Here is a 56049-nt window from a genome sequence, read left to right on the forward strand (position 1 = left end):
CCACACCACCGGAGCCGTCGGCAGCAGCGAGTCGAGCCGGTCCATGATGCCGCCGTGGCCGGGCAGCAGCGTGCCCATGTCCTTGATGCCGAGGTCCCGCTTGATCATGGACTCGCCGAGGTCGCCGAGCGTGGCGCTGACCGCGACCGCGAGGCCGAGCACCAGACCCTGCCACCAGGCACCGCCGTCGATGAGGAACTCCATGCACAGCGCGCCCGCGACCATGGCGAAGGCGACCGCGCCGAGCAGGCCCTCGCGGGTCTTGCCGGGGCTGATGCGCGGGGCGAGCTTGTTCCGGCCGAAGCGCCAGCCGACGGCGTAGGCACCGGTGTCGCTGACGACCGTGAGCAGCAGGAAGGTGAGCACCCGCTGCGGCCCGTCGTCCGCGGTCAGCATCATCGAGACGAAGGTCGCCAGGAACGGCACGTAGAACGCCGCGAAGACGCCCGCCGTGACGTCCCTCAGGTAGCCCTCGGGCGGTTCCGTCATGCGCCAGACGAGCACGGCCAGGGTGGTGAGCGCCATGGCGACCCAGGCGCCCTCGGCGCCCCGGACGTACCCGGCGACGACCATCGCGGCACCGCCGAGCGCGAGGGGGACGAGCGGCGCCCGGATGCCCTTGCGTTCGTCCAGCCGCTTGGTCAGCTCCCACAGACCGACCACGACGGCGACCGCGACGACGCCGACGAACACGGCCTTGACGACGAACAGCGACGCGACGATCACCGCGCCGAGCCCGACCCCGACCCCTATCGCGGCACTCAGGTCGCGACCCGCGCTCTTCTTCGGCGGCTTGGGTGCCGGCTGCGAGGCGTCGGGCATGGGTTCCGGATTCGTCTCGTTTCGGACCGGGGGGCCGCTCAGCCGAGCAGCCCTCCGGTCGTCATCCTGGTTGTCGCCGTGGCCGGCTACGTCAGGCACGCTGGGCATGGGGCGAGTCTGAGGCGCTTCATACGCATCGTATGCGGGACCCGCCGGGGCGGCCCCCTGGACGTACCCATGGCCAGGGCTCTGGATGTGCCCGTGGCCATGCCCTTGGTCGGTGGGCCCCCAGTACCCGGCCTGTGGCGGCGCCCCCCAGGAAGAGTCGTTCATCAGACCTCGAGCAGCTCCGCTTCCTTGTGCTTCAGGAGCTCGTCCACCTGCGCGACGTACTTCGCGGTGGTGTCGTCGAGCTCCTTCTCCGCACGGCGGCCCTCGTCCTCGCCGACCTCGCCGTCCTTGATCAGCTTGTCGATGGCCTCCTTGGCCTTGCGGCGCACGGAGCGAATCGAGATCTTCGCGTCCTCGCCCTTGCCCTTCGCGACCTTGATGTACTCGCGGCGGCGCTCCTCGGTCAGCTCGGGGAACACGACTCGGATGATGTTGCCGTCGTTGCTCGGGTTGACGCCCAGGTCGGAGTCACGGATCGCCTGCTCGATGTTACGCAGGGCCGTCTTGTCGAACGGGGTCACTACCGCCATGCGCGGCTCCGGCACGGAGAACGAAGCCAGCTGGTTGATCGGCGTCGGCGCGCCGTAGTAGTCGGCCACGATCTTGTTGAACATCGCCGGGTGCGCACGGCCGGTGCGGATCGCGGCGAAGTCCTCCTTGGCGACCACGACGGCCTTCTCCATCTTCTCCTCGGCCTCGAGGAGGGTCTCTTCGATCACCACTTGCTCCTGCGTGTCTTGAGTAGGCCCGGCTGCGGTTCCATGTGGGGCGGCGGCCGGCTGCGTCGCGTCTTCTTCCTGCACGGTTCCCGACCGGCAGGACATTGTCCATCCCCCGGCCCGGCTCCGACCCGTCCGTCCCCCGGACGGGGTGGTGCGGTCCTCAGTCCCGGCCGGCCGCGTCCCCCACGAGCGTGCCGATCTTCTCACCCTTGACGGCGCGGCCGATGTTGCCCTCCGCCAGCAGCTCGAAGACCACGATCGGGAGCTTGTTGTCGCGGCACAGCGTGACGGCCGTGGCGTCGGCGACCTTCAGGTCGCGCGTGATGACCTCGCCGTAGCCGAGGTGATCGAACTTCACCGCGTCCGGGTTGGTCTTCGGGTCGGAGTCGTAGACCCCGTCCACGCCGTTCTTGCCCATCAGCAGCGCCTCGGCGTCGATCTCCAGGGCGCGCTGTGCGGCGGTGGTGTCGGTGGAGAAGTACGGCATGCCCATACCGGCTCCGAAGATCACCACACGGCCCTTCTCCAGGTGCCGTACGGCGCGCAGCGGGATGTAGGGCTCGGCGACCTGGCCCATGGTGATGGCGGTCTGCACACGGGTTTCGACGCCCACCTTCTCCAGGAAGTCCTGGAGGGCGAGGCAGTTCATGACGGTGCCGAGCATGCCCATGTAGTCGGAGCGGGCGCGGTCCATGCCGCGCTGCTGGAGTTCGGCACCGCGGAAGAAGTTGCCGCCGCCGATGACGACCGCGACCTGCGCGCCGTCGCGTACGACGGCCGCGATCTCGCGGGCGATCTTGTGCACCACGTCGGGGTCGACGCCCAGGCCCCCGCCACCGGAGAAGGCCTCTCCGGACAGCTTCAGCAGAAACCGGCCGCGCACTTTGCCGTCGTCGCTCTTCTGGGGCTTGGTGGTCATGGGGGATTCCGCCTCTTTCACGTGTTGCACATACCAAGAAGGCCATTGCCGGTGGGGCGTGTTTCGCATCCCATGCGGCAATGGCCTCCTTGTCAGATCTGCTGTCGTCCGCCACCCATGTGACGGCGTACACGGACGACTGCTGCCGACCTTATCGGGGTCGGGCGTCGATCGCGGTACGGACTCAGATGCCGACCTTGATGCGCGAGAAGCGCTTCAGGGTGACACCGGCCTCGTCCAGAACCTTCTGGACGGACTTCTTGTTGTCCAGCGCGTAGGGCTGGCCGAGCAGCGTGGCGTCCTTGAAGAAGCCGTTGAGGCGACCCTCGACGATCTTCGGCAGGGCGGCCTCGGGCTTGCCCTCGGCGCGGGTGGTCTCCTCGGCGACGCGGCGCTCGGACTCGACGACGTCGGCCGGCACGTCCTCCTTGGAGAGGTACTTCGGCGCGAAGGCGGCGATGTGCTGGGCGACGCCCTTGGCGATCTCGGCGTTGGGCTTGTCCAGCTCGACGAGGACACCGATCTGCGGCGGCAGGTCGGGCATCGTGCGGTGCATGTACGCCGTCACGTAGCCGTCACCGAACTGCGCGAAGCGGTCCAGGACGATCTTCTCGCCCAGGTTGGCGTTGGCCTCGTCGACGAACGCCTGGACGGTCTTGCCGGCCTCGATCTCGGAGGCGAGCAGGGCCTCGAGGTCGGCCGGGGAGGTCTTGGCGACGTGCTCGGCGATGGTGGTGGCCACGGCCTGGAACTTGTCACCCTTGGCGACGAAGTCCGTCTCGCACTTCAGCTCGACGATGACACCGGAGGAGTTGTCGTCGGCGATGATCGAGACCACGGCACCGTTCTCGGCGGAACGGCCCTCGCGCTTGGCGACGCCCTTCTGGCCCTTGATGCGGAGCGCCTCGACGGCCTTCTCGACGTTGCCCTCGGCCTCGTCCAGCGCCTTCTTGCAGTCCATCATGCCGGCGCCCGTGAGCTCACGGAGCTTCTTGACGTCGGCGGCGGTGTAGTTCGCCATGAGTCTGTGAATCTTTCTCGAAGTCTGGAAGATCGAAGATCTGCGGATGCGCCCCCCATGGAGCCGGAGGGCGCTGTCTTTCCGCTGACCTACGGGTGAACGGCGGGAGCGGACTTCAACCGCGCCGAAGACGCTACTGGTTGCGGTCCCGCTCCCGCCGTCACCTCGGACTGACGGGTCAGGCCTGCTCGGCCTCGGCGGCCTTCTCGCCCTCGGCCGGCTTCTCGGCCTCGGCGGCGGGGGCGGCCTCGGCAGCCGGAGCGTCCTCGGCGGCCGGAGCAGCCTCAGTCTCGGCGGCCGGAGCGGCCTCGGCGGCGGGGGCAGCCTCGTCGGCCTTCTTCTCGCCCTCGAGCAGGTCGCGCTCCCACTCGGCCAGCGGCTCGCCCGCGGCCTTCTCGCCCTTGTCGCCGGTGGCGACGCCTGAGCGGGCGATGAGGCCCTCGGCGACGGCGTCGGCGATGACGCGGGTGAGCAGGGTGACGGAGCGGATCGCGTCGTCGTTGCCCGGGATCTTGTAGTCGACCTCGTCGGGGTCGCAGTTGGTGTCGAGGATCGCGACGACCGGAATGTTCAGCTTCCGGGCCTCACCAACGGCGATGTGCTCCTTCTTGGTGTCCACGATCCAGACGGCGCTGGGCACCTTCTGCATCTCGCGGATACCACCGAGGGTCTTCTCCAGCTTGGCCTTCTCGCGCGAGAGCACGAGAAGCTCCTTCTTGGTCAGACCGGACGCGGCGACGTCCTCGAAGTCGATCTGCTCGAGCTCCTTGAGGCGCTGCAGACGCTTGTAGACGGTCGAGAAGTTGGTGAGCATGCCGCCCAGCCAGCGCTGGTTGACGAAGGGCATGCCGACGCGGGTGGCCTGCTCGGCGATGGCCTCCTGCGCCTGCTTCTTCGTGCCGACGAACATGACCGTGCCGCCGTGGGCGACGGTCTCCTTGACGAACTCGAAGGCGCGGTCGATGTACGACAGCGACTGGAGCAGGTCGATGATGTAGATGCCGTTGCGCTCCGTGAAGATGAAGCGCTTCATCTTCGGGTTCCAACGACGGGTCTGGTGACCGAAGTGGACGCCGCTCTCCAGCAGCTCCCGCATCGTGACGACGGCCATGGCCGTATCTCCTTGAATTTCTCGGTTGTGCCGCGGATGCCGGACGGCTTCCGCGCCTGACGCCCACTGCGCGCCGTTCCACGAGGGACCGAGGGGCGCTGATACAGCCCGTTGCCGGGGTGCGTATCGGGGCGTGCGAAGTCGACCCGGTGACCCGGGTCGCCACCAGAAGTGTACGGGACCCGCGGGGTGCCGGGTGACGCCGTTGTCCACAGCCGGGCAGCGGTCCACAGCCACGCACGGTGATCGGGGCGATGCGGGACGCTCTGCGCATGCGAGCGAAGCGATGTGTGCGTGTGTGTACGCGGCTGATCCTGCTGCTGGTCCTGACCGCGGCCGTCCTGCTGTCCCCGCCGCCCCGGCTGTTCGCGGCGCCGCCCGGCCCGGACGCCACCGTCCCGGCGGTGGGGCGCGCGTGGCCCGTCGGATTACGCCCTCAGGTCCTCCGCGGCTGGGAACCCCCTGCGACGGCGTACGGCCCGGGCCACCGGGGCGTGGACCTGGCGGCAGCACCGGGAACGCCGGTACGGGCGCCGGCCGGGGGCCGGGTGTCCTTCGCGGGCCGGGTGGCCGGCAAGGGCGTCGTCTCGGTGGAACTCACCGGAACCGGCGATCCACCCTTGCGCACGACACTCGAACCGGTGACGGCGACGGTGCGGGAGGGCGAGGAGGTGGAACCCGGCGAGGTGATCGGCACGGTGGACGAGGCGGGCTCGCACTGCACGGCTCCGTGCGTGCACTGGGGCCTGCGCAGGGACGAGACCTACCTGAACCCGCTGTCGCTCCTGCCCCCGTGGCTGCTGCACAGGGGCCCGTCGAGGCTGCTGCCGGTGTACTGAGCCGCCGAGCCTGCGGGCAGTCGCGCCTTCCCCAGTGCCTCAGGCACCGACGCCCCTCAGCCCAGCACACCCCGCAGGGCCATGGACACCGCCGCCTCCGCGATGGCGTCCGGCTCCTCCGCGGCTCCCAGCTCGATCCTCCGCACGGCCGCGTCCACCACCCCCTGCAAGAGCATCGCCGCCAGCCGAGGCTGCGCATGCCCCATTTCGGCCAGCGCCTCGACGATCATCGCGACCAGCCCGCCGTGCGCCGCCCGGATCTTCTCCCGGGCCCCCGCGTCGAGCTCACTCGCGGAGATCGCGACCACGGCCCGATGCCGCCGGTCCCCGACCAGCTCGAGCTGCTGGCGCACATACGCCTCGACCTTGGCCTCGGACGTCTCCGCCCGCTCCATCGCCGCCGACACTTCCGCCGCCCAGACCGGGAAGTCGACCTCGCACAGCTCCTCGACCACGGCCGCCCGTGACCGGAAGTACTCGTAGACGGACGATCGCGCGAGGCCCGTCCGCTCGGCGAGGGCCGGGAAGGTCAGCGCCTCCGTACCGCCCTCGGACAACAAGGAACGAGCCGCGTCCAGCAGGGCGGCTCGCTGCATCGACCGGTGCTCGGCCACGGAGGCCGCTCGAATCCTTGGCACGTCAACACTCTACGGACGCGTCACGCCCGACGGGAGTGGCTCACGCCGACTCGTCGGCATCCGACCAGGTCAGCGGCCGAAGCTCGCCAGTTTCGCTCTGAGCTGGAGCACGGACTTGGTGTGGATCTGGCTGACCCGGCTCTCGGTCACGCCCAGCACGTTCCCGATCTCGGCCAGGGTGAGCCCCTCGTAGTAGTACAGCGTGACCACGGTCTTCTCCCGCTCGGGCAGCGTGTTGATCGCCCGTGCCAGGAACCTCCGCAGCTCCCGGTCCTCGGCGACCTCCACGGGGTTGTCGGCGGCGGTGTCCTCCAGCGTGTCCATCACGCTCAGCCCGTCGCCGCCCTCGCCCCCGCCGTGCAGCAGCTCCTCCAGGGCCACCACGTTGGCCAGCGACAACTGACTGAACACCGCGTGGAGTTCCTCCACAGCGATACCCAGCTCGCCGGCCACCTCGCCCTCCGTCGGCGTCCGCCGCAGCCGCGCCTCCAGCGTGGCGTAGGCCCGTTCCACGTTGCGCGCCTTCTGCCGCACCGAGCGGGGGATCCAGTCCAGCGCCCGCAGCTCGTCGATCATCGCGCCCCGGATCCGGGTGATCGCGTACGTCTCGAACTTGATCTCCCGGTCGACGTCGAACTTCTCGATCGCGTCGATCAGCCCGAACACTCCGGACGAGACGAAGTCCGCCTGCTCCACGTTGGACGGCAGACCCACACTGACCCGTCCAGCGACGTACTTCACGAGCGGCGAGTAGTGCAGGATCAGCTGCTCCCGCAGCCGCTCGTCCCCCGTCGCCTTGTAGGACCGCCACAGCTCGTCGAGCGTCGAGGGAGCGGGCGGCCGTACGCTGCCACCGTCACGGGCGGCTGGGGGGATCGCCGCCCGGTCGGACCCGGAGGTGTGCTGGGGCATTCGTCGCCTTGTGCCGTTCTGCTGCGCAGTGGTGCTGCTGGGGTGAGCTGTCTGACTGATGTCGAGTGGCCTGTCCGTGTCGGAATCCTCGTGAGCGTAGCGTGACTGCGGTGTCGCGGTGTGCGAAGGACGGAGGTCAACGGAGACGCGAACGCGTTCCGGAGGCGTCCCGGCGGAGCGCCGCGGTCGCTCAGTGTGATCACCGGAGGAGCCCAACTGGGCGCATTTCCAAGGGGTGTCGAGGTTCCCCCGGACGGCCGAACACGCGCGGTCAGCAGGGTCCGGGAGCACCGCGGACCGACATCACCGCCTGGCGTGTCAACTTCCAGCCATCGCCGTGTCGTTCGACGTAACCGAGTGCCCGGAGTTCGTACAGTCTCGCGATCGCGTCCTCCTGTGCGGTCTGCGCTCGGCGCGCGATCTCGTCCGGCTGGGCGGCCCTGCCGCCCGGCAGGGCGGCGAGCACCTGCCGGGTGACGGGTTCCAGCAGATCCCGCGGCAGGACGGGGCCGCGCCGGTCGGGGGCCAGTTGCCCGATGTCGCCGACCAGTTCGACGACATCCGCGGCGTCGGTGACCAGAACCGCCTCGCCGCGCAGCAGTTCGTGCACTCCGGCGGAGAGTCCGCTGGTGGCCGGGCCCGGTACCCCCATCGTGTGACGGCCGAGGCGCTGTGCCGCCCGCGCCGTGACCAGGGAGCCGCTGCGGTGGGCGGCCTCGACGACCACGGTGCCGCGGGTGAGTGCCGCGATGACGCGGTTGCGGAGGATGAACCGGCTCGGCGTCGGGTGATCGCCGGGTGGCAACTCGCCTACGACCAGGCCCTGTTCAGCGATTCTGCCGATCAGCTGGGTGTGTCCGCGCGGGTAGGGACGGTCGACGCCGCAGGCGAGGACGGCGACGGTGGCGCCGCCCGCGCCGAGGGCGCCGCGGTGGGCGGCGCCGTCGACTCCATAGGCACCGCCGGACACCACGACCCAGCCCTGCTCGGCGAGGCCGGCGGCGAGGGTGGCCGCCATGTGCGCCCCGTACTCGGTGCAGGCCCGGGCGCCGACGACGGCCACGGACTTCAGCGCCCACATCCGCAGACTGGCCCTCCCCCGCACCCACAGTCCCAGGGGCCGGGCATCCCCGAGATCGTCGAGCTGCCCGGGCCACTCCGGGTGCCCGGGGCACACGAACCGCACCCCGGCCTCCCGGGCGACGGCGAGGTCCTCAGTTGGCCGTGCCGTCTCGGCCCTGGCCAGCAGTCCCGCCCACCGCTTGCCGCTGACGCCGGGCAGGGGCAGCCCGCCCTCCGCCAGCCTCCGCGCCACTTCCCCGACCCCGACCTCCCGCACCCACCGCCCAACGACCTCGTCCCCGGGCTCGAGGACCCGGGTGAGAAACACCCGGGCGAGCAGCTGGTCCTCCGGTTCGTCGACGACACTCACGTCAGCGCCCCGAGGGCCATGGGCACGCCCCGTGGCACACCGGTGCGCAGCTGGAGCGCGAGGGCGACGTCCGTGGCGTCGGGCCGGTCGTGGCCGACGAGGTCGCCGACCGTCCAGGCCACCCGCAGGACACGGTCCAGTCCACGGGCGGTCAGGACACCCCGCTCCAGGTTCCGCTCGGCCTCGTCCATCGCGCCGGGCACCGCGTACCAGCGGCTGCGCAGCTCACGGCCGGGTACCTCGCTGTTGGTGCGCCAGGGAGTGCCGGCGAGGCGCTCCGAAGCCCGTTCCCGGGCCGCCCGGACCCGGTCGGCGACCGTCGCCGTGGACTCACCCCGCGCGCCGACGGCGGTCAGCTCGGTGCGGGTGACGCGGTCCACCTCGACGCGCAGATCGACCCGGTCGAGCAGCGGTCCGGAGAGCCTGGCCTGGTAGCGGCGGATCGCCGAGGGCGGACATTCGCACAGGTCGTCCCGCTGCGAGAACCGGCCGCACGGGCAGGGGTTGGCCGCGAGCACCATGAGGAACTTCGCCGGGAAGCGCACCACTCCCGCACTGCGCGCGATCACGACATGCCCCGCCTCCAGCGGCTGACGCAGGGCGTCCAGGGCCTGGCTGTTGAACTCGGGCGTCTCGTCCAGGAAGAGCACACCCCGGTGGGACATCGACACCGCGCCGGGCCGCGCAATGCCCGGGCCGCCGCCGACGAGTGCCTGCATCGTGGCCGAGTGGTGCGGGGCGCAGTAGGGGGCGACGTCGATCAGCGGCTTGCCCGGGGGCAGCAGGCCCGCCACCGAGTGGACCGCTGTGACCTCCAGCGACTCCTGCCGGCCGAGCAGGGGCAGGATGGTCGGCAGCCGCTCCGCGAGCATCGTCTTGCCCGCGCCGGGAGGCCCTTCGAGGAAGAGGTGGTGCCCGCCCGCCGCGGCCACCTCCACCGCAGTGCGCGCCGAGGTCTGGCCGACGACGTCCGCGAGGTCGTGGGCGTGGTCGTGCTGGGCCGCTCCGACGCTGTGCATGCCCGTGGCCGCGCCCGTACCGGGCACGCGAAGGCCGGCGAGGAGCGGGTCCGGGCGACCCTGCTCGTCCGGCTCCTCGTCGGGCACGGGTTCGTCGGCCAGGATGGCGATCAGCTGCCGCAGGCTCCTGACGCCCAGTACCGACACCCCTGGCACCAGGGAGGCCTCGGCGGCGGCGCACTCCGGCACCACCACCTGCTCATACCCCGCGTCCGCCGCCGCCAGCACCGCCGGCAGCACGCCGCGGACCGGCCGCACCCGGCCGTCCAGCCCCAGTTCCCCGATCATCACGATGTCGGCGAGAACCCGGGGATCGATGCGCTCCGCCGCGCCGAGGACCGCCGCGGCGACGGCCAGGTCGAAGCCGCTGCCGGACTTCGGTACGGAGGCCGGGCTCAGACCCACCGTGAGTTTCTTCTGCGGCCAGGCCGCGCCCGAGTTGACGACCGCGGCGCGCACCCGGTCCCGGCTCTCCGTCAGGCTCTTGTCGGGCAGTCCCACCAGCGTGAACGCCGCGACACCCGGTTCGAGATCGGCCTGGACCTCGACGACCACACCCTCGACGCCCACCAGCGCCACCGAACACGTACGGGCGAATCCCATCAGGCCACCCCCCGCACATGCTCGACCACGGCCGCGCCGCGGTTCGGAAGGAGCACGCCGACCACGTCGATGCGGACCCCGCCGGGTGGTGCGCCCCCGTGGGACTGGATCCACCGATCGGCGAGATCCCGCAGCCGCTCCGCCTTCTGCGGGGTCACGGCCGCCATCGGATGCTCGAAGGGACCCTCCCTGCGGGTTTTCACCTCGCAGACGACCAGGACGTCACCGTCCCTGGCCACGATGTCGATCTCACCCGTCCGGCCGGAGCGCCAGTTGCGCTCCACGACCGTCAGACCGGCCTCGGCCAGCCGCCGCGCGGCCAGGCTCTCGCCGTACTTGCCCATGGCGCTGCGCGCCAGATGTGCGTTCATGTCGGCACCACCTCCGGCGCCAACGATCACGCACCCGCCACCAAGAAGTGGATCTTGGTGGACGGCTCAGCGGGTGTGGAAAACTCCCTCACCCACCTGGGTGAACGTCACTGAACGTCACCCGCTCCGTCACGTACTCCGTCACCCGCTCGGCAGCTCGAGATCGCTCTTGTTCAGCTCCTCGATGTTCACGTCCTTGAACGTGAGCACCCGAACCTGCTTCACGAACCGCGCCGGCCGGTACATGTCCCACACCCAGGCATCCGCCATGGACACCTCGAAGAACACCTCGCCCTGAACCGAGTGCACCTGCATCTCGTAGTCGTTGGTCAGGTAGAAACGCCGCTCGGTCTCGATCACGTATTTGAACAGACCGACGACATCGCGGTACTCCCGGTAGAGCTTCAGCTCCATCTCGGTCTCGTACTTCTCGAGGTCCTCGGCGCTCATGGCATGTTCCCCTTCAGCCGTGCGATCCCACCATTGTGCGCCAGTCCTGTGAGCCTCTAGACGATTTCCGGGTCAAGGATCACGGGCCTGGCCGGGGGACCTTCGTCGAGCAGCGTACGCAGCAGCCCGGCGAGTCTGGTCGGATACACCGTCTCATGTGCCCGGGTCAGTTCCCGACACGTCCACCAGCGCGCTCCGGCGACACTGCGCCGCTCCAGCTCGGTCAGTCCGGCGGCGGCGATCTCCGTACGGTCCGTACGAGCCAGGTAGTACCACTCGTCCTGGTCCCAGCGGCGGCCCGCGAACGGGAACGAGCACTTCCGCCGCCACAGCACCGGGCCGAGCTCGACCTCGGTGATGCCCGTCTCCTCGATGAGTTCCCTCAGCGCGGCCTGTTCACGGGTCTCGTCGCCCTCCACTCCGCCGCCGGGGGTGAACCACCAGTCGTCGGCCGGATCGTCCGGCTCGTGCCCGTGCAGCAGCAGGATGCGGTCCTGCGGGTCGAGCAGCACGACCCGGGCGACCCTGCGCAGCCCGCCCTCCGAGGAACCCCTGCCCTCCCCCGCGGCCTCAGCGGACACCCGCGGGCTCCGCGCTCGACCGCCGGGCACGGGCCGCCCCGGCAAGCTTGGCGATCGGGCCGTAGGCGCCCCCGCCCATGACGAGCACGGCGCCGGCGATCACCGCGGCGATGATCGTCCCCAGCGGTCCGGGCGAGGAGAGGCCGCCGAGCGCCTCGAAGCCGGTCGGGCGCTCCAGCATGCCCTTCATCGGGTACACGACGGAGTCGACGCGGGCGTCGACGGCGGAGCGCGCCACCGTGCCACTGGCGGCGTCGGTCAGGTGGGCGGTGGAGTCCACGGAGCTGCCGCGCTCGTCACCGAGCAGGAACAGCCGCCCCTCGGGGACGGTCACGGTGGGGAAGTTGGTGATCTCGGCCGGCGTGCCCTTGGGCAGGTAGGGCTCGTCGATCTCCTTGCCGTTGACCTTGAGCTTGCCGTCCTGGCAGCAGGAGACCGTGTCGCCGCCGATGGCGACCACACGCTTGACCATCGGCGCGTTGGCCCAGGTCGCGTCCTTGAAGACGACGACATCGCCCCGGCGGACCTCATCACCGTCGACGCGCTGCGCGAGGATCCGGTCGCCCGCGTCGATCGTCGGTGTCATCGAACTGGTGGGCACGGTGTACGGCCGGTAGACCACCGCTCCCCAGGCGAACCCTCCGAGGAAAAGCACGAGGCCCAGCGCGACGGCCAGCCCGGACAACCGCTGTCCGGTCCGGCTGCCCACCGGGCCCGTACCTGTGCCACCGCTGCGCGGGGCCGTGTGCGTCATGCTCTCGCCACCCATGGGTCCGCACCCTACCCGGGGGTACCAGCGGGGGTCAGCCCGCCGTCGGAATCACCGCTTCCGGCGCCACCACAGCACCACGGGCACCGCACCGGCGAGCGCCAGACCCTGCGGTGCCACCGCCCAGCCCGCCGCGGCCGGCTGGGCGTTCAGGCCGGACTGGTCGAAGGTGTCCGGCACCGGCAGGTTGTCCCAGCGGTTGATCGGCCAGGCGATGACGACGGCCCGTCCTACGACCTCCTTCACCGGGACCATGCCCTTGTGCCGGTCCGCCTGGTTGTAGCGGGAGTCCCGGGAGTTCTGCCGATGGTCGCCCATGACCCAGATGTAGCCCTCGGGGACCTTCACCTTGAACTGGCCGCCCTGGTCGTCGACGCTGCACGGCGTGTTGCCCGGGTAGACGTACGACCGATCGTCCAGCGCCTTGCCGTTGACCGTCACCGGCCCCGTGCCCTTGCACTCGATCGTGTCGCCGCCGACGCCGATGACGCGCTTGATGAGGTCCTTCTCCTCCGCGGACGGCATGAGGCCGATCCAGCTGAGGAACGTCTGCAGCGCGTTCGGGTCCGTGGTCGGCTCGCCCGCCAGCCAGTTGTCGGGGTCGTGGAAGACGACGACCTCGCCGCGCTCGGGCTCGGAGCCGAACCAGGGGGTGAGCTTGTCGACCAGGACCCGGTCGCCCTGCTGGAGCGTGTTCTGCATCGAGTCGGAGGGGATGGAGAACGCCTGCACCAGGAAGGTCTTGATCAGCAGCGCCAGCACCAGCGCGATGCCGATCAGGATGGGCAGCTCCTTCCAGAAGGAGCGCGCCTTCCTCGGTGTCCGGTTCGTACCGCCCGGCCCCTCGTTCTCCGCTGTGGTGTGCTTGCCTGTCACCCTGTCGTCCTCGGCTGCCCCGGAGTCATTCCCGGAGGTCACGGCGCTGTCCGCGGCCGGGACGGCGGATTCCGCGGGGCGCCCGCGATGCTCCTCGCCGTCGTGTCCCGACCGTGCGCCGACCGCCACATCCCCCACGCCAACTCCTCACTCTGTGCCGCCGCCTGCCCCATACACGACGCAGGCCCACCACTCCCATAACGAGCGGGAGTTCCGCAGGGGTCGGGAGCTGGATCGTTCCGTTCGAATCGTCGGAGGCAACCCTATGCGACAGCGGGTCGGCAGCGGTCGACCCGGTGGCCGAGTCGGACACGGAGGCGTACGTGGTCGGTTCCTCCAGCATGTTCCAGTGGCCGAACGGCCAGGCGATGACCATGGCGCGGCCCACGACCTCGTCCTCGGAGACCGTGCCCCCGTAGTCGGTGTCCTGGTGGGCGCGGGAGTCCGCGGAGTTGTTCCGGTGGTCGCCCATCACCCAGTACCGCCCCTGCGGGACCGTGATCTCGAACGGCGTGTCGGACGGGGCGTTGCCGGGGTACAGGTAGTCCTCGTTCAGCGGGATGCCGTTGACGGTCACGCGCCCTTGGGTGTCGCAGCACTTGACCTTGTCGCCGCCGACGCCGACGACCCGCTTGATGAGGTCCTTCTCGTCCTCGGACGGCAGCAGGCCGATGAAGGTGAGCCCTTCCTTGACCTGCTTGATGACGACGGGGTCTTCCTTCGGGGTGGCGGTCTGGTCGTCCTGGAGCCAGCCGCCGGGGTCCTTGAAGACGACGACGTCCCCGCGCTGCGGCTCGGAGCCGAACCACGGGGTGAGCTTGTCGACCAGGACACGGTCGCCGATCTGGATCGTCTGCTCCATGGAGCCCGACGGGATGACGAAGGCCTGGACGAGGAAGGTCTTCAGCACGAGGGCTATGAGGACGGCGACGCCGACGAGGAGCGGTATCTCCTTGACGGCACCGCGCCTGCGGCGCCGCTTGACCTTGCGCTGGAGTTTGCGCCGCTCGGCGCGCGTACGTCCGCCGGACGGGCTGGCGGCGCGCCGGGCGCCGGTGGGCAGCAGATTTTCCGCGGCGCTCGTGGCGACGCCGCGCGGCTTGCCGCGGTTACCCATGGGCGCCCGCCCTTCCGGCGGCGGGAGCGGGCACGCGCGCGTAGGCGTCCGGGCGCTGGAGCCGGGTGGCGTGGCCGAAGGGCCAAACGATCCAGTCGGCGCGGCCGATCACGTCGTCGACGGGGATCATGCCGCCGCCCGGGGAGCCGAGGTGGTCGCGGGAGTCGCTGGAGTCGCCGCGGTGGTCGCCGAGCACGAAGAGGGTGCCGTCGGGCACCACGACGTCGAAGGGAACCTCGGAGGGGCTGTCTCCGGGGTACAGGAAGCCCGACTCGTCGACCGGCCGGCCGTTCACCTGGATCCTCCCCTTCTTGTCGCAGCAGACCACGCGGTCCGCCCCCACACCGACAACGCGCTTGATGTAGTCCGCGTGCCCGAAGTACCCCGTCCCGTCGAACACGACGATGTCTCCCCGCTGCGGCTGGGCATCGAAACGGTACGCCAACTTATTTACGAGAACCCGGTCCCCGATCCTCAATCCCGGCTCCATGGATCCGCTGGGGATCTGGAACGGCCGCAGCACGAACGTGCTGAGCAGCAGCAGGAAAAGCAGGCAGGTCAGCAGGGTCAGGGTGATCCGGCCGCCCGGGACCCATGCGCTGACACGCGACACCAACGCGAAACGCGACCGTCCCTCCGGCCCTCCTGGGTCCGAGGTCTCCTCGGAGTCGGAAGGGCGGGAGGAGCGGTCGCGCTCCGTCGGCTGTGCTTCGGTGTCCATCGGAGCCAGATGCTATCCGGCCCCGACGTGAACCCCGGAGAGCGCTCAGTTCTCGCGCTTCTCCTTGATCTTCGCGGCCTTGCCGCGCAGCTCGCGCAGGTAGTACAGCTTGGCGCGGCGGACGTCACCCTTGGTGACGAGCTCGATCTTCTCGACGATCGGGGTGTGCACCGGGAAGGTGCGCTCGACGCCGACGGAGAAGGAGACCTTGCGGACCGTGAAGGTCTCGCGCACGCCGGAGCCCTGGCGGCGGATCACAACGCCCTTGAACTGCTGCACACGGGAGCGGTTGCCCTCGATGACGCGCACGTGGACGTTGACGGTGTCACCCGGGCGGAAGGCGGGGACGTCGCTGCGCAGCGACGCGGAGTCGACGGTGTCGAGCAGGTGAGACATTTCGTCTGCTTTCTTCGCTGATGCCACAGGTCATCAACGGAAACTAGGTGTTTCGGATCTGGGCTGTACGCGTCGGAACGGGCGTCATCTCCCCCTGTGGCAGGGGCGCACGCCGGACGGACGCACAACAGCGAGCTATTCTTCCACGCCGTCGGTCCTGCGCCAAAATCGGCCGTACGGCTCCCCCGCCGGGTCCGGTGACCAGCCCAGGATGGAGAGCATCTCGCGGTCCTTCTTGTCGAAGGCCTTGGGGTCGCACCGCTCGATGAGGTCGGGCCGGTGCGCGGTCGTACGCTTCAGTGCCTCGTCCCGGCGCCAGCGCGCGATCTTCCCGTGGTGGCCGCTGAGCAGCACGTCGGGGATGTCCCGGCCGCGCCACTCGGGCGGCTTGGTGTAGACGGGCCCCTCCAGCAGGCTCGCCATGGCGCCGGGCGCGAAGGAGTCGTCCCGGTGGGACTCGGCGTTGCCCAGGACGCCCGGGAGCAGCCGTGCCACGGCCTCCGTGACGACGAGGACGGCCGCCTCGCCGCCGGCCAGGACGTAGTCGCCGATGGACACCTCGTACACCGGCATCCGGGTCGCGTACTCGTCGACGACCCGCCGGTCGATGCCCTCGTAGCGGGCCGGCGTGAAGATCAGCCAGGGGCGCTCGGAGAGCTGGACGGCCAGTTCCTGGGTGAAGGGGCGTCCGCTGGGCGTGGGCACGATGAGGGCGGGCTCGTGGGAGCCGGTCTCGTAGCCGTCGGCCAGGACGGAGTCGAGCGCGTCCCCCCAGGGCTCGGTCTTCATGACCATGCCGGGGCCGCCGCCGTAGGGCGTGTCGTCGACGGTGTTGTGGCGGTCGTAGGTCCAGGAACGCAGGTCGTGCACCTGGACGTCGAGCTGACCGCGCGCGCGTGCCTTGCCGACGAGGGAGACGTTCAGCGGTTCCAGGTACTCGGGGAAGATCGTGACGACGTCGAGGCGCATTACGACTCGTCCCGGCTGGACGCGATCTCGGCGCGGTCGTCGATCAGGCCCGGCGGCGGGGTGATGACGGCCTTCTGCTCCTCGAGGTCGATCTCGGCGACGATCTCCTCGACGAAGGGGATCAGCACCTCGCTGCCGTCGGGGCGCTCCACGATGAACAGGTCCTGGGAGGGCAGGTGCGAGATCTCCGTGATCCGGCCGACCTCCGTGCCGTCCGCGGTGACCACGTCGAGGTCGATGAGCTGGTGGTCGTAGTACTCGTCCTCGCCCTCGGGCAGTTCCTCCGGGTCGATCTCGGCGATCAGGAGGGTGTTGCGCAGGGCTTCGGCGCCGGTGCGGTCGCTGACGCCCGCGAAGCGCAGCAGGAGACGGCCGCTGTGGACGCGGCCCGTCTCGATGGTGAGCGGTCCCGTGGTGGCGGGATCGGTGGCGAGTACGGCGCCGGGCGCGAGCCTGAGCTCCGGCTCGTCGGTACGGACCTCGACGGTGACCTCGCCCTTGATGCCATGGGCACGGCCGATCCGTGCGACTACCAGCTGCACGTGTCCAACTCTCCTGTCATACGACTGCGGGCCGGGGACGGCCCTCAGGCCCTCCCCGGCCCGAGCCGGTTGCGATAAGCGTCAGCGGACGTGGTCCACGTCGACGAGGTCGACGCGGACACCGCGACCGCCGATGGCGCCCACGACGGTACGCAGGGCGCGTGCGGTGCGGCCGTTGCGGCCGATCACCTTACCGAGGTCGTCCGGGTGCACCCGGACCTCGAGCACTTGCCCGCGGCGCAGGTTGCGCGAGGCGACCTGCACATCGTCAGGGTTGTCGACGATGCCCTTCACGAGGTGCTCGAGAGCCTCCTCGAGCATGCTCAGGCCTCGGTCGACGCGGACTCGGCGGCCGCCTCGTCCTTCTTCTCAGCCTTCTTCTTCTGGGTGATGGCCTCACCCTTGCCCTCGTCGTCGCCACCGAGGGCCTCGAACGACGGGCGGGCCGACTTCTCGGCGGCCTGCAGCAGCGGAGCCGGGGCGGGCTCGCCCTTGTACTTCTGCCAGTCGCCGGTCTTCTTGAGGATGGCGAGCACGGGCTCGGTCGGCTGCGCGCCGACACCCAGCCAGTACGCCACACGCTCGGCGTCGACCTCGATCACCGACGGGTTGTACGTCGGGTGGTACTTGCCGATCTCCTCGATGGCCCGGCCGTCACGGCGGGTACGGGAGTCGGCGACGACGATGCGGTAGTGAGGCGAACGGATCTTGCCCAGACGCTTCAGCTTGATCTTGACTGCCACGGGAGTGGATTCTCCTGGTTTTGACGTGGTTGGGCACGGCGAGACTGCCGCGTGGGGTTGCGGTACCCGAGTGCCCGATGGACGCGTCAGCCGGAGGAGAGAGGGGTCCTGTGCGACTGTCGAGTACAGCTAGCCATTGTGCCACACCCTGCCGGGCGGCCTTGCCGGGGGTGTGCCGCTCCACGGGCATGCCGGGCCGGCACCCGGCGCGGAGGTGAGGTCCGTCGGGTGCACACCCCGGCAGCGCGTCTCGACCGGCAGCCACGAGATGCCGGTTGCCGACGTCAGCCCACCGCTCCCGCTCCCACGACGTCCGGGATACGGAACGGCTTGCCGCAGCCGCCGCAGACGATCGGCGCCTGGGCGAGTACGGACGGGACCACGCGCACGTTGCGGCCGCAGTCGCAGACCGCCTTGACGCGCACGCCGCCGCCGGAGGAGCCGTGGCGTGCGGCCGGGCCCCGGAAGGTGCGGGAGGTGTCGGAGGAGGTCGCGGCCGTATGGGCCTTCAGGGCGCGCTGGAGGCGCTCCATCGTCGGGCGGTAGCGGCGCTTCGCCTCGGGGGTGAGCGTGACCAGGGAGAAACCGCTGCTGGGATGCGGTTCCTCGGGGTGGTCCAGGCCCAGCTCCTCGGCGATCGCGAGGAATCTGCGGTTGTGGTAGCGGCCGGCACGGGAGGTGTCGCGGACGCCGCGCGAGGCGGCGATGCCATGGACTGCCTCATGGAGCAGTCGCTCGAAGGAGAGCTCGTGACCGCACGCGGACGACGACTCCCCGATCAGGGACTCTGGCGCGGCAAGGTCGGGCAGCTCGGGGTGGTACCGCTGAATATCGGCCCACGCCTGTGCCAGCTCTGCGGCGAGAACAGGTGGTGTCTGTGTCGTGCTCACGTAATGACAACGAGCCGGGGTGCCACAGTGTTCCGATTCCGGGCCATCCCAAATAATTTGCACGTACCCGTCAGTTGCCTCTGATGCGTCCGGACGAGGGCGCGTGCGCTGATCTGTGGAGAAGCCTCGCAGCTCACCACAAGGTGGTGCGTAGTTCCGCGTACGCCCCGGCGCGTAGCGGATGTCCGCGCGCCGGGAAGCCAGGGGTCCGCGCGTACGCAAGGGGCGTTTCGGCCGCCTTGCGTCCCGCTCAGTAAGCGCGTGCCACGACGGCGACGTTACCGGGTGCGTCGTCGGCGTCCGGCACCGACCCGTCCTCGGCGACCAGACACCGTACGGTCGCCGCGTGATCGGCGAGCTTGGACTCGCCCTCCTCGCCGAGCACGGCCCAGGGGATGCGCGCCCAGCCGCCGGCGGTGGCCGCCTCGACGGCCTCCTCGAACGTGGCGACCTCGGCCGTACGGGACTCGCGGCGCTCGCGGGACTGCTTCAGCAGCCGGGCCTGGTCCTCCTCCAGGACCTTGGGCAGCAGCGACACCAGGGAGTCCAGGGGCACCGGCTCCTTGCCTCCCGGGATGCGGCGCGCCAGCATCGCCGTGCCGTTCTCCAGGTCGCGCGGGCCGACCTCGATGCGCACCGGGACGCCCTTGAGCTCCCAGTCGACGGCACGGCGGCCGAAGGGGACGTCGGTGCGGTCGTCGACCTGGACGCGGACACCGGCCGCCTTCAGCCGGTCACCGAGCTCGCGAACCTTGGCCAGAACCGCCTCATCGCCCTTGATCGCGAGCACCACGGCCTGGATCTGCGCGAGCCGCGGCGGGACGCGCAGGCCGTCGTCGTCGCCGTGCATCATCACCAGGGCGCCGATCATGCGGGTGGTGGATCCCCAGGAGGTCTGCCAGACCAGCTCCTCGCGGCCGTCCTTGGACAGGTACCGGGTGTTGAAGGCCTTCGCGAAGTTCTGGCCCAGTTCATGGCTCGTGGCCATCTGGAGGGCCTTGCCGTCGCCCATCATGCCTTCAAGCGTGAGGGTGTTGACGGCGCCGGCGAACCGCTCCTTGACGGTCTTGCGGCCCGGGACGACGTCCATCGCGAGCACGTTCACCATGAAGTCCTCGTAGACCTGCCGGTGAATGCGGGCGGCGAAGTCGCGCGCCTCCTCGTACGTGGCGTGCGCGGTGTGGCCCTCCTGCCAGAGGAACTCGGAGGTGCGCAGGAACAGGCGGGGCCGCAGCTCCCAGCGCACGACGTTCGCCCACTGGTTGATGAGCAGCGGCAGGTCGCGGTAGCTCTGCACCCACTTCGAGAAGGAGGCGTTGATGATCATCTCGGAGGTGGGCCGGACCACGGCGGGCTCTTCGAGTTCCTTGCCGCCACCGTGGGTGACCACGGCCAGCTCGGGCGCGAAGCCCTCGACGTGATCCGCTTCCTTGGTCAGGTACGACTCGGGGATCAGCAGCGGGAAGTACGCGTTCTGGGTGCCCGTCTCCTTGATGCGGGCGTCCATCTCGGACTGCATCCGCTCCCACAGCCCGTAGCCGTACGGTCGGATGACCATGGTGCCGCGCACCGGACCGTTGTCGGCGAGCTCCGCCTTGGTGATCAAGTCCTGGTACCAGCGCGGGAAATCGTCCGCCCGGGGAGTGAGAACGGGTGCCTTGGCCATGGCGAGATGGTACGGGCCCAAGTTGCCGGAATGTGAAATCTCGCCATAGGCACATGACAACTCACATGCCGGGGCGCATTCCACTGGACGACAGGTCGAGGGGGGAGTTTCCTGGCATACGGGGGTAGTGCGAGCGCACTGTCACGGGGGCCATGGAATCGGGCAAGAGGCAACTCTCGGCGGATTGGGGCGCTTACTTATGACACCTACGCTCGTGCGGCAGCACCTGCCTCACGCGGGGGCCGCACCCCGCGTGGACCTGCGTGCACGCGCGCGTGACTGGTCCGAGATCCAGGAGCGGATGCTCGTACCGCTCTACGAGGCCGTCCACGAGCGACTGGACGTGGGTCCCGCCACGCGGCTGCTCGGCCTCGGCTGCGGTTCCGGGCTCGCCCTGCTGATGGCCGCCGCCCGGGGAGCGGCGGTCACCGGTGTCGATCTCTCCCCCGAAAGAATGACCTTCGCGCGGGAGCGGCTGCGGCCCGAGGCGTGGGGCACGCGCACGCGTGCGGAGGCCCGGCTGGTCGAGGGCTCGCCCCGGGACGCGGAGGTGCCGGGTGCTCCGGCGTACACCCTGGTGACGGCTTTCGAGCCGATCGGGTGCCTCGCGGGCGACTCGGAGGGGATGAGCGGGCTGCTCGCGGAGGCGACGCCGCTCGCCGAGCGCGGTGCGGCCGTGGTGCTGGCCGGCTGGGGGCCGCCGGAGCGGTGCGCCACGACGTCCGTGCTGCGGGTGGCCACGAAGCTGGCGGAGCCGCTGCGCAACTCGGGCAGCTGGCGTCCCGCCCTCCGTGACGACCTCGAGGACGTCGCCCAGCGGGCCGGGCTCAAGCCGGACGGTTCCGGGCGGGTGGCGTGCCCCTTCGGCTACGCCAACGTGGACAGCGCGGTGCGCGGGCTCAAGTCGACAGGGCTGTTCGACGCGGCGATGGCCGCGACCGACCAGGTGCAGGTCGACAAGGAGCTGACCGAGGCCCTGCATCCGCACCAGCGGCAGGACGGGACCGTGTGGATGCCCAATGTATTCCGGTATTTGATCGCCCGGGTTGCATAAAGATCGGGCTATGTCCGGTGCAGGTGTGAATGGTGTGAAGAAAGCACGGTGCGGTGCTTCTGGCGCCTTGAAGTGGATCATGACCGCTTAATCTGATCCACCGCTCGGGGGATCTACACATCTGCATACAGGAGCTGCTTTGCCGCACCACACGACCGCGCTGCGTCTCGTCGCGCCCGTCGCCGTCCTCGCCCTGTCGCTCACCGCCTGCGGAGGCGGCGACAACGCCGACGCGAAGAGCCCGGCCACCGAGAAGGCCAAGGTCTTCCCCTCGCCGGAGCCGACGTCCGGCGGCGAGATGGGCAGCGGCGAGAGCGCCACGGGCAAGGTCGACGAGGACCCGGGCAAGGTCACCTACGAGATCCTGGCGCAGAAGGTGGACGTGGGCACCGAGGCCGAGGCCGCCAAGGCCGTCTCGGAGCCGGACAAGGTCAAGGGCAAGGTGCTGGCCACCGCCTACCTGAAGTACACGCACAAGAGCGGCCCCGCCCTCACCGACGGTGCCGACGTGCACGACGGCACCACGGTCTTCGCCGACGGCCAGCGCGGCACCGTCCTCATCGGCGCGTCCGAGGACGCCGCCGGCTGCGAGGACCCCTACGACGTCGACAGCTGGAAGCAGGGCGAGAGCCACGTCTTCTGCGAGACCTACGTGATCCCGGCGAACGCCAAGAACGTCGAGGTCCACTGGTCCGAGGAGGACGGCGAGCCGTACATCTGGAAGTTCCCCAACGGCTGACCTGCCTGGACAGAAGAGGGCGCCCCCTTCCGGGAAGGAAGGGGGCGCCCTCGGTGTCGTGCGGTACGGGCCGTCAGCCCATGAACTTCTTGAACTCGTCGGGGAGCTCGAAGTCCTTGCCGCCCTGCTGCGGCAGCCCGAAGGCGCTGCCGCCCTCGGCGGCGGCGGCCCGGCGGGCGGCCTCCTCCTGCTCCTGCTGCTTGCGCTTCATCGGGTTGCCCGAGCGCTGCTTGCCCTTGGCCTGCTTCTGCTTCTTCTTCGTCCGGCCGGGACCGCCGCCCATGCCCGGCATGCCGGGCATCCCGGGCATGCCGCCGCCCTGGGCCATGCGGGACATCATCTTGCGGGCCTCGAAGAAGCGCTCGACCAGGTTCTTCACCGCGCTGACGTCGACACCGGAACCCCGCGCGATACGGGCGCGGCGCGAGCCGTTGATGATCGTCGGCTCCTGGCGCTCGGCCGGGGTCATCGACTTGATGATGGCGGCCGTCCGGTCGACGTCCCGCTCGTCCAGGTTCTGGATCTGGTCCTTCATCTGGCCCATGCCCGGGAGCATGCCGAGCAGCTTGGAGATGGAGCCCATCTTCCTGACCTGCTCCATCTGGGCCAGGAAGTCGTCCAGGGTGAAGTCCTGGCCCTTCTTGGACGCCAGCTTGGAGGCCATTTTCTCGGCCTCTTCCTGGCTGAACGTCTTCTCCGCCTGCTCGATCAGGGTGAGCAGGTCACCCATGTCGAGGATGCGGGAGGCCATCCGGTCAGGGTGGAAGGCGTCGAAGTCGTCGAGCTTCTCGCCGTTCGAGGCGAACATGATCGGCTTGCCGGTGATCTGCCGGATCGACAGGGCCGCACCACCGCGGGCGTCACCGTCGAGCTTGGAGAGCACCACGCCGTCGAAGCCGACGCCGTCGCGGAAGGCCTCGGCGGTGTTGACCGCGTCCTGGCCGATCATCGCGTCGACGACGAACAGGATCTCCTCGGGGCTGACCGCGTCCCTGATGTCAGCGGCCTGCTGCATCATCTCCTGGTCGATGCCGAGGCGGCCGGCGGTGTCCACGATCACGATGTCGTGGACCTTGGTCTTGGCGTGCTCGATGGAGTCCTTGGCGACCTTGACCGGGTCGCCGACGCCGTTGCCCGGCTCCGGCGCGTAGATGCCGACGCCGGCGCGCTCGGCGACGACGCTGAGCTGGTTCACGGCGTTCGGGCGCTGGAGGTCACAGGCGACCAGCAGGGGCGAGTGGCCCTGCTCCTTCAGCCAGCGGCCGAGCTTGCCCGCGAGGGTGGTCTTACCGGCACCCTGCAGACCCGCCAGCATGATCACGGTGGGCGGCTGCTTGGCGAAGCGCAGGCGCCTGGTCTCGCCGCCGAGGATGGTGACGAGTTCCTCGTTGACGATCTTGAGGACCTGCTGGGCGGGGTTCAGCGCCTTGCTGACCTCGGCACCGAGGGCGCGCTCCTTGACGTTCTTGATGAACGTCCGGACGACCGGCAGCGCCACGTCCGCCTCGAGGAGCGCGATCCGGATGTCCCGGGCCGTGGCGTCGATGTCCGCTTCGCTGAGACGCCCCTTGCCGCGCAGGTTCTTGAAGGTCGCTGAGAGGCGATCGGAAAGAGTATCGAACACGGCGCTCGCGGTCCTCAGGGTTGGTGGCTACAGGGAATCGCCCTCCAGGGTATCCCGGCGTGACAAGTCGCCGGGTCGGCCTCACCCACGCAGTGTCTCCTCCAGCTTCCGAGCCACCGAGGCCGCCTCGTCCCCGGGCAGGGGCGCGCCCTCCGGGCCGGTCACGTAGAAGGCGTCCACGGCGTTGGCGCCGAGGGTCGAGACATGCGCGCTGCGCACCCGTACGCCCGCGTCCTCCAGGGCGCGGCCGATGCGGAACAGCAGGCCCGGGGCGTCCTGGGAGCGTACCTCGATGACCGTGGCCAGCCGGGAGGCGGCCGGATGGACCGACACCCGCGCCGCCGGGGCGACCACGCCCCTGCGGCGCGGATAGGCCGCGTCCCGTTCGGCGAGGCGGCCGGCGATGTCCAGGGTGCCGTCCAGGGCCCGGACCAGGTCCGCGCGCAGCCGGGCGGCCTGCGGCAGGGAGCCGTATTCGGCGGCGACCCGCCAGTCCAGCAGCAGGACGGAGCCGTCGACGCCGTCCGGGAGGGTCAGGGAGCGCAGTTCCGCCGTACGCACGGTCAGCCGGTGCATGGCGAGGACACCGGCCACCGCGGGCAGGACGCCCGGCTGGTCGGGCACGGCGATGAGAAGTTCCACACCCAGCGGCTCGGGATCGCCGGACGGCTCCTGCCCGGAGGGCGGCTCGGTCTGTGCCCGCAGGGCGAGGACCGGGCTGCCCGTCGCGGCCGCCTCGAGGGCGAGGCGCTCCTGCTCGGCGGTCGGCGCGCCCTCCTCGGGGTCGTCCGGGGCGTCCCCGGCGAGCACCGCCGCGACCCGCTTGACGAGGTCGGCGACGAGCGAGCCGCGCCAGGACGACCAGGCGGCCGGTCCGGTGGCCAGGGCATCGGCCTCGGTGAGCGCGTGCAGCAGTTCCAGGGTGCCCTGGGAGCCGACGGCCTCGGCGACGGAGCGCACGGTGGCCGGGTCCTCCAGGTCACGCCGGGTGGCCGTCTCCACGAGGAGCAGGTGGTGCCGAACGAGGGTGGCGACGACCGTCACCTCGTGGCGGTCGAAGCCGATGCGGGCGGCCACGTCCTTGGCGATGATCTCGCCGGCCACGGAGTGGTCGCCGGGCCAGCCCTTGCCGATGTCGTGCAGCAGGGCGGCGACCAGCAGCAGGTCGGGGCGGCTGACCCGGCGGGTGAACTCGGAGGCCTGTACGGCGGTCTCGATGAGGTGCCGGTCGACGGTCCACAGGTGCACGGCGTTGCGCTGCGGGCGGCAGCGGACCCGCTCCCAGTCGGGCAGCAGCCGGGTGATCAGCCCCTCGGCCTCCAGCGCCTCCCAGACCTCGACGGTCGGGCGGCCCGAGCCGAGCAGGGTCACGAGCTGTTCGCGTGCCTCGGCGGGCCAGGGCGTGGGCACCGGGCGGGTGGCGGCGGCCATGCGCCGTACGGCGTGCAGGGAGAGCGGGAGTCCGGCCTGCGCGGCGGCAGCCGCGGCGCGCAGCGGCAGCACCGGGTCGCGCTCGGGGCGCGCGGCACGGGCGAGCACCACCTCGCCGTCCTGCTCCACCACCCCTTCGGCCAGCGGAGACCGTTCCGTCACGGACTTCCCGCCGCCCAGCATGGCGCGCAGCCGGGGCCGCACGGCGCGCGACCGCAGCACACGCCCCACCTCGCGCCAGGTGACGTCGCTGGCGTACGAGACGAGCCGTGCCGCCTCGTACACCTGCCGCAGCAGTGTGTCGGCGTCGAGCAGGCCGAGCTCGGCGGCCACCTGGTCCTGCTCCTGGAGGGCGAGCCGGTCGGTGGCGCGCCCGGTGGCCAGGTGCAGGGCGTCCCGTACGTCGAGGAGCCGGCGCCGGGCGTCGGCGAGGCCCTCGCGCGGGGCGTCGGCGAGCCAGGAGGCGGCGACGGCGCGCAGGGCGGTGGCGTCGCGCAGCCCGCCCCGGGCCTCCTTCAGGTCGGGCTCCAGCAGGTACTGCAGCTCGCCCTGGCGCTCGGCGCGCTCGGCGCACAGTTCCTGGAGTTCGGGGAGGCGTTTCGGCGCCTGGTTGCGCCAGTCGGCCAGCACGGCCGTGCGCAGTCCGGCGGTGAGGCCGAGGTCGCCGGCGATGTGCCGGGCGTCCAGCAGGCCGAGCTGCACCTTGAGGTCCTCGCCGGCCGTCTTGCGGGCCTCGACGGGGGTGCGCACGGAGTGGTCGAGATCCAGGCCCAGGTCCCAGACGGGGTACCAGAGCCGGTCGGCGAGGGCGGCGACCGCCTTGGTGTCGCTGCCGTCGTGCAGCAGGAGCAGGTCGAGGTCGCTGCGTGGGGACAGCTCGCCGCGTCCGTAGCCGCCGACGGCGACCAGGGAGGCCCCGCGCAGTCCCTCCGCTCCGGCGGCGAACAGGCCGGTGAGCCAGTCGTCCGTCAGTTCGGCCAGGGCCGCACGGCGCGGCGGCCCGGACCGCGTCTCCTCGGTGAGGAGACGCAGCCGGGCCGCCGCGTAGCCGCTGGGTCCCGAGTCCTCTGCTTCCTTCTGCACGTCCGTACCCGTCACCCGGCGACTCCTGTTCTGTTTGCCTGCCTCAGAGCGCGTCGGGGCCGCGCTCGCCGGTCCGGACCCGTACGGCCGTCTCGACCGGGATGGACCAGACCTTGCCGTCACCGATCTTGCCGGTACGGGCGGCCTTGACCACGACATCGATCAGCTGCTCGGCGTCGTCGTCCTCGACCAGGACCTCGATGCGGATCTTGGGGACCAGGTCGACGGTGTACTCGGCACCGCGGTAGACCTCGGTGTGGCCCCGCTGACGACCGTAGCCGCTGGCCTCGGTGACCGTCAGGCCGTGCACTCCGAAGGCCTGCAGGGCCTCCTTGATCTCGTCGAGCCGGTGCGGCTTCACGACGGCGGTGATGAGCTTCATGCGTCCACCTTCTTGCTCGCGGCAGCGGCGACCGGGGCCGTGACGGCGGTCTTGGCGGCACCGCCACCGGCGCCGCTGAAGTCGTATGCGGTCTCGGCGTGCTCGGCCTGGTCGATGCCGGCCACCTCCTCGTCCTCGGGGACCCGCATACCGATGGTCTTGTGGAGGACGAAGGCGAGGATCGCGGAGACGATCAGGGAGTAGGCGAGCACACCGCCGACACCGGCGAGCTGCTTCCACAGCTGGTCGAACTTGTGGTCGCCGTAGAACACGCCCGTGGCGTCGGACTGGCCCTTGCCGCTGGCGAAGAAGCCGATCAGGATCGAGCCGACCACACCGCCGACGAGGTGGACACCCACGACGTCGAGCGAGTCGTCGTAGCCGAACTTGTACTTCAGGCCCACGGCCATGGCGCACAGGACACCGGCGATGGCACCGACGGCGATCGCGCCGAGCGGGGTCACCGCGCCGCCGGCCGGGGTGATGGCCACCAGGCCCGCGACGGCGCCGGAGGCGGCGCCCAGCGTGGTGAACGCGCCGTGGCGGATCTTCTCGTAGGCGAGCCAGGCCAGCATGGCCGCGGCGGTGGCGATCTGCGTGTTGACGAACATCAGGGAGCCGACGCCGTCGTCGTTGCCGAGCCACGAGCCCGCGTTGAAGCCGAACCAGCCGAACCACAGCAGACCGGCGCCGAGCATGACCAGCGGGAGGCTGTGCGGGCGCATCGGGTCCCGCTTGAAGCCGACCCGCTTGCCGATGACGAGGATCACGCCGAGCGCCGCGGCACCCGCGTTGATGTGGACCGCGGTACCACCGGCGAAGTCGATCACGCCCATGTCGAAGGCCCAGCCGCCCTCGCCCCAGACCCAGTGGGCGACGGGGAAGTAGACGATCGTGGCCCACAGCGCGATGAACAGCGCCCAGGCGGAGAACTTCACCCGGTCCGCGAGAGCACCGCTGATCAGGGCGGGCGTGATGATCGCGAACATCAGCTGGAAGACGAAGAAGACCAGCAGCGGGATGTTGTACGTCCCCCACAGCTCGCCCTTGTCGACACCGCTGAGACCGATCCAGTCGGAGTTCCAGCCGATGAGGTGGCCTGAGTCGGTACCGAAGGCGAGGGAGAACCCGAACAGCAACCACAGGATGGTGACGATCCCGAGGCTGATGAAGCTCATCATCAGCATGTTCAGGGTGCTCTTGACGCGGACCATGCCTCCGTAGAAGAAGGCCAGACCCGGGGTCATGAGCATCACCAGGGCGGAACAGATGAGCATGAACCCTGTGTTGGCGGCAGACAGCTTGGGCGCCTCTGCGGCAAGGGTGATGGCTGGTGCCATCGGCGTCTCCTCGTCGTTGGTACGGCCCCGTGCGGGCGAAGCCTCGAGCGGATTGAGGGGTGGGCCGGTTATGCGCCACGAGATTGGCGCAGCGCCGTTTCGGTGGACGCCCCTCGTTGTTTCGCGACCGTGACGAAGGCGCGTTCTGTGTTACGCGTCGATGAACTGCCGGATTGCGGGCGCGCCGATCGTTATCGTGGCGCAACCTTCGGCTCTCGCTGCCGTGGGAACACAGGCCGGCCGCGGTCGGCCTTCCGATGACCTGGCATGGGGGAGCCGAGTCGGGCAGTTCGGGAGGGCCGGCCGCGGCCGGGGTTCAGGGGTTTCGGAGGGGGCGGTCAGACCGCCTCCGCCGTCTCGGGCAGCTCGGCGGCGAGCCGTTCGGTGAGGTCGACGACCTCGCCGAGGTCGCCGAAGTCCCGAGCGGCCGTGTCGACCGTCTTTCGGATACGAGTGTTGACCCGCTCGGAGCGGACCTTCTTGGCCACGTGCATGGCCTGGGTGGCGAAGACCGTGCTCTGCTCGGCCTCGCGCCGGAGGAGGTGCACGGTGGCCATGCCGATCAGGTTGAGCGCGTACGACCGCTGGTGCTCGCCGTCCTCGGCGAACAGCCGCACGGCCCGCTCCATCAGGGGCTCGGCCAGCGAGGCGTAGGTCGGGCTGCGGCCGGCGACATAGGCCAGGTCGCGGTACGAGTGCGAGTTCTCGCCGTACAGCTCGGCCTCGGAGAAGAAGCGGATCCAGTCGGGGTCCGGCTCGTCCCACTCGCCGGCGTCGGCGAAGGTGTCCTCGGCCATCCGGACCGCCCGCTTGCACTTGCCGGGCTGCCCCATGTTGGCGTAGGCGCGGGCCTCCATCGCATACAGCATCGACTGGGTGCGCGGGCTCGCGCAGTCGCGGCTGCCGTACTGGGCGAGGTGGATCAGCTCCAGCGCGTCGTCGGGCCGCCCGAGGTGGATCATCTGCCGGCTCATGCTGGACAGCACATAGGAGCCGAGGGGCCGGTCACCGGCCTCCTTCGCGGCGTGCAGCGCGAGGACGAAGTACTTCTGCGCGGTCGGCTGGAGCCCGATGTCGTACGACATCCAGCCGGCCAGCTCGGCGAGTTCGGCGGCGACCTTGAACAGCCGCCGGGTGGTGGCCTCGGGCTGTGGCTCCTGGAGCAGGTCCGTCACCTCGTGCAGCTGGCCGACGACCGCCTTGCGGCGCAGGCCGCCGCCGCACTGGGCGTCCCACTGCCGGAACATCACGGTCGTGGACTCCAGGAGGTCCAGCTCGGGTTTGGAGAGCCGGCCCCGGGCGCGCCCGGAGGAGCCGGGCTCGGACTCCGACCGCTGGGCCGGGGGCGAGGGGACGAGCCAGCGCTGCATGGGCTCGATGAGGGCCGGGCCCGCAGACAGGGCCAGCGAGCTCCCGAGGAAGCCGCGCCGCGCCAGCATCAGGTCGCTGCGCGAGAACTCGCTGAGCAGGGCCACCGTCTGCGGGCCCGTCCAGGGCAGGTCGACGCCGGTCGCGGAGGGTGACTGACGCGCGGTGCGCAGCCCCAGGTCCTCGACGGAGACGACGACGCCGAAACGCTCCGAGAACAGCTCGGACAGGATTCTGGGGATCGGCTCGCGGGGGTTCTCGCCGTCGAGCCAGCGGCGGACGCGCGAGGTGTCCGTGGAGATGTGGTTGGCGCCCAGCTGGCGTGCCCGGCGGTTGACCTGGCGGGCGAGCTCGCCCTTGGACCAGCCGCTGCGCACGAACCAGGAGGTGAGCAGCTCGTTCGGGCGCTTGTCAGCGTGCGTCACGCTCGCAGCGTTCGTTCCGCTTCCGCCGTTGCCGCTCACTGGAACGCCCCCATCCCTGAGACCACTTGTCGCCGAGTGCGCCAAGCCCTATCAGCATGCCGGTTCGTAAGGCCGTCCGTCCGGTCCTTGTCACCCATCGAACGGAATACCGACTTGCCTCCGGCATACCCACGAGTGCATGTGCCCCCAGGACTCGTGCACACAAAGTAATCCTACGATCACCCGTCCAGCCACGGCTCACACGGAAACGCCACCATTCGCCACCCCTTCGAATGAACTCACGTACGCCTCCTCGCGATTCACTTGACACTGCACAACCAAGAGCAGGTGCAGCGATGCACTGAGGGGCGCGTGTCGTCGAGCACACCACCCCGGGCACTTCCGGGCGCTGACTGAACGGACCGCCGCTCGGGAAGGCGGAAACAGAGAGTCACGCAGAGCGATCGCTGCGTAACCACCGGTGCGTCGGACCCGTTGGAGGGGGCATGGGCTTCACGATCGGCATCAGCCGGGGCATGCGCGACATCCGGTCCGGGTCGCGCCGCCGCGGCCGCACGTCGGACGGCATCACCGTGGCCGAGTACACGGGGCTGTGGGGCTGGGACGTGGTGCCGGGGGCCCGGGCCTCGGCGGGCGCCTGCTCCTGCGGCCGCCCCGACTGCCCGGCGCCGGGCGCGCATCCGCTGGACTTCGCGCCGGTGATCCCCGCCGGGGCGACGCTGGGCGACGTGACCGAGTCCTGGGGCGAGTTCCCCGGCGCCTCGGTGATGCTGCCGGTCGGCCGGGTGTTCGACGTCATCGAGGTGGCCGAACCCGCCGGCTGCCGTGCGCTGGCCCGGCTGGAGCGCATGGGCCTGCCCGTCGGCCCGGTCGCGGCGACCCCGGACGGCCGCGCCCACTTCTTCGTCGCCCCCGGCGCCGCCGCCGATCTGCCCGGCCTGCTCTACCGCATGGGCTGGGACGACCCGGCCTCCCTCGACCTGCGCGGCCTCGGCCCCGGTACGCACATCACGGCACCGCCCTCCGACCGCGGCGGCCTCGGCCCGGTGCGCTGGCTGCGCTCCCCCGCCCTGGACTCGGCGTCCAGGGCGCCGGAGGCCCGCCTGGTGCTGGGCACGCTGGCGTATGTGGCGCATCGGTCACGGGCCTAGCCACGGCACAGACGTACACAGCGAAGCGCCCGTCCCGACGGTGTATCGGGGCGGGCGCTTCGTGAGCACATAGGGATGTCCCGAGGTCGCTCCTCGGCTGTGTCCGGAGCTCACTCCCCGATAAGGGCGTCAACGAACGCCTCCGGCTCGAACGGCGCCAGGTCGTCCGCGCCCTCGCCGAGCCCGACGAGCTTGACCGGGACGCCCAGCTCGCGCTGGACCGCGACCACGATGCCGCCCTTGGCCGTGCCGTCCAGCTTGGTGAGCACGATGCCGGTGATGTCGACGACCTCGGCGAAGACGCGGGCCTGGACCAGGCCGTTCTGGCCGGTGGTGGCGTCGAGCACGAGCAGCACCTCGTCCACCGGAGCGTGCTTCTCCACGACCCGCTTGACCTTGCCGAGCTCGTCCATGAGGCCGGTCTTGGTGTGCAGGCGGCCGGCGGTGTCGATGAGCACGACGTTCGCGCCCATCTCCTTGCCCTCCTTGACCGCGTCGAAGGCGACGGAGGCCGGGTCGCCCTCCTCCGGTCCGCGCACGGTGTGGGCGCCGACGCGCTCGCCCCAGGTCTGGAGCTGGTCGGCGGCGGCGGCCCGGAAGGTGTCGGCGGCGCCCAGGACCACGCTCTGGCCGTCCGCGACCAGGACGCGGGCGAGCTTGCCGGTGGTGGTGGTCTTGCCGGTGCCGTTGACCCCGACGACCATCACGATGCCCGGCTTGCGGTCCTCCGGCTCGGTCTTGAGCACGCGGTCCATGTCGCGGCCGACCAGGGTCAGCAGCTCCTCGCGCAGCAGGGTGCGCAGTTCGACGGGGGTACGGGTGCCCAGCACCTTCACGCGCTCGCGCAGGCGCTCGACCAGTTCCTGGGTGGGCTGCACTCCGACGTCGGCGGTGAGCAGCGTGTCCTCGATCTCCTCCCAGGTGTCCTCGTCGAGGTGCTCGCGCGACAGCAGCGTGAGCAGCCCCTGACCGAGGGCGTTCTGCGAGCGGGAGAGACGGGCCCGCAGCCGGACCAGGCGACCCGCGGTCGGCTCCGGGATCTCGATCTCGGGAGCTTCGGCGGGCGGCTCCTCGACGGTGACGGGAGCCGAGCCGTCCGGGAGATCAACCTCCTCTATGGTTCGCCGCGGTTCCTCCCGCGGCGTCTCGGCCTCGTCGCCGACGTGCGGCTCGGCCGGTGGGGCGGTGATGTCGGGCGCTGCGGGCGGGGGCGGGGGCAGCTGCTTCTTGCGCCGGCTGCCGACGATGAGCCCGCCGAGCGCGCCGAGCACGACCACGGCGATGACTACAGCAAGGATGACGATGTCCATAACGCGTCCAGTATCAGCCATGGGCCCCCGGGTCACCCCGCCTGTGCCGTCCCGCGGGGCCGAGGGCCGCCGGATCTCCACACCCCTGGATGTCTGACGCTCCGTCAGCTAACGTCCCCCGGACACCCGCCCGGTGGAGGGAGACGTTCCCATGCCCGTCACGGTCGCACGTTTCAATCTGGTCGCTCCGGGGGCCTCCCCCGCCGAGCTCGGCGCCCGTTACCGGGCGGCCCTGGAGATGGCCTCGTACGCCGACGACCGGGGCGTCACCACCGTGCAGACGGAGGAGCACCACGGGGCCGACAACAACTGGCTGCCGTCGCCGTTCGCCTTCGCGGGGGCCGTCTTCGGTGCGACCCGGCGTGTCGCGGTCACCGTCTCGGCGGTGATCGGCCCGCTGCACGACCCGCTGCGGCTGGCCGAGGAGATCGCCGTGCTGGACCTGCTGAGCGGCGGCCGGCTGGTGACGGTCGCCGGGATCGGGTACCGGCCCGAGGAGTACGACCTGTTCGGCGTGGACTTCGCCCGGCGCGGCCGGCTCCAGGACGAGCTGCTGGAGACGCTGCTGAAGGCGTGGACCGGCGAGCCCTTCGCCTACCGGGGCCGCACGGTCCGCATCACCCCGCGCCCGTACACCGAACCGCACCCGCTGCTCCTGGTCGGCGGCTCCTCCCAGGCCGCCGCCCGCCGGGCCGCCCGGCTCGGCCTGCCCTTCTTCCCCAGCGCGCATCTGCCGGAGCTGGAGACGTACTACAAGGACCGGCTCGCCGAGTACGGCACCGAGGGCTGGGTCATGATGCCCGCCGCCGAGACGCCCCTGCTGCACCTGGCCGAGGACCCGGACCGGGCCTGGGCGGAGCACGGCGAGCACTTCCTGCACGAGGCACGGACGTACGCCTCCTGGCAGTCGGGCGGGGTGCGCTCGGCGGTGAAGTCGGCCGCGACGACCGTCGGGGAACTGCGCGCCGAGGGCGTGTACCGGATCCTCACGCCCGAGGCGTGCGCGGAGCTGGGCCTGGACTCCTATGTGCTGCATCCGCTGGCGGGCGGGATGCCGGTGGAGGAGGGGTGGCGGAGTCTGCAGCTGTTCTGCGAGCGGGTGCTGCCGGGGCTGGGGGGCTGACGCTCGCGGGGTGGTCCGCCACCTTCGCCCTCGGTGATCCACTGACGGTGGGAGGCGGTGCGCGCGCTGGGCGCCCGGTTCCTTCCCGTGCCGGTCGGCGGCGAGCTGGAGGTCGGGGCCGAGAGCGTCGCGGAGTTCCTGGGCGAGATGGCGCTGCTGCGGGACCACCCCGACGCGATCACCGGGAGGACGCAGCGCCGCCAGGGCTCGCGGAGCACCGCGAGGGGCTGGTGAGGCGGCTGCGGAACCTGGAAGTGGCCGCCCGCACACCGCCCGGGTGACCGCGGGCGGCGTCATCTGTGACACGACAGACCGTCGCCCCGGCTCGGGCAGTGGCCGAACCGGGGCGACGGCGGGTTACGGGGAGAGGGGCAGCGGGGACTTTGGCCCTTCTCCCCGAGTGCGGGGCGGGCTCAGCCCATCTCCTCCAGGGCCTTGCCCTTCGTCTCGCTGACGAACTTCAGGATGAAGGGGATGGAGAGCGCCGCGAAGGCCGTGTAGATCACGTACGTCAGGGAGAGGTTCCACTCGGCCAGCGACGGGAAGCTCGCGGTGATCGCCCAGTTGGCGATCCACTGTGCGGCGGCGGCCACACCCAGGGCGGCGGCACGGATCCGGTTGGGGAACATCTCGCCGAGCATGACCCAGACGACCACACCCCAGGACAGGGCGAAGAAGAGGACGAAGACGTGCGCGGCGATCAGGGCGATCCAGCCCTGCGCGGCCGGCAGCGTGCCGTCGACCAGGGGGTGGGAGAACGCCCAGGCCTCCAGCGCCAGGCCGACGACCATGCCGACCGAGCCGATGATCGCGAGCGGCTTGCGGCCGATGCGGTCGACGAAGATCATCGCGATGACGGTGCCGACGATGTTGATGATCGACGTGGTGAAGGAGTAGAAGAACGAGTCCGCCGGGTCGACGCCGACCGACTGCCACAGCGTCGAGGAGTAGTAGAACGCGACGTTGATGCCGACGAACTGCTGGAAGACCGACAGGCCGATACCGATCCAGACGATCGGCTTGAAGAAGAAGCTCCCGCCGAGCAGGTCCTTGAAGCTGGACTTGTGCTCGCTGGTCATCGCGTGCTCGATCTCGGCGACGCGGGCGTCCAGGTCGATGTCCTTGCCCTCGACCTCGGCGAGGATTTCGCGGGCACGCTCGTGCTTGCCGACGGAGATCAGGAAGCGCGGGGACTCGGGGATGGCGAAGGAGAGCAGGCCGTACAGGACGGCCGGAATGACCATGACGCCGAGCATGACCTGCCAGGCCTCCAGGCCCATCAGCTTGCCGCGCTGATCGCCGTCGGCGGCGTTCAGCAGACCCCAGTTGACCAGCTGCGACACGGCGATGCCGATGACGATAGCGGCCTGCTGGAAGGAGCCGAGCCGGCCTCGGTAGGCGGGCGGTGCGACCTCGGCGATGTAGGCCGGGCCGATCACGGAGGCCATGCCGATGGCGAAGCCGCCGACGACGCGCCAGAAGGCGAGGTCCCACAGGGCGAAGGGGAGCGCCGAGCCGACGGCGCTGACGGTGAAGAGGGCCGCGGCGATCTGCATGCACCGGATGCGGCCGATGCGGTCGGCTATCCGGCCGGCGGTCGCGGCGCCGATGGCGCAGCCGATGAGGGCGACGGCGATGACCTGGGCGAGGGCTGCGGAGCCGATGTCGTAGCGGCCTCGGATGGCTTCGACGGCACCGTTGATCACGGAACTGTCGTAGCCGAAGAGGAAACCGCCCATCGCGGCCGCCGCCGCGATGAAGATGACGTGCCCGAGATGCTCGGGGTGAGCCGTCCTGGCTCCGGACTTGGGTGCCTGCGCTGTGCTGGTCACGTGTACTCCTCGGGCCACCGGCAACGCTGCCGGAGGGGATCAGCCCTTCGAGGTGCCACCTGAAGGTACCTGAAGGTAAAAGGAACGTTGCCGAGACTATGCCTTCAAGTTTCGAAGTCAATAGGTCGGGAGACGTGAATCTGCGTCAGGAGTGTGGGGGCGATGTGTTCAAGAATTGAAGCCATCAAGCGTCGCAGGTGAGAAGGATGTATACGGCATCCATCTAGCGCAGACGCTGGCTGATGACCTTCGACACACCGTCGCCCTGCATGGAGACGCCGTACAGCGCGTCGGCGACCTCCATCGTGCGCTTCTGATGGGTGATCACGATCAGCTGCGAGGCCTCCTGCAGCTCCTGCATGATCCGGATGAGCCGCTGCAGGTTGGTGTCGTCGAGGGCGGCCTCGACCTCGTCCATGACGTAGAACGGGCTGGGCCGCGCCTTGAAGATCGACACGAGCAGCGCCACGGCGGTCAGCGACCGCTCCCCGCCCGAGAGCAGTGACAGCCGCTTGACCTTCTTGCCCGGCGGCCGGGCCTCGACGTCCACGCCCGTGGTGAGCATGTTGTCGGGGTCGGTCAGGATCAGCCGTCCGTCCCCACCGGGGAACAGCCGGCTGAAGACGCCCTCGAACTCCCGGGCCGTGTCCCGGTAGGCCTCGGTGAAGACCTGCTCGACGCGCTCGTCGACCTCCTTCACCACCTGGAGGAGGTCCGCCCGCGTCTTCTTCAGGTCCTCGAGCTGCTCGCTGAGGAACTGGTGGCGTTCCTCCAGTGCCGCGAACTCCTCGAGGGCGAGCGGGTTCACCTTGCCGAGCTGCTGGTAGGCACGCTCGGCCGACTTCAGACGCTTCTCCTGCTCGGACCGGACGAACGGCCTGGGCCGGTTGCGCGGGTGCTCCGGGTCCTCCGGCAGCTCCTCGCCCTCGGCGGGGGGCGAGGGCGGCACGAACTGGTGCGGTCCGTACTCCGCCACCAGTCCGGCCGGTTCGACACCCAGCTCCTCCAGCGCCTTCGTCTCCAGCTGCTCGATCCGCAGCCGCTTCTCGGCGCCGAGTACCTCGCCTCGGTGGACCGAATCCGTCAACTTGTCGAGTTCGGCCTTGAGATCGCGTCCCTCGGTGCGGGCGCGGGCGAGTTCCTGTTCGCGGCGGGCCTTGGCGGCCTCGGCGGCGGTGCGCTCCTCGTCGGCGCGGGCCAGGGAGACCTCGACGTGCGCGAGCAGCTGCCGTGCGCCCGAGCCGACGGCCTCGGCGACGGCGGCCTCGTGCCGCAGCCGGGCCCGCCGCTGCTCCGCACGCGCGCGTGCCTCGCGTTCCGCGCGGGCGGCCCGGTCGAGCGACTCGGCCCGTCCGGCCAGACCCTTGACCCGCTCCTCGTGCGTACGGGCCTGGAGACGGGCCTCCATCTCGGTCTGGCGGGCGTTGGCACCGTCGGCGGCGAGCCGGTCCCGTGCCGAGGTGTCGGGCTCCTCCTCGATCGGCATCTCCTCGGCGACGGCGAGTCGCTCGGCGAGTTCCTCCACCTCGGTGAGTGCCTTGTCGAGGGCTTGCTGCGCCCGGGCGGCGGCGGCCGTGGACCGCTCGGCCTCCCCCGCCGCGCCCCGGGCCTGCCCGGCGAGCCGGCCGAGCTGCTGGGCGACGGACGACTTCTCCCGGTCGGCGGCCCGGCGCCGCTCCCCCACGTCCTCGACGAGAGCGGCGCACTCCTTGCGCCGTTCGACGGCCTCCTGCTGGGCATCGGTCAGCTCCTCGCAGCGCACCGCCAGCTCTTCCAGCTCGGCGGCGGCCTCGTCGACGGAGGCCTGTACTTCGAGGAGGCTGGGGGCGCCGGCGGAGCCGCCGTGGGCGAAGTGCGCGCCGAGGAGGTCGCCTTCGGCGGTGACGGCGGTGAGGTCGGGGTGGGTGTAGACGAGGTCTTCGGCGTCTTCGAGGGTGTCGACCACGACGATGCCGTGGAGGAGTCGTCTTACGGCGGGCATGAGGTCGGTGGGGCCGCGGACCAGGTCGGCAGCGAAAGTTCGTCCTGCGTCTGCGGGTACGTCGTGGCTGTTCGCGCCCACGCGGCGGCAGCCGCATGTCGAACACAGCCCCGCGCCCCTATGGGGCGTCTCCAGCGCACCCGCCAAAAGTAGTGCCGCCCGGCCCGCATCCTGCTTGCGCAGCAAACGGATCGCGTCGGCCGCGGCGGACGGGGACGTCACCGCCAGAGCGTCGGCTGCACCGCCGAACGCGGCCGCGAGCGGTACTTCGTACCCCGGCGTCACCGTCAGCAGTTCGGCAGCGGGGCCCAGCAACCCCGTCAGGCGGTCCTTCGCATCCAGCAGCGCTCCGGTGCCGTCCTTGCGGCGCAGGCCCATGGCCAAGGCCTCGTGGCGGGCCTGGGTCGCGGCGCGCTTGCGTTCCGCCGCCGTGGCCGCCTCGCGGGCTGCAGTGAGGGCGGACTCGGCGTCGGCGAGTCGCTGCTTGGCGGCCTCGTGCTGTTCGGCGAGTTCGGCGTCGCCGGCGTCGAGGCCGTCGACCTCGGCCTTGAGCGCCTCGTACTCCTCCTGGGCGGCGACGGCCCGCTCCTGGGCCTCGTCGCGGGCGGCGGCCAGGCGTTCGATCTCGGCCTGGGCGGAGGCCGCGCGCGAGCGGGCCGCATTGACCTGGCCGCTGAGCCGGGCGAGTCCCTCGCGCCGGTCGGCGATGGCGCGGGCGGCGTCCTTCAGGCGCCGCTCCTCCTCGGTCAGCGCGCGCTCCAGTTCGGCGCGGTGGGCGACCGTGTCCTCCAGAGCGCGTTCGGCCGCCTCCAGGGCCGCCTCCAGCTCGGCCTCCTGCTCCCGGATGCGGGCGGCCTCGCGCTCCATGTCCTCGGGGTCGCGGCCGCGCCGCTCCTCGGGGGGCGCGGAGGTGGCGCTCTTCACGCGGGCATCGGCCAGCGAGATCGTGCCGCGCACCCGCTCGGCGAGCTGGGAGAGCTCGTACCAGGTCTGCTGGGCGCGCTGGAGGCGCGGCGTGAGCTGCCGTACCTCGTCCTCCAGGAGTGCCTCGCGCTGGAGCGCCTTGCGCAGTTCCTGCTCGGCGGCCTCCTTGCGTCCCTTCAGCGCGGCCTCGTCGGCGACCTCGGCGTTGAGGGCTTCCTTCAGCCGTACGAGGTCGTCGGCCAGGAGCCGCAGGCGGGCGTCGCGCAGGTCGGCCTGGATGACGGCGGCGCGGCGGGCGACGGCGGCCTGGCGGCCGAGGGGCTTGAGCTGGCGCCGGAGTTCGTCGGTGAGGTCCTGCACGCGCGCGAGGTTGGCCTGCATCGCGTCCAGCTTGCGCAGCGCCTTCTCCTTGCGCTTGCGGTGCTTGAGGACGCCGGCGGCCTCCTCGATGAAGGCGCGGCGGCCCATGGGGTCGGCGTGCAGCACGCCGTCCAGCTGGCCCTGCCCGACGATGACGTGCATCTCGCGGCCGATGCCGGAGTCGGAGAGGAGCTCCTGGATGTCGAGGAGGCGGCAGGTGTCGCCGTTGATCTGGTACTCGCTGCCGCCGTTGCGGAACATGATCCGCGTGATGGTGACCTCGGCGTACTCGATGGGCAGGGCCCCGTCGGAGTTGTCGATGGTCAGCGACACCTCGGCGCGGCCCAGCGGGGGACGGCCGGTGGTGCCGGCGAAGATGACGTCCTCCATCTTGCCGCCGCGCAGCGATTTGGCGCCCTGCTCGCCCATGACCCAGCTCAGCGCGTCCACGACATTGGACTTGCCCGAGCCGTTCGGCCCTACGACGCACGTGATCCCCGGCTCGAACCGGAGGGTGGTCGCCGAGGCGAACGACTTGAACCCGCGGAGGGTCAGGGCCTTGAGGTGCACGCCGCCGGACTCTACCGCCCGGGTTCGTCTCACTCCATGAACCCACGGTTTCGCCGCTGAACGCGCAGGGCACACCACACGTTAAAGACGGTGAAAGGATGCGGGGGAAAGAAAGAAGGGACGCCGACGGCGTCCCTTGCACTTCTGACAACTTAGCGGTTATGACGGGCGGCCCAACCACTGCTGTGCTGTTGTGGAGCGATGCAGTGATCAGGTGAGCGCAGGCTCCGCCTGGTGTGCGTCAACGCTCTCCATGATCCTGTCGTGAGAAGCGGCAGCCGTCAGCGCCTCGTTCTCGGCCTGGATCCGTCCGAGCTCGGATTCCAGGTCCTGGACGCGCTGCTGGAGCCGTCGCATCTCGGCGAGGAGTCGAGGGTCGGAGCCGCCGACGTAACCGAGAAGCGCCTTTGCCATGATGGATGGTCCTCCACAATGCGTGACCGACCGATGCGGTGTGGGTCGTGAGGGATTCGCACCCGCGATGCTTGGTACGGCCTGGAGTTGTTCCGCCGTTCAGCCATGCCAAACAGCTAAGGTGCGCGGGGCTTTCAGCGTCTCACCAAAAAGTTTGACGGTCAACACGATCACGCCCCGTATTGGGGGCCGACCGGGCGCGCGCGGCCTGATACGGCGGCACTGCGGCTTCTGCGGGGCCCTCGGGGCGTGTCGATCATCCTTGCGTGCGGAGCCTGCCAAGGCAAGCGATTCTTGGCAATCACCAGCCACTTTCCGTCCGGGGCGGCCGTCGGCGGCCCGTCGCAGGGCGCCCCTGAAGCTCACCCTCCGGCTCGGGATCAGCGAATGGCGAAGCCGTCGTAGCCGCCGCGAGGTGTGTCCCAGATCTCGGTGACACCGTCCACACGGCCGGGCGTGTCGTCACTCTCGAGCCACTCCAGCAAGCCTTCACAACCCTCTCGCGCGCCCTCCGCGACCACTTGGACCCGGCCGTCGCCCAAATTGAGAGCAAAACCACTCAGGCCGCCGATCTCCAGGGCCTTGGCCCGCGTGAACCAGCGGAAACCCACACCTTGGACGCGTCCACGCACCCAGGCGACCAATCGCACATCCTCGCTCATGACTGCAACCTAACCGCCCAATCTCCCTCGGGGTCACTTCCTCCACTTGCGCCATGCGGTACCGTCCCCACCCAACGAATCTCATATGAAACTCACACCATCGAGTGAGTTTGGTGTTGATCTCGAGGACGAGTCGACCGCCAGGACGAGGAAGGCCAGAACATGGGACGCCACCGTCGCTCCGACGCCGGCCGCGCCGCCGCGGGCAGCGCCACGGGGATCATGCAGGCCGACGGCACCACGGAGGGCCACGATCCGCTGCACGGCACGGACGACGGCCCGACCATGGGCATAGCGCCCTATCTGAACCCGGAGGCCTACGCCGACACCTACGCCCGGAGCGAGGCCTACCTGTTCGAGACGGAGGCCGCAGCGGCGGGTGACGGGTATGCCGCCATCCCGCGCCAGCGGACCGCCGAGACGGCCGTCTTCGCGAGCGATGGCTTCACCCCCGAGGGCGGCTCCCGGCGCGCGGGCTCGCACCGCCGCCGGAAGAAGGCCGCACGGCCGATGCGCACGGGCCTGCTCGGCGTGTCCGCCGCGGTCGCCATCGGTACGGTCGCGGTGGCCACGGGCGCGGTCCCCGGCCTGGAGAACTACAAGCTCGGTGGCGACGGCGGCGCCGACAAGGTGCAGGCCGCGGACACGCCGACCAACACCCCGAGCGAGCAGGGCGGCACCTCCGGCAGCGCCGACGGCCGGGGCGGCACGCCCACGAGCCGGGACGCCGAGCGCTCCCTGTCGCCGTCGCCGTCCGCCTCGACGTCGTCGGCCGCGCCGACCAAGACGCCCGAGAAGCCGGAGAAGACGCAGGAGAAGACGCCGGAGAAGAAGAAGCCGGCCGCGACCCCCAGCAGGAAGCCGGAGAGCTCGCCCTCCCGTACGGCAGCGCAGGAGGCGCCCGAGAAGCCCAGCGCCCCCGCCGCCCTCTCCGAGGAGTCCGCCGCCGCGGCCCAGGTGCTCAAGCTGGTGAACGAGGAGCGGTCCAAGGTGGGCTGCAGCCCGCTCGCCGCGAACAGCGCGCTGACCGACCTGGCGCAGAGCTACAGCGAGGACATGCGCGCCCGGGGCTTCTTCGACCACACCGACCCCGACGGCAAGACGCCGTGGGACCGGGCCGAGGCCGCCGGGATATCCAACCTCGGCGGGGAGAACATAGCCCGCGGCCAGGCGGACGCCGCGGCCGTGATGGACGCCTGGATGAACAGCCCCGGCCACCGCGCCAACATACTGAACTGCGACTTCAAGACGCTGGGCGTCGGTGTCGAGCTCGGGTCGGGCGGCCCGTGGTGGACCCAGAACTTCGGCTACTGAGATAGGCGCAGGTCAGAGGCCTAGGAGACTCCTGGGGCCGTCTCGGGGCCGTCACTCGATGACTCCCCATCTTCGAAGACGCGATCAACGGCGGCCCGGGTCCGTGTTTCGCTCGACGGCATCAGGTGCGTGTACGTGCGCAGGGTGAAACCGGGGTCATGGTGACCCAGGTACTCACTGAGAGCCTTGATGCTCTCCCCCGCGTCCAGGAGCACCGACGCGTAGAAGTGCCGGAGAGCGTGCATGCCGTTGCTGCGGTCAACGTCGACGTGGGCAGTCCGGAGCGCTGGCCGCCACACGCGATCGTTGAAGCGGTTGCGATTCAGCGCCAAGCCCTCAGAACCGGTGAAGATCAGCGAAGCCGTGACAGGCGGGCCGTCGAGGGTCTTCCACGGCAAGGTGATCCTCGTTGCCGGGTGACGCTTCAGGTGACTGGCCAACGCGAAGGCGACGGACTCCGGCAGAGGAACATCACGCTCACGTCCGCTCTTCGGTGGGGCGAACACCGCACGGTGGCGTTGCAGCAGCTTGACCTGTCGCACCACGTGCACGACACCACCGAGGAAGTCCACGTCTTCCACCGCCAGGCCGAAGGTCTCTCCCTGCCGCAGGCCGAGGCCAGCCGCCACGTTCACCAGGGCCTGATAGCGGTCCGGCAAGGCGTCGCGAACTGCCGTGACGTTGCCGACCGACCAGGGCTTGACCTTGCGTGGCTCAAGCCGAGGAGCCTTCACCGACCGCGCGCTGCACGGATTCACGCGGATGATCCGGTCTTCTACTGCGGCGGTGAACACCGTCGAGACGTGGGCGAAGATTCCACGCCGGTAGCCAGCCGAGAGCCCACGGTCTTCCAGAGTCCGCAGCCAGAGGCGCAGATGCGAGGGCGTGAACGAGCTCATCGGCCGGGTGCCCAGGTACGGGATCGCGTGGAGCCGTAGCCGACTCTCGACCGACTCACGCGTCAGCGGGTCCGTGATCTGCGTTGCCATCCACTCAGTGGCGTACTGCTCGAACGTGACCTTGCCCGAGTTCGGGTCAACGTAGTCGCCGCGCGACATGTCCGCCTCGATGTTGGCGAGCCACTGTTCCGCCCTGCGCTTCTGCTTGTCCGGGAAGCTCTTGGACTTCTCGGAGCCGTCGGGGCCGACGTACCGGGCGCGGTAGCGCAGGCCCACGCCGAAGCGGTCGGTCTTGGCCTTGACGGTCTTGCCGTCGGCGTCGGTCTCGACCTTGTACCAGCGGTCCTGGACGTGTCCGGCCATCAGGCCGCCTCTTCCATCTGGGACGCGACCCAGACGCGGACGTCTTCGGGGTCGAAGCGAAGGTGCCGGCCGACCCGGAAGCCGCGCGGTCCGGTGTGCTTGCGGCGCCACTGGTAGACGGTCTCGACGGGGACGCCGAGGAGGTCGGCCAGGTCGACCGGGGTCAGGTAGCGGTCGGGCAGCGAGCGCTTCATGCCCACACCTCCATGTCGTCCATGTCGTGCAGGTCAGCGAGTGCTTCGCGTGCCGTGTCGCGGTTCAGGCGGATGTCCTTTGCGATCGAGGAGGCCAGCCAGGACTCACCCGGGGTGTGGCCTTGTCCGGCGTAGGTCCAGTGGGCGAGCACGAGCGTGGAGCCCTCCGAGTCGTCGAGGTTCTCGGAGAGCCCGCGTTCGCGGCGTTCCTGGCGGGCGCGGTAGTCGGCGCGCACCTGGCGCAGGGCGCTGAGGGTGGTGGAGTACTGGCGGGACTTGGTGGAGAAGTGACCCCGGAAGCCGAGCATGTGAGCCCAGCGCGCCAGCATCCGTTCCGGGTAGGCGTCATCCAGGTCCCAGCACGCATCGATCAAGCGCCGGGTGTGAGCGGGCAGGGACAGCTTGTCGAGTTCGGCCAGCTCCCCGATGCGGCGGTCAACGGTGCCGGTGGTCTCGGCCGCCTTGGTGGCGTACTTGGCCACGTAGGAGGCCACCGCCTGTTCGGTCAGCTCCTCGCGCCCCAGGGCGCCGATCGGCTGCACGTCGACCTGCGAGCCCCACCGCAGCACCCGAGCCGGGAAGTCACCGGAAGCGGGCACCGGCACGGAGACCCGAGCGGAGGCCGCCTTGATCGCATCGTCCAGGAGGCCGACCGTGGCCCACGCGGGCGGGGAGGTGTCCGGCCCGTCGGGGCCGTCGAGGCGCACCACGGCGTGGAAGTGCACGGCGCCGCGCTTCTGGAACTCGGCGACCTTGCCGAAGGAGACCCGGCACACCTCCTTCATGGCCGCCTGGGTCAGGCCCGCACGGGCGGCGATCTCCCTGCGCAGGTAGATCGTGAACCGGCGCCACAGGTCCCCGGCATGGTTGTTCCACAGCACCGCCCCGGCGTAGTCGTACCGGCCCGGAGCCAGTGCCGTACCGAGCGCGGGGTCGTCGTCGGTGTGGGAGCTCCCGCACCGGCAGCGGCCGGACTCCGGCCGGTTGTGCACCGGGCCGAACGAGGGCGCGGTGAGCGTGGCGAAGACCCTCGGGTGATCCCGCACGACCGGGGAGACGCCCTTGTTCGCATCGCCAGTGATCCCTGCACGGATCAGGTGGTACGTGTCGCCTGCGTAGGTCCAGGCGCAGGCCGGGCACTCGGAGGCCCGGCGGTTACCGCAGGCGACCCGGAGCATGCCGCCCGGCTCCTGCTCGGTGCTGTAGGAGTACAGGACGTCACCGGTCTTGGCGTCGCGGGTGACGGTCTGGCCCATGAGGCGGATCGGGTGCGCGCAGCCACCCGTGCGGCGGATCTGCTCTTGCCAGCGGTCGAAGCCCGGCGCGTTCGCCACCCGCAGCAGATCGGCCAGGGTGATCGGGTCGGTACCCATGGAGGCCGCAGCACCAGCCACGGCCTCCGGGGCGACGGGGAAGACCGTCACGCAGCACCCCCGCACAGGAAGCACGGGCCGTAGCCCTCCTCGTACCAGTCCGCGTTCACGTCCACGCACCACGACCGCCACACCTGACGGGTGTCGCCGCACTCGGGGCACGGGCCGTCCATCAGGTACTGAAGACCCCGCTCCCGAGCCTCGTCGCTCACGGGGGCGTACAGGGTGACGAGTGCTGCCAGCTCCCCCGTTCGCCGGTCGCGCCTCACCTTCGGGAAACGCTCCGCATGAGCCCGCGTCTGTTCGGCCGTGACCCGCTTCGCCTGACGAGAGAGATGGAATCCGGCGGCGAGAGCAGCGGTACGGCGGAGCCGGTCCAGGCCCATGCGCTTGGCGCCCTGGATGATCCAGGAGACGAGCTGCGCGTCGTCCCCACGCTTGTAGCGGTAGCCGTCCGGCAGGTCCGAGGCGTACAGCGCCACGGCCCGCTCACCGTTCGACAGGTCTTCGATCGAAACCGCAGGCACAGACGAAGCGATCGGGTTGACGTGCTCGGCAACCAGAGTTGCGGGCATGATGGAACTTCCCTTCGAGGGAGCCAGGGGCGGCGGTTCTTCTTGGCGGTTGAGCGCCGCCCCTGGGCAGGCGTAGTTAGTGCCGGACCTCACTCGTGCACCCTGGCGGGTACATCCCTAAGGTTCCCTAGGGCACCCTAGGGTGTCAAGGGGTATGCTAGGGATGCAGCCAACTGAGACAGGGGAGCCGACCCATGGCAGACCAGGCCGACAATCGCGCGCCCTACGCGCAGATTGCCGCCCACTACACGGAACTGATCACGTCCGGCGAGCTACCGCCGGGCTCGCTTCTCCCGAGCATCAAAAACCTGTCGCAGGAGTGGAGCGTCAGTACCGCGACTGCCGAGAAGGCATTGCGGAAGCTGCGCGACGAGGGCCTTGTTCGGGGGATTCACGGGATCGGGACCGAGGTACTGGATCGGCCCGCGCCCATGTCGTCAGGGGCCCAGCGTCAGGACCGAGGACGCCGGACCGGCTCCAGTTGGGGAACCGGTGAACGGTCTGACTCGCATCAGGCCTCGGTTGTGCCGGCGCCCGCAGACGTAGCGCAGGCACTGGACCTCAAGCCCGGCTCGAACGTGATCCGTCGAAGCCGGGTTTACCGCGACCGGCACGGCATCATCGCGCACTCAACGTCGTGGATCCCTGTCCGATATGGAGAGCTGATTCCTCAGCTCACGAGCAGTAAGCGACTGACCGGCGGAACGTCGTTGCAACTCATCGCACAGGCCACCGGCCGACCGATCACGCATCGGTTCGACACCGCGTCTGCTCGGCTGCTGACTCCGGAGGATGCGAGGCTCTTGGAGCTGGACCCCACGAAGTCACCGTCGAAGCCGGTCGTCGTGATGACGGCGAGGTTCGTAGACAGCGAAGGCACGGTCGTGGAGTACGGCGTTGACCTCGGCGGCCCCGGCCGTACGTGGCAGACGGAATCGGAAGTCACCCAGTGACAGCCGCCAACAGCACCCGCCAACCGTTCTGCGTCCTCATGGCAGGCCTTCCCGGCTCAGGGAAAACAACTCTGGCCCGTGCGCTGACAGCCCGTGGTTTCGTCCGACTGTGCCCGGACGAAGAGATGTTCCGCCGACATGGGGTGTACGGGGTCGATTTCCCGCGAGGGACGTTCCCGACCCTTGAGCGGCCGATCCTCGAAGAGATCTCGGTACAGCTCCGTGAGCAGCTCCAGGCCGGGCGCGATGTGGTGGTGGACCATGGCTTTTGGACGCCGGAAGACCGTGCTCACTGGCGATCGGTTGCTACCGAAGGTGGCGCGATCTCGGTGGTGGTTTACCTAGAGGCCAGCCACGAAGAGCTGTGGTCCCGCGTGAGCAAGCGCAATGCCCGGCACGAGGACGATCCGAACTCGATCTATTTCGCCGAAAGCGACCTGCTCCGCTACCGCACGCGTTTCGTGGCCCCAGAGCCCGGCGAACCTCACATCGTCTATAGCGGCGACCCTGAGTCTGTTCTGAAGACTCTGCAATCTGAGCAGGCCCGCCCGTAGCCCGGAGCCCCAAGGCCATCGAGCCAGCCCCAGGCGCCAGTTACAGGTTTCTCTACCTCATCAAGCCCCGGCTGCGCTCCGCTCCGCCGGGCGCGCTTCCCGGCTCCGCTCCGGGCGCCGCTCCTGCCTTCGGCCCGCTCCGCCCGCGCTGCGCCGACGCGCGCCCACTGGTGGATAGGGCCGGGAGCCATGAGTCGAGCCCCGTCGCGGCATGGGCCAGCGGGGGCCGGTCGGCTCCGAGACTTTAGGCAGCCACCATGGGGCGAGCCTCGAAGATCATGGCCCCAACGTCGTGCTTTAACGGGCAGGTCCACAGACTGCCCGACTCGCCGGAAGCTTACGGGGCCATGATCACTCGCCCCATGGCAGCTCCAGCCCAAAGTCTCGGAGCCGACCTCTCAGCGTTGTTGGCCTTCCGCTGGTGGGGGTGAGGGGAGGAGGGAGTGAGGTGGAGGGGGTGGGAGTGAGGTGGAGGGTGCAGCCACGGCCGGGCCGTCTCTGGGCCGTGCGGGGGCGCTCAACGACGACCAACGCTGACAACCGCCAACAGCTAAATGGCAGGTCGCAGCGTTGATCGAACACATGGGCGCAGGTCAGAGGCCCGGCCCTTCACTTCTTCGGCTACTAGACCGCCTGGACACTAACCAGCAGTTAGCGCAATCTGTTGGCCAGCGCTGTGCTGGCGTACGCTGGGGGGATGACCACCACCCAGGAGTTCACGGAGGCGCTGGACGACCTTCCGTACAACGTGTTCGCCAGGGCCTGTCCTTCGCGTGGCACGCTCGAGCACGTCACGGGCCGCTGGGGCGGGCTCGCGCTGACCGCTCTGTACGAGGGGTCGCTGCGCTTCAACGAGCTGCGCCGCCGGGTCGACGGTGTGAGCGAGAAGATGCTGTCCCAGACGCTGCACGCGCTGGAGCGCGACGGCCTGGTCCACCGCGAGGCCCAGCCGACCAATCCGCCCCGGGTGGACTACGAACTGACGCCCCTGGGACGCGGAGTGGCCGAGCGCCTGCTCGCCCTGATCCACTTCGTGGAGGGCAGCATGGACGACGTCCTGGCCGCGCGCGAGCGGTACGACTCCGCTAGGGCGTGATCCGCGGCGGTCGCTGGCACTTCGGGCAGTAGTAGCTCGACCGGTTCATCCAGGGCCGCCGGCGCATCGGCGTGCCGCAGCGCCGGCAGGGCAGGCCCTCGCGGCCGTACGCGTCGAGGGACCGGTCGAAGTAGCCCGACTCGCCGTTGACGTTGACGTAAAGGCTGTCGAAGCTGGTGCCGCCCACCGCGAGGGCGGAGTTCATCACGTCCCGCACATGGCCCAGGAGCGACAGCGTGCGCGGACGGGTGAAGGTCGCGGTCGGGCGCTCATAGTGGACGCGGGCGCGCCACAGGGCCTCGTCGGCGTAGATGTTGCCGACGCCGCTGATCAGCGACTGGTCGAGCAGGGCCCGTTTGATCGTGGACCGCTTGCGGCGCAGCGCGCCGTGGAAGGCCTCTTCGTCGAAGAGCGGGTCGAGCGGGTCGCGGGCGATGTGCGCGATGACGTCGGGCAGGCCCTCGGGGGTGTTGTCGTGCAGCGACAGACCGCCGAAGGTGCGCTGGTCGACGAAGCGGAGTTCGGTGTCCAGGGCGTCGGTGAAGCGGGCGCGGATGCGCAGGTGCTTCTCGTCGGGAGCCGTGTGCGGCTGCACCAGCAGCTGGCCGCTCATACCGAGGTGGGCCAGGATCGACTGGTCCGTGTCCTCCAGGGGCAGCCACAGGTATTTGCCCCGGCGGCTGGGCGTGCCGATGCGATGGCCCTTCAGACGGTCCGCGAAGTCGTCGCCGCCCGCGAGGTGGCGGCGCACCGCGCGCGGGTGCAGCACCTCGACCTCGGCGACGGTCCGGTGGGCGACCCACCGCTCCAGGCCGCGCCGTACGACCTCGACCTCGGGCAACTCGGGCATGGGCTCCCCCGGTGTACGAGCCGAGCGCCCGCCCCGGGCAGGGGCGGGCGCTCGGGTGCGCTTGTTTCTGTTCGGTCAGGCGGACGCCGGCTCGGGGCCGGTGCTCTCGTCGGTGGCGGCCTGTCGGGCCGCCGCCTCCTTGGCGCGCTCGTCCGCTGCGGCCTTGATGGCCCGCCACGCGGATTCCGCGGCCTGCTGTTCCGCCTCCTTCTTGCTGCGGCCGGTGCCGGTGCCGTACGAGACGCCTCCGACGCGGGCGGCAGCAGTGAAGGTCTTCTCGTGGTCCGGGCCGGTCTCCGTGACCAGGTACTCGGGTACGCCGAGCCCCTCGGTCGCGGTGAGCTCCTGGAGACTGGTCTTCCAGTCCAGGCCGGCTCCGAGGTTCGAGGACTTCTCGATCAGGGGGTCGAACAGACGGTGCACGAGCTCCGCCGCGGACTCCAGTCCCTGGTCGAGATAGACCGCACCGATCACCGCTTCAAGGGTGTCGGCGAGGATGGACGCCTTGTCCCGGCCGCCCGTGCCCTCTTCACCCCGGCCGAGCCGGATGAAGGAGCCCAGGTCGAGCCCACGGCCCACCTCCGCCAGCGCACGCGAGTTGACCACCGCGGCCCGCAGCTTGGCCAGCTGGCCTTCGGGCAGGTCGGGGTGGGTTCGGTACAGCGTGTCCGTGACCACGAGGCCGAGGACGGAGTCCCCGAGGAACTCCAGGCGCTCGTTGGTCGGCAGACCGCCGTTCTCGTACGCGTAGGAACGGTGGGTCAGCGCACGCACCAGAAGGGCGGACTCGAGTTTGTACCCGAGCCGCCCTTCCAACAGCGTGTGGGACGAGGCCTGGTTGTCCGCAGAGTTTTTCTTCGGCGTGGACACAGTGCCTCTCACCAGCCGCTCAGACCTCGAGGACCTGGCGCTTGTTGTAGGTGCCGCAAGACGGGCACGCGATGTGCTGCTGCTTGGGCTCGTGGCAGCGCTCGCACGCAACCAGGGTGGGGACCGCAGCCTTCCACTGCGACCGGCGGTGGCGCGTGTTGCTGCGCGACATCTTCCGCTTCGGAACAGCCACGGCTACTTCTCCTGCTTCTCGTCGACGCCCGGTTCGGCGCCGCTCATCTCGTCCTTCTCGCCGTCCTTCATGGTGCCGGCGAGTCCCTGCAAAGCCGCCCAACGGATGTCGACGGCGTCGTGGTGGTGGTCCGGGTCGTCCGCCAGTCGCGCACCGCACTCGGCGCACAGACCAGGGCAGTCTTCCTGGCACACCGGCTGCATCGGCAGTGCGAGCACCACCGCATCACGCAGCACGGACTCGAGGTCGAACAAGCCGTCCTCGAGGAAGAGCCTGTCCTCGTCGTCCTCGGCGTCGTCGCCCGGTTCCGCGATCACGCGGCCCCGGTCGTCGGCGTCAGGGTACGAGAACATCTCCTGGAATTCCGCTTCGACGTCGAGCTGAAGCGGCTCCAGACACCTTACGCACTCCCCCTCGGCCCCGGCACGGGCGGTGCCTGTGACAAGCACCCCTTCCATGACCGACTCCAGGCGGAGTTCGAGCTCCACCGGGGCGCCTTCCGGCACTCCGATGACTCCCTTGATACCGAAGTCCTTGGGAGCGTCGACCGTGCGGGTCAGGCGCTGCAGCGCACCGGGCCGCCGGCCCAGCTCGTGCGTATCGAACACGAGGGGGTTGCGGTGGTCGAGGCGGGCGTTCAGAGCCATTCCTGCTTTCGATCTTGCGAGCTGAGAGGGTTGCCGCCCATCGGTGTTCCGGGCAGCGTGGATCGCGGACGTACTCGCGACCGAAGAGCCAGGATACTGGACCTTTCGCTGTCGGCCCAATCCGGTGCTCAGCCGTTGCCGCGACCCTGCTCGTAGGCCCGGATCTGCTCGGCGGTGATCATGCCGGTGTCGAAGAGGCTGGTCTCGTCGAGGGCGTATCCCTGCCGGCCCTGCTGGGCTTGTTGCGCCTGCTGGGCCTGCTGGACCTGGTTCGGGTCGTACGCGGCCTGCTGGGGGTCGTAGCCCTGGTAGGCGTAGGGATCGGCGTGCTGGTAGCCGTACGGGTCCTGCTGGGCGGCGTAGGGCTGCTGCGGGTAGCCGCCGTAGGGGTCGGGCTGCTGCTGGACGGGGGCACCGGTCGCCGGATCGTAGGCGACGGCGGGGGTGTAGGCCGGCTGCGGCGGTCCGTAGTCGGGCTGCTGGGCGGGCTGCCCGGCCGGGGGCTTCTGCTCCCCGAGGGCGGCCAGGTCGGCGAGGTAGTCGGCGTCGCTGGAGTGCTGGACCGTGCTGAGGTCGTCGGCGAGGGCGCCCAGGTCGTCGCTGGCGATACGGCCGTGCAGCTTCTGCCGGCCGCGGCCGACGGCCTCCAGGGTCTTGGCGAGGACCGCCTCGAAGGAGCCCAGCTTGGCGTGGACGTACTCGTCGGCGGTACGGCGCAGGGTCTCCGGGTCCTGGCTGCGCTCGGGGGCGTCCTCGTCCTCGTAGCCCTGCTCGTCGACGCCGGGGCCGGTACCGAGCAGCTTCTCGCGGCCGCGGCCGACGGAGCCGAGGGTCTTGGTGAGGACGACCTCGAAGTTGGCGAGCTTGGAGTCGACGTAGTCGTCGGCCTCGGCGCGGACCTCCTCGGCCTCCTGGCGGGCCTCGGCGAGGATCCGGTCGGCCTCGGCCTGGGAACGGCGGGCGACCTCGGTGTCGGAGATCAGGGAGCCGCGCTCGGCGTGCGCCTGCCCGATGATGCGCTCGGCCTCCTGGCGGGCGTGCTCGACCATCTGCTCGCGGCCGCCGATCAGCTCCTGGGCCTGGGCGAGCGAGTCGGGCAGCGCCGCGCGCACCTCTTCCAGCAGCGAGAGCAGTTCGGCGCGGTTGACCACGCACGAGGCCGACATGGGCATGGACCGGGCGCCGGAGACCGCGGAGACGATCTCGTCGAGCTTCTTCTGCACGTCCACCGTGTGCTCGCCACTCTCTACAGATGCGTTGGAGACGGACGGGTCGACTGTAGTGCCATCAGCCGCCCCATCAGTCCTTGCGCAGACGCTCGTTGAGGACGTCGAGAACGATCGGCGGCACCAGGTGGGAGACGTCGCCGCCCCACGTCGCGACCTCCTTGACCAGGGAGGACGACAGGAAGCTGTAGGTGGGGTTGGTGGGGATGAAGAGGGTCTCCACTCCCGAGAGGCCGTTGTTCATCTGGGCCATCTGCAGCTCGTAGTCGAAGTCGCTGACCGCGCGCAGGCCCTTGACGATGGCGGGGATGTCGCGCTGCTTGCAGAAGTCGACGAGCAGGCCGTGGAAGGCCTCCACGCGGACGTTCCCGTACTCGGCGGTGACCCGGCGGATCAGGTCGATCCGCTCCTCGATCTCGAACAGGCCCTTCTTGGCCTGGTTGATCATCACCGCGACATAGACCTCGTCGTACAGCCTGGAGGCGCGGGAGATGATGTCGAGGTGTCCGTTGGTGATCGGGTCGAACGACCCGGGACAGACGGCGCGGCGCACTTGTGTTCCCTCGCTCTCCGGTCCGGTCATCGTGCGTCTTCGCACGTAGAGGCGGCGCGACCGTACCAAAACGTTCCCTCGCCGTAGCGACGGGCCCGGAGGGGTTCGAAACCCTCGGGCCACCGGAATTCACCGCCTCTGGTGCTGCGCTCCACGGTGACGAGGGCTTCTTCCGCGAGCCAGCCCTCGGTGCGGAGTGTGAGCAGGATCTCGCGAAGATCGTCGTCCGTGACGGCGTACGGGGGGTCGAGGAAGACGAGGTCGTAGGGATCGCCGGGGTTCGGCGTACGGATGATCTGTTCCGCTTTACCTGATCTGACCTCGGCGCCGGGGAGACCCAGGGACTTCACGTTCTCGCGGACCGTGCGGGTCGCTCGGGCGTCGGCTTCGACGAGGAGGGTGTGGCCCGCGCCACGGGAGAGGGCTTCCAGGCCCACGGCTCCTGATCCCGCGTAGAGGTCGAGGACGCGTTCGCCTTCCAGGTGGCCGCCGAGGAGGGACTGCCAGGTGGAGAAGAGGCCTTCGCGTGCGCGGTCGGAGGTGGGGCGGGTGCCGGTGCCTGGGGGTACGGCCAGGCGACGTCCGCCGGCTGCGCCGGCGATCACGCGGGTCATCTTCGGTCCTTGGTTGTGGGCGGGTTCAGGTTCATTGTGGCTGGTCGCGCCCGCGCGGCGGTAGCCGCAAATGGATACAGCCCCGCGCCCTAGGTGCAACACCCGTCACCCCTTTTCCAAGTACTGCTCCCTCTCCTCGTCCAAGAGGGCGTCCAGCGCCGTCCGTAGTGCCGGGAGGTGCGTCAGCTCGGGGTCCCTGGCCACGACAGTCGTCGCCTCCTCCCGGGCCTCCGCGATGATCTCCTCGTCCTCGATGACCGCGAGCATCCGCAGGCTGGTCCGGGCGCCCGACTGGGCCTGGCCGAGGACGTCGCCCTCGCGGCGTTGTTCCAGGTCGATGCGGGAGAGTTCGAAGCCGTCGAGGGTGGCGGCGACGGCGTTCAGGCGCTGGCGGGCCGCGCTCGCCTCGGGCATCTCGCTGACCAGGAGGCACAGACCGGGCGCCGAGCCACGGCCGACGCGGCCGCGCAACTGGTGGAGCTGGGAGACGCCGAAACGGTCGGCGTCCATGATCACCATCACGGTGGCGTTGGGGACATTGACGCCGACCTCGATGACCGTCGTGGCGACCAGGACGTCGGTCTCCCCCGCGGCGAAGCGGCGCATGACCGCGTCCTTGTCGTCGGGCTGCATACGGCCGTGCAGGACCTCGACCCGGAGGCCTTGGAGGGGGCCCTTCGCCAGTTGGTCGGCGACCTCCAGGACGGCGAGGGGCGGGCGCTTCTCGGCGGCGTCCTCCGGGGACTCGGAGGACTTCTTCTTCCCGGACTTCTTGGGGTCGTCCTCCTCGTCGCCGATGCGCGGGCAGACGACGTACGCCTGATGGCCTTTGCCCACTTCCTCGCGGACCCGTTCCCAGGCGCGGGCCAGGAAGTGGGGCTTGTCGGCGGCCGGGACGACATGGCTGGCGATCGGTGAGCGGCCGGCCGGGAGCTGGTCGAGGACGGAGGTCTCCAGGTCGCCGAAGACCGTCATGGCCACCGTGCGGGGGATGGGCGTGGCGGTCATGACCAGGAGATGCGGGGGCTGTTTGCCCTTGCCGCGCAGGGCGTCGCGCTGCTCGACGCCGAAGCGGTGCTGTTCGTCGACCACGACCAGGCCCAGGTCGTGGAACCGCACCTTGTCCTCGATCAGCGCGTGCGTGCCGATGACGACACCGGCCTCGCCGGTGGTGAGGTCGAGCAGGGCGTGGCGGCGGGCGGCGGCCCCCATGGACCCGGTGAGCAGCACCACCTTGGTGGCCCGCTCGGCCCCGCCCAGCATGCCGCCCTCGGCCAGCTCGCCCATCATCTCGACGATCGACCTGTGGTGCTGCTGGGCCAGCACTTCGGTGGGCGCGAGCATGGCGGCCTGCCCGCCTGCGTCGACCACGGCGAGCATGGCGCGCAGGGCCACCATCGTCTTGCCCGAACCGACCTCCCCCTGGAGCAGCCGGTGCATCGGATGGTCGGTGGCCAGGTCGTCGAAGATCTCCCGGGAGACCCGCTGCTGGCCGTCGGTGAGGGTGAAGGGGAGGCGGTCGTCGAAGGAGGCGAGGAGGCCGTCGGGGGTGGGCTTGCGGGGCACCGCCGGGAGTTGGGCGTCCGCGTGGCGGCGGCGGGCGAGGGCGACCTGGAGGACGAAGGCCTCGTCCCACTTGAGGCGGGCGCGGGCGTCCTCGATGTCCGCCTTGGTGTGCGGGCGGTGGATCTTCAGCAGGGCCTCGGGGAGGGGGACCAGGCCGCGGCCCTGGCGCAGGGAGTCCGGCAGCGGGTCGAGAGCCTCCTGGGCCGTGGGCAGGACCGTCTGGAGCGCCTTGCCGATCTTCCAGGACTCCAGCTTGGCGGTGGCGGGGTAGATCGGGATCAGGGCGCCGGCCCAGGTCTCGACGGACTCATCCGGGTCGCCGCGCAGCAACTCGTAGGCCGGGTGGGCGAGTTGGAGGCGCCGGTTGAAGACGGAGACCTTGCCCGCGAACATCGCGCGCGTGCCCGGCAGGAGCTCCTTGTGGGGCTTGTGAACACCGGCGCCGAAGAAGACCAGTTGGAGGCGGCCGCTGCCGTCCGTGATGGTGACTTCGAGGCGCTGGCCCTTGCCGCGCGGGGCCTTGGCGGAGGCGAAGCTGTGCAGGCGGGCGTCGGCCACCTGGGCGACCACCGTGACGTGCTCGTCCATGGGGAGGTCGGCGAGGTGGGTGAGCTGGCCGCGCTCCTCGTATCTGCGCGGGTAATGGTGGAGCAGGTCGCCGACGGTGAGCAGGCCGAGGTGCTCGGCCATCACCTTCGCGGTGGCGGGGCCGAGCACCGACTTCAGCGGTTGTCGCAGGGGTTCTTCCAGTGCGGGCACGAGATCCATTGCACACCACGCCACTGACAATGCCGTAGAGGCCGCGGCGATCCTTGCCGGATACGTCCGGGAAATCCCTGGTCAGACGGCTGGTTCGGGCCTTAGGATGGCGCGCTCCCGGCCCTTCTTCGCGGTCACCGCCCCACCGGGACCGCCCGACCCCGCGCCGTCGCGAGTCCTCCCACCGGCGCCGTGATGATGGATTCCGAGACCTCACAGGCTTCCCAGGCACCCCGTTCGCCCCAGTCACCTCATACGTTCCAGGTCGACCTGCGTGGTCTGGTGGACCTGCTCTCCCACCACCTCTACTCCAGTCCCAAGGTGTATCTGCGCGAGCTGCTGCAGAACGCGGTGGACGCCATCACCGCCAGACGCGCGGCGGAGCCCGACGCCCCGGCCCGGGTGCGGCTGTCCGCGCAGGGCGGCACGCTGCGGGTCGAGGACACCGGCGTGGGGCTCACCGAGGAGGACGTGCACAGTCTGCTCGCCACCATCGGGCGCAGCTCCAAGCGTGCCGAGGGCCTTCAGGAGGCCCGCTCCGACTTCCTCGGGCAGTTCGGCATCGGGCTGCTGGCCTGTTTCGTCGTGGCCGAGCGGATCCGGGTGGTCAGCCGCAGCGCCCGTACGCCCGGGGCGCCGCCCGTGGAGTGGACGGCCCGGGACGACGGTTCGTACACCGTGCGGACGCTGCCGGACGCCGAGCGGCCCGAACCGGGCACCACCGTGCATCTGGTGGCCCGGGCGGGGGCGGCGGAGTGGCTCACGCCCGAGCGGGTCGCGGCCCTGGCACGGGACTTCGGGTCGCTGCTGCCGTACGACGTCCGGGTGGGCGACGAGGCGGTCACCGACCTGCCGGCGCCCTGGGACCGTTCGTATCCGAGCCCGGCATCCCGCCGCGTCGCCCTCGCCCGGCACTGCCACGACCTGTTCGGCTTCACCCCGTTGGACTCGATCGACCTGGCCGTGCCGCTGGCCGGCATCCGCGGGGTGGCGTATGTGCTGCCGTCGGCGGTCAGCCCGGCCCAGCGCGCGGGTCATCGTGTGCATCTCAAGGGCATGCTGCTGACCGAGCGGGCCGAGCAGCTGCTGCCCGACTGGGCTTTCTTCGTGCGCTGCGTGCTCGACACGGACAGCCTGCGGCCGACGGCGTCACGCGAGTCGCTGTACGAGGACGAGACCCTGGCCGCCGTACGGGAGGCGCTGGGCGAGCGCATCCGCGCGTGGCTGACGGGCCTGGCGGCCGGTGATCCGGAACGGCTGGCCGCGTTCCTGTCGGTGCACCACCTGGGTGTGAAGTCGCTGGCCCGGCACGACCGCGAGATGCTGCGCACGATGCTGCCGTGGCTGCCCTTCGAGACGAGCGACGGGCGGCTGTCCCTGGAGGAGTTCGCGCAGCGGCACCCGGTGGTGCACTTCACACGGACCGTCGAGGAGTAC

56 protein-coding genes (1 of these 56 only partly in view) are annotated in these 56049 nt (G+C 70.3%); 11 read left to right on the top strand and 45 right to left on the bottom strand.

What is annotated here, in order from left to right:
* From ACFT4A_RS17320 to rpsB, 5 genes are all read right to left on the bottom strand, one after another.
* Positions 1-1095, bottom strand: a 1095-nt coding sequence (locus ACFT4A_RS17320; RefSeq protein ID WP_382830874.1) for a phosphatidate cytidylyltransferase, incomplete at its 3' end; no start/stop codon positions are given.
* On the bottom strand, positions 1095-1652 hold the full coding sequence (gene frr / locus ACFT4A_RS17325) for a ribosome recycling factor (protein ID WP_215118279.1): 558 nt from the start codon (positions 1650-1652) through the stop codon (positions 1095-1097). The genes ACFT4A_RS17320 and frr, both read right to left, overlap by 1 nt.
* 163 nt (positions 1653-1815) lie before the next feature.
* A complete protein-coding gene (pyrH, locus tag ACFT4A_RS17330; protein ID WP_382830877.1) occupies positions 1816-2574 on the bottom strand; it encodes a UMP kinase in 759 nt (252 codons plus the stop codon).
* A 184-nt stretch (positions 2575-2758) separates the two neighbouring features.
* The gene (gene tsf, locus ACFT4A_RS17335) at positions 2759-3595 is read right to left on the bottom strand and encodes a translation elongation factor Ts (protein ID WP_215118280.1); all 837 of its coding nucleotides are present in this window, start codon (positions 3593-3595) and stop codon (positions 2759-2761) included.
* 178 nt (positions 3596-3773) lie between these two features.
* Positions 3774-4706, bottom strand: a complete 933-nt coding sequence (gene rpsB / locus ACFT4A_RS17340) for a 30S ribosomal protein S2 (RefSeq protein WP_382830881.1) — start codon at positions 4704-4706, stop codon at positions 3774-3776.
* 272 nt (positions 4707-4978) lie between these two features.
* Here rpsB and ACFT4A_RS17345 point away from each other — a divergent pair, with 272 nt between their 5' ends.
* Positions 4979-5545, top strand: a complete 567-nt coding sequence (locus tag ACFT4A_RS17345) for a peptidoglycan DD-metalloendopeptidase family protein (RefSeq protein ID WP_382830884.1) — start codon at positions 4979-4981, stop codon at positions 5543-5545.
* Between the two features lie 56 nt (positions 5546-5601).
* On the opposite strand, the gene ACFT4A_RS17350 is transcribed toward ACFT4A_RS17345, so the two are convergent.
* The 18 genes from ACFT4A_RS17350 to proS form a co-directional block, all read right to left on the bottom strand.
* Positions 5602-6159 (bottom strand): TetR family transcriptional regulator, encoded by a 558-nt coding sequence (locus tag ACFT4A_RS17350; protein ID WP_382831081.1) that lies wholly within the window; start codon positions 6157-6159, stop codon positions 5602-5604.
* A gap of 93 nt (positions 6160-6252) precedes the next feature.
* Positions 6253-7095, bottom strand: a complete 843-nt coding sequence (whiG, locus tag ACFT4A_RS17355; RefSeq protein WP_189728016.1) for an RNA polymerase sigma factor WhiG — start codon at positions 7093-7095, stop codon at positions 6253-6255.
* Between the two features lie 271 nt (positions 7096-7366).
* Positions 7367-8527 carry a DNA-processing protein DprA gene (dprA, locus tag ACFT4A_RS17360; protein ID WP_382830887.1) on the bottom strand — a complete coding sequence of 387 codons (1161 nt, stop codon included), beginning with the start codon at positions 8525-8527 and terminating at the stop codon, positions 7367-7369.
* Positions 8524-10149, bottom strand: a complete 1626-nt coding sequence (locus ACFT4A_RS17365) for a YifB family Mg chelatase-like AAA ATPase (protein WP_382830889.1) — start codon at positions 10147-10149, stop codon at positions 8524-8526. The genes dprA and ACFT4A_RS17365 overlap by 4 nt, the downstream gene beginning before the upstream one ends.
* A complete protein-coding gene (locus tag ACFT4A_RS17370; protein ID WP_382830891.1) occupies positions 10149-10550 on the bottom strand; it encodes a YraN family protein in 402 nt (133 codons plus the stop codon). The genes ACFT4A_RS17365 and ACFT4A_RS17370 overlap by 1 nt, the downstream gene beginning before the upstream one ends.
* Before the next feature lie 111 nt (positions 10551-10661).
* A complete protein-coding gene (locus ACFT4A_RS17375; protein WP_003993268.1) occupies positions 10662-10970 on the bottom strand; it encodes a DUF2469 domain-containing protein in 309 nt (102 codons plus the stop codon).
* A gap of 56 nt (positions 10971-11026) precedes the next feature.
* Positions 11027-11551, bottom strand: coding sequence for an NUDIX hydrolase (locus ACFT4A_RS17380; protein ID WP_382830893.1), 525 nt, complete (start codon positions 11549-11551; stop codon positions 11027-11029).
* The gene (lepB, locus tag ACFT4A_RS17385) at positions 11541-12320 is read right to left on the bottom strand and encodes a signal peptidase I (protein WP_382830895.1); all 780 of its coding nucleotides are present in this window, start codon (positions 12318-12320) and stop codon (positions 11541-11543) included. The genes ACFT4A_RS17380 and lepB (ACFT4A_RS17385) overlap by 11 nt, the downstream gene beginning before the upstream one ends.
* A 51-nt stretch (positions 12321-12371) precedes the next feature.
* The gene (gene lepB / locus ACFT4A_RS17390; protein WP_382830898.1) at positions 12372-13334 is read right to left on the bottom strand and encodes a signal peptidase I; all 963 of its coding nucleotides are present in this window, start codon (positions 13332-13334) and stop codon (positions 12372-12374) included.
* Complete coding sequence (gene lepB / locus ACFT4A_RS17395; protein WP_382830901.1) at positions 13222-14313, bottom strand: signal peptidase I; 1092 nt, start codon at positions 14311-14313, stop codon at positions 13222-13224. Before lepB (ACFT4A_RS17395) ends, lepB (ACFT4A_RS17390) begins: the two co-directional genes overlap by 113 nt.
* The gene (gene lepB / locus ACFT4A_RS17400; protein ID WP_382830904.1) at positions 14306-15034 is read right to left on the bottom strand and encodes a signal peptidase I; all 729 of its coding nucleotides are present in this window, start codon (positions 15032-15034) and stop codon (positions 14306-14308) included. The genes lepB (ACFT4A_RS17395) and lepB (ACFT4A_RS17400) overlap by 8 nt, the downstream gene beginning before the upstream one ends.
* Before the next feature lie 45 nt (positions 15035-15079).
* On the bottom strand, positions 15080-15430 hold the full coding sequence (gene rplS, locus ACFT4A_RS17405) for a 50S ribosomal protein L19 (protein WP_030852073.1): 351 nt from the start codon (positions 15428-15430) through the stop codon (positions 15080-15082).
* Between the two features lie 135 nt (positions 15431-15565).
* A complete protein-coding gene (gene trmD, locus ACFT4A_RS17410) occupies positions 15566-16399 on the bottom strand; it encodes a tRNA (guanosine(37)-N1)-methyltransferase TrmD (RefSeq protein WP_382830906.1) in 834 nt (277 codons plus the stop codon).
* Positions 16399-16941 (bottom strand): ribosome maturation factor RimM, encoded by a 543-nt coding sequence (gene rimM / locus ACFT4A_RS17415; protein ID WP_382830909.1) that lies wholly within the window; start codon positions 16939-16941, stop codon positions 16399-16401. The genes trmD and rimM overlap by 1 nt, the downstream gene beginning before the upstream one ends.
* Positions 16942-17022: 81 nt before the next feature.
* On the bottom strand, positions 17023-17262 hold the full coding sequence (locus ACFT4A_RS17420; protein WP_115744409.1) for an RNA-binding protein: 240 nt from the start codon (positions 17260-17262) through the stop codon (positions 17023-17025).
* A 2-nt stretch (positions 17263-17264) separates the two neighbouring features.
* Positions 17265-17684 carry a 30S ribosomal protein S16 gene (gene rpsP, locus ACFT4A_RS17425; RefSeq protein ID WP_382496902.1) on the bottom strand — a complete coding sequence of 140 codons (420 nt, stop codon included), beginning with the start codon at positions 17682-17684 and terminating at the stop codon, positions 17265-17267.
* A gap of 284 nt (positions 17685-17968) precedes the next feature.
* Entirely contained in the window at positions 17969-18574 is a 606-nt protein-coding gene (locus ACFT4A_RS17430; protein ID WP_382830912.1) for a hypothetical protein, read from the bottom strand.
* Positions 18575-18824: 250 nt separating this feature from the next.
* Complete coding sequence (gene proS, locus ACFT4A_RS17435) at positions 18825-20240, bottom strand: proline--tRNA ligase (RefSeq protein WP_382830915.1); 1416 nt, start codon at positions 20238-20240, stop codon at positions 18825-18827.
* Positions 20241-20439: 199 nt separating this feature from the next.
* Between proS and ACFT4A_RS17440 the strand changes: the two genes are divergently transcribed.
* The gene (locus tag ACFT4A_RS17440) at positions 20440-21294 is read left to right on the top strand and encodes a methyltransferase (RefSeq protein ID WP_382830917.1); all 855 of its coding nucleotides are present in this window, start codon (positions 20440-20442) and stop codon (positions 21292-21294) included.
* 139 nt (positions 21295-21433) lie between these two features.
* Positions 21434-22033 carry a hypothetical protein gene (locus ACFT4A_RS17445; protein WP_382830920.1) on the top strand — a complete coding sequence of 200 codons (600 nt, stop codon included), beginning with the start codon at positions 21434-21436 and terminating at the stop codon, positions 22031-22033.
* A 73-nt stretch (positions 22034-22106) separates the two neighbouring features.
* Here the strand turns inward: ACFT4A_RS17445 and ffh are convergent, their stop codons facing one another.
* The 5 genes from ffh to ACFT4A_RS17470 form a co-directional block, all read right to left on the bottom strand.
* Positions 22107-23657: a signal recognition particle protein gene (ffh, locus tag ACFT4A_RS17450; protein ID WP_382830922.1), complete on the bottom strand. Its 1551-nt coding sequence runs from the start codon at positions 23655-23657 to the stop codon at positions 22107-22109.
* A gap of 81 nt (positions 23658-23738) precedes the next feature.
* Complete coding sequence (locus ACFT4A_RS17455; RefSeq protein ID WP_382830925.1) at positions 23739-26186, bottom strand: [protein-PII] uridylyltransferase; 2448 nt, start codon at positions 26184-26186, stop codon at positions 23739-23741.
* A gap of 28 nt (positions 26187-26214) precedes the next feature.
* The gene (locus ACFT4A_RS17460; protein WP_030231663.1) at positions 26215-26553 is read right to left on the bottom strand and encodes a P-II family nitrogen regulator; all 339 of its coding nucleotides are present in this window, start codon (positions 26551-26553) and stop codon (positions 26215-26217) included.
* Positions 26550-27893 carry an ammonium transporter gene (locus ACFT4A_RS17465; protein ID WP_382830928.1) on the bottom strand — a complete coding sequence of 448 codons (1344 nt, stop codon included), beginning with the start codon at positions 27891-27893 and terminating at the stop codon, positions 26550-26552. Before ACFT4A_RS17465 ends, ACFT4A_RS17460 begins: the two co-directional genes overlap by 4 nt.
* Positions 27894-28231: 338 nt before the next feature.
* Complete coding sequence (locus ACFT4A_RS17470; RefSeq protein ID WP_382830931.1) at positions 28232-29725, bottom strand: hypothetical protein; 1494 nt, start codon at positions 29723-29725, stop codon at positions 28232-28234.
* A gap of 446 nt (positions 29726-30171) precedes the next feature.
* Here ACFT4A_RS17470 and ACFT4A_RS17475 point away from each other — a divergent pair, with 446 nt between their 5' ends.
* Positions 30172-30837 carry a bifunctional DNA primase/polymerase gene (locus tag ACFT4A_RS17475; protein WP_382830934.1) on the top strand — a complete coding sequence of 222 codons (666 nt, stop codon included), beginning with the start codon at positions 30172-30174 and terminating at the stop codon, positions 30835-30837.
* Between the two features lie 110 nt (positions 30838-30947).
* Here the strand turns inward: ACFT4A_RS17475 and ftsY are convergent, their stop codons facing one another.
* On the bottom strand, positions 30948-32147 hold the full coding sequence (ftsY, locus tag ACFT4A_RS17480) for a signal recognition particle-docking protein FtsY (protein WP_382830936.1): 1200 nt from the start codon (positions 32145-32147) through the stop codon (positions 30948-30950).
* 151 nt (positions 32148-32298) lie between these two features.
* On the opposite strand from ftsY, the gene ACFT4A_RS17485 reads away from it, so the two are divergent.
* Together ACFT4A_RS17485 and ACFT4A_RS17490 are read left to right on the top strand one after the other, a co-directional pair.
* Positions 32299-33270, top strand: a complete 972-nt coding sequence (locus ACFT4A_RS17485; RefSeq protein WP_382830939.1) for an LLM class flavin-dependent oxidoreductase — start codon at positions 32299-32301, stop codon at positions 33268-33270.
* Between the two features lie 57 nt (positions 33271-33327).
* On the top strand, positions 33328-33504 hold the full coding sequence (locus ACFT4A_RS17490) for a hypothetical protein (RefSeq protein ID WP_382830942.1): 177 nt from the start codon (positions 33328-33330) through the stop codon (positions 33502-33504).
* Between the two features lie 179 nt (positions 33505-33683).
* Here the strand turns inward: ACFT4A_RS17490 and ACFT4A_RS17495 are convergent, their stop codons facing one another.
* The 4 genes from ACFT4A_RS17495 to ACFT4A_RS17510 all read right to left on the bottom strand — a co-directional run bounded on the left by ACFT4A_RS17495 (position 33684) and on the right by ACFT4A_RS17510 (position 40013).
* Entirely contained in the window at positions 33684-35102 is a 1419-nt protein-coding gene (locus tag ACFT4A_RS17495) for a sugar porter family MFS transporter (RefSeq protein WP_382830945.1), read from the bottom strand.
* A gap of 223 nt (positions 35103-35325) precedes the next feature.
* Positions 35326-38937 carry a chromosome segregation protein SMC gene (gene smc, locus ACFT4A_RS17500; protein ID WP_382830948.1) on the bottom strand — a complete coding sequence of 1204 codons (3612 nt, stop codon included), beginning with the start codon at positions 38935-38937 and terminating at the stop codon, positions 35326-35328.
* 210 nt (positions 38938-39147) lie between these two features.
* Positions 39148-39351 carry a hypothetical protein gene (locus ACFT4A_RS17505; RefSeq protein ID WP_030852030.1) on the bottom strand — a complete coding sequence of 68 codons (204 nt, stop codon included), beginning with the start codon at positions 39349-39351 and terminating at the stop codon, positions 39148-39150.
* A 380-nt stretch (positions 39352-39731) separates the two neighbouring features.
* A complete protein-coding gene (locus tag ACFT4A_RS17510; protein ID WP_328343793.1) occupies positions 39732-40013 on the bottom strand; it encodes an acylphosphatase in 282 nt (93 codons plus the stop codon).
* Positions 40014-40175: 162 nt separating this feature from the next.
* Here ACFT4A_RS17510 and ACFT4A_RS17515 point away from each other — a divergent pair, with 162 nt between their 5' ends.
* The gene (locus tag ACFT4A_RS17515; protein ID WP_382830952.1) at positions 40176-41327 is read left to right on the top strand and encodes a CAP domain-containing protein; all 1152 of its coding nucleotides are present in this window, start codon (positions 40176-40178) and stop codon (positions 41325-41327) included.
* 20 nt (positions 41328-41347) lie between these two features.
* Here the strand turns inward: ACFT4A_RS17515 and ACFT4A_RS17520 are convergent, their stop codons facing one another.
* The 4 genes from ACFT4A_RS17520 to ACFT4A_RS17535 are packed head-to-tail and all read right to left on the bottom strand — an operon-like array spanning position 41348 to position 44731.
* Positions 41348-42589, bottom strand: coding sequence for a tyrosine-type recombinase/integrase (locus tag ACFT4A_RS17520; protein ID WP_382830954.1), 1242 nt, complete (start codon positions 42587-42589; stop codon positions 41348-41350).
* On the bottom strand, positions 42589-42783 hold the full coding sequence (locus ACFT4A_RS17525; protein ID WP_382830957.1) for a helix-turn-helix transcriptional regulator: 195 nt from the start codon (positions 42781-42783) through the stop codon (positions 42589-42591). Before ACFT4A_RS17525 ends, ACFT4A_RS17520 begins: the two co-directional genes overlap by 1 nt.
* A complete protein-coding gene (repSA, locus tag ACFT4A_RS17530) occupies positions 42780-44156 on the bottom strand; it encodes a replication initiator protein RepSA (protein WP_382830960.1) in 1377 nt (458 codons plus the stop codon). Before repSA ends, ACFT4A_RS17525 begins: the two co-directional genes overlap by 4 nt.
* A gap of 47 nt (positions 44157-44203) precedes the next feature.
* Entirely contained in the window at positions 44204-44731 is a 528-nt protein-coding gene (locus ACFT4A_RS17535; protein WP_382830963.1) for a hypothetical protein, read from the bottom strand.
* Between the two features lie 194 nt (positions 44732-44925).
* Between ACFT4A_RS17535 and ACFT4A_RS17540 the strand changes: the two genes are divergently transcribed.
* From ACFT4A_RS17540 to ACFT4A_RS17550, 3 genes are all read left to right on the top strand, one after another.
* Positions 44926-45684 (top strand): GntR family transcriptional regulator, encoded by a 759-nt coding sequence (locus ACFT4A_RS17540; RefSeq protein ID WP_382830965.1) that lies wholly within the window; start codon positions 44926-44928, stop codon positions 45682-45684.
* Entirely contained in the window at positions 45681-46238 is a 558-nt protein-coding gene (locus ACFT4A_RS17545) for an AAA family ATPase (protein WP_382830968.1), read from the top strand. Before ACFT4A_RS17540 ends, ACFT4A_RS17545 begins: the two co-directional genes overlap by 4 nt.
* Before the next feature lie 697 nt (positions 46239-46935).
* Positions 46936-47334 (top strand): winged helix-turn-helix transcriptional regulator, encoded by a 399-nt coding sequence (locus ACFT4A_RS17550; protein WP_382830971.1) that lies wholly within the window; start codon positions 46936-46938, stop codon positions 47332-47334.
* Here the strand turns inward: ACFT4A_RS17550 and mutM are convergent.
* The 8 genes from mutM to recG form a co-directional block, all read right to left on the bottom strand.
* Positions 47324-48184, bottom strand: a complete 861-nt coding sequence (gene mutM, locus ACFT4A_RS17555; RefSeq protein WP_382830974.1) for a bifunctional DNA-formamidopyrimidine glycosylase/DNA-(apurinic or apyrimidinic site) lyase — start codon at positions 48182-48184, stop codon at positions 47324-47326. The genes ACFT4A_RS17550 and mutM overlap by 11 nt on opposite strands.
* Before the next feature lie 75 nt (positions 48185-48259).
* Complete coding sequence (rnc, locus tag ACFT4A_RS17560) at positions 48260-49054, bottom strand: ribonuclease III (protein ID WP_382831084.1); 795 nt, start codon at positions 49052-49054, stop codon at positions 48260-48262.
* 19 nt (positions 49055-49073) lie between these two features.
* Positions 49074-49247, bottom strand: coding sequence for a 50S ribosomal protein L32 (gene rpmF / locus ACFT4A_RS17565; protein ID WP_003951102.1), 174 nt, complete (start codon positions 49245-49247; stop codon positions 49074-49076).
* 2 nt (positions 49248-49249) lie between these two features.
* Complete coding sequence (locus tag ACFT4A_RS17570; protein ID WP_382830977.1) at positions 49250-49894, bottom strand: YceD family protein; 645 nt, start codon at positions 49892-49894, stop codon at positions 49250-49252.
* Between the two features lie 128 nt (positions 49895-50022).
* Complete coding sequence (locus ACFT4A_RS17575; RefSeq protein ID WP_382830980.1) at positions 50023-51123, bottom strand: cell division initiation protein; 1101 nt, start codon at positions 51121-51123, stop codon at positions 50023-50025.
* Between the two features lie 70 nt (positions 51124-51193).
* Positions 51194-51673 (bottom strand): pantetheine-phosphate adenylyltransferase, encoded by a 480-nt coding sequence (gene coaD / locus ACFT4A_RS17580; protein ID WP_382831087.1) that lies wholly within the window; start codon positions 51671-51673, stop codon positions 51194-51196.
* Between the two features lie 26 nt (positions 51674-51699).
* Positions 51700-52287 (bottom strand): 16S rRNA (guanine(966)-N(2))-methyltransferase RsmD, encoded by a 588-nt coding sequence (gene rsmD / locus ACFT4A_RS17585; protein WP_382830983.1) that lies wholly within the window; start codon positions 52285-52287, stop codon positions 51700-51702.
* Between the two features lie 105 nt (positions 52288-52392).
* On the bottom strand, positions 52393-54621 hold the full coding sequence (recG, locus tag ACFT4A_RS17590) for an ATP-dependent DNA helicase RecG (RefSeq protein WP_382830985.1): 2229 nt from the start codon (positions 54619-54621) through the stop codon (positions 52393-52395).
* A gap of 189 nt (positions 54622-54810) precedes the next feature.
* Here recG and ACFT4A_RS17595 point away from each other — a divergent pair, with 189 nt between their 5' ends.
* Positions 54811-56049, top strand: the 5' portion of a protein-coding gene (locus tag ACFT4A_RS17595) for an HSP90 family protein (RefSeq protein WP_382831089.1). 600 nt of this gene lie beyond the right edge of the window; only the first 1239 of its 1839 coding nucleotides appear in the window; the start codon lies at positions 54811-54813; its stop codon lies beyond the right edge, outside the window.

It is taken from the genome of Streptomyces sp. NPDC057099, assembly GCF_042671245.1.
GTDB classification, from domain to species: Bacteria; Actinomycetota; Actinomycetes; order Streptomycetales; family Streptomycetaceae; genus Streptomyces; species Streptomyces purpurascens.

Excerpts from the sequence above, each read along its gene's own strand:
- lepB (WP_382830895.1), bottom strand. The coding sequence starts at position 12,320 with ATGGGTGGCGAGAGCATGACGCACACGGCCCCGCGCAGCGGTGGCACA.
- mutM (WP_382830974.1), bottom strand. The coding sequence starts at position 48,184 with ATGCCCGAGTTGCCCGAGGTCGAGGTCGTACGGCGCGGCCTGGAGCGG.
- ACFT4A_RS17460 (WP_030231663.1), bottom strand. The coding sequence starts at position 26,553 with ATGAAGCTCATCACCGCCGTCGTGAAGCCGCACCGGCTCGACGAGATC.
- ftsY (WP_382830936.1), bottom strand. The coding sequence starts at position 32,147 with ATGGACATCGTCATCCTTGCTGTAGTCATCGCCGTGGTCGTGCTCGGC.
- ACFT4A_RS17515 (WP_382830952.1), top strand. The coding sequence starts at position 40,176 with ATGGGACGCCACCGTCGCTCCGACGCCGGCCGCGCCGCCGCGGGCAGC.
- lepB (WP_382830904.1), bottom strand. The coding sequence starts at position 15,034 with ATGGACACCGAAGCACAGCCGACGGAGCGCGACCGCTCCTCCCGCCCT.
- ACFT4A_RS17520 (WP_382830954.1), bottom strand. The coding sequence starts at position 42,589 with ATGGCCGGACACGTCCAGGACCGCTGGTACAAGGTCGAGACCGACGCC.
- ACFT4A_RS17550 (WP_382830971.1), top strand. The coding sequence starts at position 46,936 with ATGACCACCACCCAGGAGTTCACGGAGGCGCTGGACGACCTTCCGTAC.
- ACFT4A_RS17345 (WP_382830884.1), top strand. The coding sequence starts at position 4,979 with ATGCGAGCGAAGCGATGTGTGCGTGTGTGTACGCGGCTGATCCTGCTG.
- ACFT4A_RS17540 (WP_382830965.1), top strand. The coding sequence starts at position 44,926 with ATGGCAGACCAGGCCGACAATCGCGCGCCCTACGCGCAGATTGCCGCC.
- rsmD (WP_382830983.1), bottom strand. The coding sequence starts at position 52,287 with ATGACCCGCGTGATCGCCGGCGCAGCCGGCGGACGTCGCCTGGCCGTA.
- rplS (WP_030852073.1), bottom strand. The coding sequence starts at position 15,430 with ATGTCTCACCTGCTCGACACCGTCGACTCCGCGTCGCTGCGCAGCGAC.
- ACFT4A_RS17475 (WP_382830934.1), top strand. The coding sequence starts at position 30,172 with ATGGGCTTCACGATCGGCATCAGCCGGGGCATGCGCGACATCCGGTCC.
- ACFT4A_RS17570 (WP_382830977.1), bottom strand. The coding sequence starts at position 49,894 with ATGGCTCTGAACGCCCGCCTCGACCACCGCAACCCCCTCGTGTTCGAT.
- lepB (WP_382830901.1), bottom strand. The coding sequence starts at position 14,313 with ATGGGTAACCGCGGCAAGCCGCGCGGCGTCGCCACGAGCGCCGCGGAA.
- ACFT4A_RS17510 (WP_328343793.1), bottom strand. The coding sequence starts at position 40,013 with ATGAGCGAGGATGTGCGATTGGTCGCCTGGGTGCGTGGACGCGTCCAA.
- ACFT4A_RS17365 (WP_382830889.1), bottom strand. The coding sequence starts at position 10,149 with ATGGGATTCGCCCGTACGTGTTCGGTGGCGCTGGTGGGCGTCGAGGGT.
- repSA (WP_382830960.1), bottom strand. The coding sequence starts at position 44,156 with ATGGGTACCGACCCGATCACCCTGGCCGATCTGCTGCGGGTGGCGAAC.
- ACFT4A_RS17375 (WP_003993268.1), bottom strand. The coding sequence starts at position 10,970 with ATGAGCGCCGAGGACCTCGAGAAGTACGAGACCGAGATGGAGCTGAAG.
- tsf (WP_215118280.1), bottom strand. The coding sequence starts at position 3,595 with ATGGCGAACTACACCGCCGCCGACGTCAAGAAGCTCCGTGAGCTCACG.
- ACFT4A_RS17505 (WP_030852030.1), bottom strand. The coding sequence starts at position 39,351 with ATGGCAAAGGCGCTTCTCGGTTACGTCGGCGGCTCCGACCCTCGACTC.
- rpsB (WP_382830881.1), bottom strand. The coding sequence starts at position 4,706 with ATGGCCGTCGTCACGATGCGGGAGCTGCTGGAGAGCGGCGTCCACTTC.
- ACFT4A_RS17535 (WP_382830963.1), bottom strand. The coding sequence starts at position 44,731 with ATGCCCGCAACTCTGGTTGCCGAGCACGTCAACCCGATCGCTTCGTCT.
- whiG (WP_189728016.1), bottom strand. The coding sequence starts at position 7,095 with ATGCCCCAGCACACCTCCGGGTCCGACCGGGCGGCGATCCCCCCAGCC.
- recG (WP_382830985.1), bottom strand. The coding sequence starts at position 54,621 with ATGGATCTCGTGCCCGCACTGGAAGAACCCCTGCGACAACCGCTGAAG.
- ACFT4A_RS17440 (WP_382830917.1), top strand. The coding sequence starts at position 20,440 with ATGACACCTACGCTCGTGCGGCAGCACCTGCCTCACGCGGGGGCCGCA.
- trmD (WP_382830906.1), bottom strand. The coding sequence starts at position 16,399 with ATGCGCCTCGACGTCGTCACGATCTTCCCCGAGTACCTGGAACCGCTG.
- pyrH (WP_382830877.1), bottom strand. The coding sequence starts at position 2,574 with ATGACCACCAAGCCCCAGAAGAGCGACGACGGCAAAGTGCGCGGCCGG.
- ACFT4A_RS17465 (WP_382830928.1), bottom strand. The coding sequence starts at position 27,893 with ATGGCACCAGCCATCACCCTTGCCGCAGAGGCGCCCAAGCTGTCTGCC.
- proS (WP_382830915.1), bottom strand. The coding sequence starts at position 20,240 with ATGGCCAAGGCACCCGTTCTCACTCCCCGGGCGGACGATTTCCCGCGC.
- ACFT4A_RS17525 (WP_382830957.1), bottom strand. The coding sequence starts at position 42,783 with ATGAAGCGCTCGCTGCCCGACCGCTACCTGACCCCGGTCGACCTGGCC.
- ACFT4A_RS17485 (WP_382830939.1), top strand. The coding sequence starts at position 32,299 with ATGCCCGTCACGGTCGCACGTTTCAATCTGGTCGCTCCGGGGGCCTCC.
- ACFT4A_RS17420 (WP_115744409.1), bottom strand. The coding sequence starts at position 17,262 with ATGCTCGAGGAGGCTCTCGAGCACCTCGTGAAGGGCATCGTCGACAAC.